The sequence below is a fragment of the Microvirga solisilvae genome, from assembly GCF_022808595.1.
Taxonomy (GTDB): Bacteria; Pseudomonadota; Alphaproteobacteria; order Rhizobiales; family Beijerinckiaceae; genus Microvirga; species Microvirga solisilvae.
In genome coordinates this window covers 55,934-110,200 of record NZ_JAKUCN010000003.1, presented here as the reverse complement: position 1 = coordinate 110,200, position 54,267 = coordinate 55,934, and the positions used below count along the sequence as shown (strand labels likewise).

Annotated in this window: 58 protein-coding genes and 1 tRNA gene (1 of these 59 running past the window's edge); 33 read left to right on the top strand and 26 right to left on the bottom strand. The window is 62.7% G+C overall.

Features of this window, described 5'->3' with window-relative positions; all coding sequences use genetic code 11:
• Positions 1 to 154: 154 nt before the first annotated feature.
• On the bottom strand, positions 155 to 2,740 hold the full coding sequence (locus MJ639_RS07820) for an ABC transporter permease (RefSeq protein ID WP_243370050.1): 2,586 nt from the start codon (positions 2,738 to 2,740) through the stop codon (positions 155 to 157).
• A gap of 13 nt (positions 2,741 to 2,753) precedes the next feature.
• Entirely contained in the window at positions 2,754 to 3,452 is a 699-nt protein-coding gene (locus MJ639_RS07815; protein WP_423790766.1) for an ABC transporter ATP-binding protein, read from the bottom strand.
• Between the two features lie 67 nt (positions 3,453 to 3,519).
• Here MJ639_RS07815 and MJ639_RS07810 point away from each other — a divergent pair, with 67 nt between their 5' ends.
• From MJ639_RS07810 to MJ639_RS07780, 7 genes are all read left to right on the top strand, one after another.
• Positions 3,520 to 4,182, top strand: a complete 663-nt coding sequence (locus MJ639_RS07810; RefSeq protein WP_243370046.1) for an arylesterase — start codon at positions 3,520 to 3,522, stop codon at positions 4,180 to 4,182.
• Positions 4,183 to 4,246: 64 nt separating this feature from the next.
• Complete coding sequence (locus MJ639_RS07805; protein ID WP_243370041.1) at positions 4,247 to 5,290, top strand: aldo/keto reductase; 1,044 nt, start codon at positions 4,247 to 4,249, stop codon at positions 5,288 to 5,290.
• 324 nt (positions 5,291 to 5,614) lie between these two features.
• The gene (thpR, locus tag MJ639_RS07800; RefSeq protein WP_243370039.1) at positions 5,615 to 6,151 is read left to right on the top strand and encodes an RNA 2',3'-cyclic phosphodiesterase; all 537 of its coding nucleotides are present in this window, start codon (positions 5,615 to 5,617) and stop codon (positions 6,149 to 6,151) included.
• A gap of 19 nt (positions 6,152 to 6,170) precedes the next feature.
• Positions 6,171 to 6,758 (top strand): histidine phosphatase family protein, encoded by a 588-nt coding sequence (locus MJ639_RS07795; RefSeq protein ID WP_243370037.1) that lies wholly within the window; start codon positions 6,171 to 6,173, stop codon positions 6,756 to 6,758.
• A 67-nt stretch (positions 6,759 to 6,825) separates the two neighbouring features.
• A complete protein-coding gene (locus MJ639_RS07790) occupies positions 6,826 to 7,836 on the top strand; it encodes a YeiH family protein (protein WP_243370035.1) in 1,011 nt (336 codons plus the stop codon).
• Between the two features lie 67 nt (positions 7,837 to 7,903).
• Positions 7,904 to 8,206 carry a 4a-hydroxytetrahydrobiopterin dehydratase gene (locus MJ639_RS07785; protein ID WP_243370033.1) on the top strand — a complete coding sequence of 101 codons (303 nt, stop codon included), beginning with the start codon at positions 7,904 to 7,906 and terminating at the stop codon, positions 8,204 to 8,206.
• A 4-nt stretch (positions 8,207 to 8,210) separates the two neighbouring features.
• A complete protein-coding gene (locus MJ639_RS07780) occupies positions 8,211 to 8,618 on the top strand; it encodes a GFA family protein (protein ID WP_243370031.1) in 408 nt (135 codons plus the stop codon).
• A gap of 2 nt (positions 8,619 to 8,620) precedes the next feature.
• On the opposite strand, the gene MJ639_RS07775 is transcribed toward MJ639_RS07780, so the two are convergent.
• Positions 8,621 to 9,406: an SDR family NAD(P)-dependent oxidoreductase gene (locus tag MJ639_RS07775; RefSeq protein WP_243370029.1), complete on the bottom strand. Its 786-nt coding sequence runs from the start codon at positions 9,404 to 9,406 to the stop codon at positions 8,621 to 8,623.
• A 95-nt stretch (positions 9,407 to 9,501) separates the two neighbouring features.
• Between MJ639_RS07775 and MJ639_RS07770 the strand changes: the two genes are divergently transcribed.
• The 5 genes from MJ639_RS07770 to MJ639_RS07750 all read left to right on the top strand — a co-directional run bounded on the left by MJ639_RS07770 (position 9,502) and on the right by MJ639_RS07750 (position 13,355).
• On the top strand, positions 9,502 to 9,891 hold the full coding sequence (locus MJ639_RS07770; RefSeq protein WP_423790765.1) for a YkvA family protein: 390 nt from the start codon (positions 9,502 to 9,504) through the stop codon (positions 9,889 to 9,891).
• A 297-nt stretch (positions 9,892 to 10,188) separates the two neighbouring features.
• The gene (locus MJ639_RS07765) at positions 10,189 to 10,884 is read left to right on the top strand and encodes a hypothetical protein (protein WP_243370027.1); all 696 of its coding nucleotides are present in this window, start codon (positions 10,189 to 10,191) and stop codon (positions 10,882 to 10,884) included.
• Between the two features lie 249 nt (positions 10,885 to 11,133).
• Positions 11,134 to 12,345, top strand: coding sequence for a dual-specificity RNA methyltransferase RlmN (gene rlmN, locus MJ639_RS07760; RefSeq protein WP_243370879.1), 1,212 nt, complete (start codon positions 11,134 to 11,136; stop codon positions 12,343 to 12,345).
• Between the two features lie 93 nt (positions 12,346 to 12,438).
• The gene (locus tag MJ639_RS07755) at positions 12,439 to 12,858 is read left to right on the top strand and encodes a hypothetical protein (RefSeq protein ID WP_243370025.1); all 420 of its coding nucleotides are present in this window, start codon (positions 12,439 to 12,441) and stop codon (positions 12,856 to 12,858) included.
• Positions 12,855 to 13,355 (top strand): hypothetical protein, encoded by a 501-nt coding sequence (locus tag MJ639_RS07750; RefSeq protein WP_243370023.1) that lies wholly within the window; start codon positions 12,855 to 12,857, stop codon positions 13,353 to 13,355. The genes MJ639_RS07755 and MJ639_RS07750 overlap by 4 nt, the downstream gene beginning before the upstream one ends.
• Here MJ639_RS07750 and MJ639_RS07745 read toward each other — a convergent pair.
• On the bottom strand, positions 13,327 to 13,968 hold the full coding sequence (locus tag MJ639_RS07745; RefSeq protein WP_243370020.1) for a LysE family translocator: 642 nt from the start codon (positions 13,966 to 13,968) through the stop codon (positions 13,327 to 13,329). The genes MJ639_RS07750 and MJ639_RS07745 overlap by 29 nt on opposite strands.
• A gap of 144 nt (positions 13,969 to 14,112) precedes the next feature.
• Here MJ639_RS07745 and MJ639_RS07740 point away from each other — a divergent pair, with 144 nt between their 5' ends.
• From MJ639_RS07740 to MJ639_RS07725, 4 genes are read left to right on the top strand one after another with little or no spacing between them, the layout of a single operon-like run.
• Positions 14,113 to 14,718: a LemA family protein gene (locus MJ639_RS07740; RefSeq protein ID WP_243370018.1), complete on the top strand. Its 606-nt coding sequence runs from the start codon at positions 14,113 to 14,115 to the stop codon at positions 14,716 to 14,718.
• 4 nt (positions 14,719 to 14,722) lie between these two features.
• A complete protein-coding gene (locus MJ639_RS07735) occupies positions 14,723 to 15,592 on the top strand; it encodes a TPM domain-containing protein (RefSeq protein ID WP_423790764.1) in 870 nt (289 codons plus the stop codon).
• Between the two features lie 5 nt (positions 15,593 to 15,597).
• The gene (locus tag MJ639_RS07730) at positions 15,598 to 16,395 is read left to right on the top strand and encodes a TPM domain-containing protein (protein WP_243370010.1); all 798 of its coding nucleotides are present in this window, start codon (positions 15,598 to 15,600) and stop codon (positions 16,393 to 16,395) included.
• On the top strand, positions 16,396 to 17,004 hold the full coding sequence (locus MJ639_RS07725; protein ID WP_243370004.1) for a TPM domain-containing protein: 609 nt from the start codon (positions 16,396 to 16,398) through the stop codon (positions 17,002 to 17,004). It abuts the gene before it with no gap.
• 3 nt (positions 17,005 to 17,007) lie between these two features.
• Here the strand turns inward: MJ639_RS07725 and MJ639_RS07720 are convergent, their stop codons facing one another.
• The 9 genes from MJ639_RS07720 to MJ639_RS07680 all read right to left on the bottom strand — a co-directional run bounded on the left by MJ639_RS07720 (position 17,008) and on the right by MJ639_RS07680 (position 25,569).
• On the bottom strand, positions 17,008 to 17,745 hold the full coding sequence (locus tag MJ639_RS07720; protein ID WP_243370002.1) for a DUF1223 domain-containing protein: 738 nt from the start codon (positions 17,743 to 17,745) through the stop codon (positions 17,008 to 17,010).
• A gap of 29 nt (positions 17,746 to 17,774) precedes the next feature.
• Positions 17,775 to 18,734 carry a lipid A biosynthesis lauroyl acyltransferase gene (locus MJ639_RS07715; RefSeq protein ID WP_341482636.1) on the bottom strand — a complete coding sequence of 320 codons (960 nt, stop codon included), beginning with the start codon at positions 18,732 to 18,734 and terminating at the stop codon, positions 17,775 to 17,777.
• A 105-nt stretch (positions 18,735 to 18,839) separates the two neighbouring features.
• Positions 18,840 to 19,862, bottom strand: coding sequence for a zinc-binding dehydrogenase (locus tag MJ639_RS07710; protein ID WP_243370000.1), 1,023 nt, complete (start codon positions 19,860 to 19,862; stop codon positions 18,840 to 18,842).
• 164 nt (positions 19,863 to 20,026) lie between these two features.
• Positions 20,027 to 21,427, bottom strand: a complete 1,401-nt coding sequence (locus MJ639_RS07705; RefSeq protein WP_243369998.1) for an ATP-binding protein — start codon at positions 21,425 to 21,427, stop codon at positions 20,027 to 20,029.
• A 194-nt stretch (positions 21,428 to 21,621) separates the two neighbouring features.
• Positions 21,622 to 22,293, bottom strand: a complete 672-nt coding sequence (locus MJ639_RS07700; protein ID WP_243369996.1) for an SDR family NAD(P)-dependent oxidoreductase — start codon at positions 22,291 to 22,293, stop codon at positions 21,622 to 21,624.
• A 4-nt stretch (positions 22,294 to 22,297) separates the two neighbouring features.
• Positions 22,298 to 23,578 (bottom strand): beta-ketoacyl-ACP synthase, encoded by a 1,281-nt coding sequence (locus MJ639_RS07695; protein ID WP_243369956.1) that lies wholly within the window; start codon positions 23,576 to 23,578, stop codon positions 22,298 to 22,300.
• Between the two features lie 10 nt (positions 23,579 to 23,588).
• Positions 23,589 to 24,707 carry a beta-ketoacyl-ACP synthase gene (locus tag MJ639_RS07690; protein ID WP_243369947.1) on the bottom strand — a complete coding sequence of 373 codons (1,119 nt, stop codon included), beginning with the start codon at positions 24,705 to 24,707 and terminating at the stop codon, positions 23,589 to 23,591.
• Positions 24,700 to 25,164: a 3-hydroxyacyl-ACP dehydratase FabZ family protein gene (locus tag MJ639_RS07685; protein WP_243369945.1), complete on the bottom strand. Its 465-nt coding sequence runs from the start codon at positions 25,162 to 25,164 to the stop codon at positions 24,700 to 24,702. The genes MJ639_RS07690 and MJ639_RS07685 overlap by 8 nt, the downstream gene beginning before the upstream one ends.
• Before the next feature lie 123 nt (positions 25,165 to 25,287).
• On the bottom strand, positions 25,288 to 25,569 hold the full coding sequence (locus MJ639_RS07680; protein ID WP_243369943.1) for an acyl carrier protein: 282 nt from the start codon (positions 25,567 to 25,569) through the stop codon (positions 25,288 to 25,290).
• Between the two features lie 310 nt (positions 25,570 to 25,879).
• On the opposite strand from MJ639_RS07680, the gene MJ639_RS07675 reads away from it, so the two are divergent.
• Entirely contained in the window at positions 25,880 to 26,602 is a 723-nt protein-coding gene (locus MJ639_RS07675; protein WP_243369941.1) for a fused DSP-PTPase phosphatase/NAD kinase-like protein, read from the top strand.
• A 16-nt stretch (positions 26,603 to 26,618) separates the two neighbouring features.
• The gene (locus MJ639_RS07670) at positions 26,619 to 26,924 is read left to right on the top strand and encodes a GIY-YIG nuclease family protein (RefSeq protein WP_243369939.1); all 306 of its coding nucleotides are present in this window, start codon (positions 26,619 to 26,621) and stop codon (positions 26,922 to 26,924) included.
• A 124-nt stretch (positions 26,925 to 27,048) separates the two neighbouring features.
• Here MJ639_RS07670 and MJ639_RS07665 read toward each other — a convergent pair whose 3' ends face one another.
• Positions 27,049 to 28,833, bottom strand: coding sequence for an ABC transporter ATP-binding protein (locus MJ639_RS07665; RefSeq protein WP_243369937.1), 1,785 nt, complete (start codon positions 28,831 to 28,833; stop codon positions 27,049 to 27,051).
• A 172-nt stretch (positions 28,834 to 29,005) separates the two neighbouring features.
• On the opposite strand from MJ639_RS07665, the gene MJ639_RS07660 reads away from it, so the two are divergent.
• The gene (locus MJ639_RS07660) at positions 29,006 to 29,632 is read left to right on the top strand and encodes a LysE family translocator (protein ID WP_243369935.1); all 627 of its coding nucleotides are present in this window, start codon (positions 29,006 to 29,008) and stop codon (positions 29,630 to 29,632) included.
• 148 nt (positions 29,633 to 29,780) lie between these two features.
• Here MJ639_RS07660 and MJ639_RS07655 read toward each other — a convergent pair whose 3' ends face one another.
• The 3 genes from MJ639_RS07655 to MJ639_RS07645 form a co-directional block, all read right to left on the bottom strand.
• Positions 29,781 to 32,177, bottom strand: a complete 2,397-nt coding sequence (locus MJ639_RS07655) for a transketolase-like TK C-terminal-containing protein (RefSeq protein WP_243369933.1) — start codon at positions 32,175 to 32,177, stop codon at positions 29,781 to 29,783.
• Positions 32,178 to 32,288: 111 nt separating this feature from the next.
• Positions 32,289 to 33,452, bottom strand: a complete 1,164-nt coding sequence (locus MJ639_RS07650; protein WP_243369928.1) for an AAA family ATPase — start codon at positions 33,450 to 33,452, stop codon at positions 32,289 to 32,291.
• 121 nt (positions 33,453 to 33,573) lie between these two features.
• A tRNA-Gly gene (locus MJ639_RS07645) sits at positions 33,574 to 33,648 on the bottom strand.
• Positions 33,649 to 33,803: 155 nt separating this feature from the next.
• Between MJ639_RS07645 and MJ639_RS07640 the strand changes: the two genes are divergently transcribed.
• The 4 genes from MJ639_RS07640 to MJ639_RS07625 are packed head-to-tail and all read left to right on the top strand — an operon-like array spanning position 33,804 to position 36,248.
• Positions 33,804 to 34,331, top strand: a complete 528-nt coding sequence (locus tag MJ639_RS07640; protein WP_243369926.1) for a prolyl-tRNA synthetase associated domain-containing protein — start codon at positions 33,804 to 33,806, stop codon at positions 34,329 to 34,331.
• Between the two features lie 51 nt (positions 34,332 to 34,382).
• Complete coding sequence (gene trxA / locus MJ639_RS07635) at positions 34,383 to 35,288, top strand: thioredoxin (RefSeq protein WP_243369924.1); 906 nt, start codon at positions 34,383 to 34,385, stop codon at positions 35,286 to 35,288.
• Positions 35,289 to 35,333: 45 nt separating this feature from the next.
• The gene (locus MJ639_RS07630) at positions 35,334 to 36,005 is read left to right on the top strand and encodes an LON peptidase substrate-binding domain-containing protein (RefSeq protein WP_243369922.1); all 672 of its coding nucleotides are present in this window, start codon (positions 35,334 to 35,336) and stop codon (positions 36,003 to 36,005) included.
• Between the two features lie 12 nt (positions 36,006 to 36,017).
• Positions 36,018 to 36,248 carry a Trm112 family protein gene (locus tag MJ639_RS07625; RefSeq protein ID WP_243369920.1) on the top strand — a complete coding sequence of 77 codons (231 nt, stop codon included), beginning with the start codon at positions 36,018 to 36,020 and terminating at the stop codon, positions 36,246 to 36,248.
• 272 nt (positions 36,249 to 36,520) lie between these two features.
• On the opposite strand, the gene MJ639_RS07620 is transcribed toward MJ639_RS07625, so the two are convergent.
• A complete protein-coding gene (locus MJ639_RS07620; protein ID WP_243369918.1) occupies positions 36,521 to 37,402 on the bottom strand; it encodes an HpcH/HpaI aldolase/citrate lyase family protein in 882 nt (293 codons plus the stop codon).
• A 64-nt stretch (positions 37,403 to 37,466) separates the two neighbouring features.
• Here MJ639_RS07620 and MJ639_RS17875 point away from each other — a divergent pair, with 64 nt between their 5' ends.
• Both MJ639_RS17875 and MJ639_RS07605 read left to right on the top strand, forming a co-directional pair.
• Positions 37,467 to 39,161 carry a serine/threonine dehydratase gene (locus tag MJ639_RS17875; RefSeq protein ID WP_341482635.1) on the top strand — a complete coding sequence of 565 codons (1,695 nt, stop codon included), beginning with the start codon at positions 37,467 to 37,469 and terminating at the stop codon, positions 39,159 to 39,161.
• 16 nt (positions 39,162 to 39,177) lie between these two features.
• Entirely contained in the window at positions 39,178 to 39,855 is a 678-nt protein-coding gene (locus MJ639_RS07605) for a carbonic anhydrase (RefSeq protein ID WP_243369916.1), read from the top strand.
• A 62-nt stretch (positions 39,856 to 39,917) separates the two neighbouring features.
• On the opposite strand, the gene MJ639_RS07600 is transcribed toward MJ639_RS07605, so the two are convergent.
• Positions 39,918 to 40,523 (bottom strand): hypothetical protein, encoded by a 606-nt coding sequence (locus MJ639_RS07600; protein ID WP_243369913.1) that lies wholly within the window; start codon positions 40,521 to 40,523, stop codon positions 39,918 to 39,920.
• A gap of 142 nt (positions 40,524 to 40,665) precedes the next feature.
• Here MJ639_RS07600 and MJ639_RS07595 point away from each other — a divergent pair, with 142 nt between their 5' ends.
• The 5 genes from MJ639_RS07595 to MJ639_RS07580 all read left to right on the top strand — a co-directional run bounded on the left by MJ639_RS07595 (position 40,666) and on the right by MJ639_RS07580 (position 45,079).
• The gene (locus MJ639_RS07595; protein ID WP_243369911.1) at positions 40,666 to 41,208 is read left to right on the top strand and encodes a PepSY domain-containing protein; all 543 of its coding nucleotides are present in this window, start codon (positions 40,666 to 40,668) and stop codon (positions 41,206 to 41,208) included.
• Positions 41,208 to 41,870: a response regulator transcription factor gene (locus MJ639_RS07590; RefSeq protein ID WP_243369905.1), complete on the top strand. Its 663-nt coding sequence runs from the start codon at positions 41,208 to 41,210 to the stop codon at positions 41,868 to 41,870. Before MJ639_RS07595 ends, MJ639_RS07590 begins: the two co-directional genes overlap by 1 nt.
• Positions 41,867 to 43,300, top strand: a complete 1,434-nt coding sequence (locus MJ639_RS07585) for a sensor histidine kinase (RefSeq protein ID WP_243369900.1) — start codon at positions 41,867 to 41,869, stop codon at positions 43,298 to 43,300. Before MJ639_RS07590 ends, MJ639_RS07585 begins: the two co-directional genes overlap by 4 nt.
• 140 nt (positions 43,301 to 43,440) lie before the next feature.
• Complete coding sequence (locus tag MJ639_RS17820) at positions 43,441 to 43,563, top strand: hypothetical protein (RefSeq protein ID WP_279306562.1); 123 nt, start codon at positions 43,441 to 43,443, stop codon at positions 43,561 to 43,563.
• The gene (locus tag MJ639_RS07580; RefSeq protein ID WP_243369896.1) at positions 43,553 to 45,079 is read left to right on the top strand and encodes a sensor histidine kinase; all 1,527 of its coding nucleotides are present in this window, start codon (positions 43,553 to 43,555) and stop codon (positions 45,077 to 45,079) included. The genes MJ639_RS17820 and MJ639_RS07580 overlap by 11 nt, the downstream gene beginning before the upstream one ends.
• 15 nt (positions 45,080 to 45,094) lie before the next feature.
• Here MJ639_RS07580 and MJ639_RS07575 read toward each other — a convergent pair whose 3' ends face one another.
• The 4 genes from MJ639_RS07575 to MJ639_RS07560 form a co-directional block, all read right to left on the bottom strand.
• Entirely contained in the window at positions 45,095 to 45,814 is a 720-nt protein-coding gene (locus MJ639_RS07575) for a site-2 protease family protein (protein WP_243369888.1), read from the bottom strand.
• An 11-nt stretch (positions 45,815 to 45,825) separates the two neighbouring features.
• Positions 45,826 to 46,716: a DUF2167 domain-containing protein gene (locus MJ639_RS07570; RefSeq protein WP_243369883.1), complete on the bottom strand. Its 891-nt coding sequence runs from the start codon at positions 46,714 to 46,716 to the stop codon at positions 45,826 to 45,828.
• 115 nt (positions 46,717 to 46,831) lie between these two features.
• Positions 46,832 to 47,863: an aspartate-semialdehyde dehydrogenase gene (locus MJ639_RS07565; RefSeq protein WP_243369880.1), complete on the bottom strand. Its 1,032-nt coding sequence runs from the start codon at positions 47,861 to 47,863 to the stop codon at positions 46,832 to 46,834.
• A 271-nt stretch (positions 47,864 to 48,134) separates the two neighbouring features.
• Positions 48,135 to 48,617, bottom strand: a complete 483-nt coding sequence (locus tag MJ639_RS07560) for a GNAT family N-acetyltransferase (protein ID WP_243369877.1) — start codon at positions 48,615 to 48,617, stop codon at positions 48,135 to 48,137.
• 127 nt (positions 48,618 to 48,744) lie between these two features.
• Here MJ639_RS07560 and MJ639_RS07555 point away from each other — a divergent pair, with 127 nt between their 5' ends.
• Positions 48,745 to 49,536: a hypothetical protein gene (locus MJ639_RS07555; RefSeq protein WP_243369873.1), complete on the top strand. Its 792-nt coding sequence runs from the start codon at positions 48,745 to 48,747 to the stop codon at positions 49,534 to 49,536.
• Here MJ639_RS07555 and MJ639_RS07550 read toward each other — a convergent pair.
• Positions 49,514 to 50,635 (bottom strand): sulfite oxidase, encoded by a 1,122-nt coding sequence (locus tag MJ639_RS07550; RefSeq protein ID WP_243369870.1) that lies wholly within the window; start codon positions 50,633 to 50,635, stop codon positions 49,514 to 49,516. The two genes, MJ639_RS07555 and MJ639_RS07550, sit on opposite strands and share 23 nt — an antisense overlap.
• Before the next feature lie 140 nt (positions 50,636 to 50,775).
• Here MJ639_RS07550 and MJ639_RS07545 point away from each other — a divergent pair, with 140 nt between their 5' ends.
• On the top strand, positions 50,776 to 51,108 hold the full coding sequence (locus MJ639_RS07545) for a hypothetical protein (RefSeq protein WP_243369866.1): 333 nt from the start codon (positions 50,776 to 50,778) through the stop codon (positions 51,106 to 51,108).
• Positions 51,109 to 51,185: 77 nt separating this feature from the next.
• Here the strand turns inward: MJ639_RS07545 and leuB are convergent, their stop codons facing one another.
• Positions 51,186 to 52,292, bottom strand: coding sequence for a 3-isopropylmalate dehydrogenase (gene leuB / locus MJ639_RS07540; RefSeq protein WP_243369864.1), 1,107 nt, complete (start codon positions 52,290 to 52,292; stop codon positions 51,186 to 51,188).
• A gap of 85 nt (positions 52,293 to 52,377) precedes the next feature.
• Positions 52,378 to 52,767: a RidA family protein gene (locus tag MJ639_RS07535; protein ID WP_243369859.1), complete on the bottom strand. Its 390-nt coding sequence runs from the start codon at positions 52,765 to 52,767 to the stop codon at positions 52,378 to 52,380.
• Between the two features lie 201 nt (positions 52,768 to 52,968).
• Here MJ639_RS07535 and MJ639_RS07530 point away from each other — a divergent pair, with 201 nt between their 5' ends.
• Positions 52,969 to 54,267: the 5' portion of an ABC-F family ATP-binding cassette domain-containing protein gene (locus MJ639_RS07530; protein ID WP_243369856.1), read on the top strand. Its footprint extends 294 nt past the window's final position; only the first 1,299 of its 1,593 coding nucleotides appear in the window; it begins with the start codon at positions 52,969 to 52,971; the stop codon falls past the right edge of the window.

The following is a 54,267-nucleotide window of genomic DNA, read 5'->3' as shown; positions in this document are numbered from 1 at the left end:
GGCGACGCAGGAAATATGAGGGGGCGCCCCTGTCTCCGCAAGAGCCAACGCCAAGCTTCAACTTTTTGTGAAAAGGTTTTTCGGGAGGCCGCGCAGAGCTGCCTCCCATTATCCTCTCGCCGTTCCTCTATAACGCCGGGTCGAATCCAAGCGTCTAAAGGTTTCTCAAGTATTGCGCCGGTTTTTGACTGAGGATCCGCCACGTTCCCATCAAGCCTAAGCCTACGGTCACCAGAACGGCCAAGGCACAAGCCACGAGAGCGCCCGACAAATCTAAGCTGAAGCTTAAGTTCATGAGACGGGTCACGATGAAGTACGAGGCAACGCCCCCGGCGAGCAGCCCGAACACCGCGCTCGCCAGACCCAGCAGCCCGTATTCCAGGGCATAGGCCGAAAGCAGCCGGGTGCGGGTGGCCCCCAGGGTCTTCAGCACCACCGCATCGTAGAGCCGCGCCCGATGGCCCGCCGCAAGGGCGCCGGCCAGAACCAAGAGGCTCGCGATCAACGCGATCGAGCTCGCGCCCCGGATCGCCATGACGAGCTGGGAGACCACATCGTTCACCGCCTCCAGCGCATCCTTCACGCGAACGCTCGAGACCATGGGATAGGTCAGGCCGGAATTGCGCAGGATCTTGGCGTCGGTGGCCGCATCCGACCCGTTCGGGAAGGTGACGGTGGCCAGATGCGTATGCGGCGCGCCCGCGAAGGTGTTGGGCGAGAACACCATCACGAAATTGATGCCGAGCGAGCGCCACTCGATCTCGCGCAGATTCGCGATGGTAGCCGTGATGTTGCGGCCGAGCACATTGACGGTGATGTCGTCACCGATCTTCAACCCTAAGCCTTCCGCGATCTTGCCGTCGAAGGAGACGAGGGGCTTGCCGCGATAATCCTCAGGCCACCATTCGCCCTGCACGAGCTTGGAACCTTCAGGCGGCGTCTTGGCATAGGTGATGCCGCGATCGCCCTCGAGTACCCAGGAGATATCCTCCGGCGCCCTCACTTCGGAGACGGGCCGTCCACCGAGCGTCACGAGACGTCCGCGCATCATCGGAACGCGCTCGATCTGCGCGTCGCCCGCCTGCTGCTTCAAAAAGCCCTCGAAGGCATCGGCCTGCTGGTTCGGGATGTCGAGGAAGAAGAAGCTCGGTGCCTGCTGCGGCAGGCTCTGGGTGAGCTGCTTCGTCAGGTTCGAATCGATGAGCGAGAGGGTCACGAGAAGCGTAATGCCAAGCCCCAGCGATAGCACCAACGAGGGCGTGAGCGCGCCGGGACGGTGGATGTTGGCGAGCGCCAGACGCGGCGCCGTGCGGCGCGGGCGCGGCAGGCGGCGGGCAAGCGCCATGATGCCCATCGCCACGATCCGCAGCAGCAGGAACGAGCCTGCGGCCGCCGCCACGAACATGAGCGCGATGCGCTGGTCATAGGCTGCCACGACCGCGAGCGACACGAGCGACATGACGGAGACGCCCAGCGCCGTGAGATAGCGCTTGCGCGGCCAGCGCCGCTCCGGATCGATCTGGTCGCGGAACAGGCCTGAGACCGGCACGTCATGAGCCCGTCCCAGCGGCGCGATGGCGAAGACCAAGGCGGTGAGCACGCCATACAAAAGCGCGATGCCGAGTTCGGCGAACGCAATGACCGGCTGAATCGGAATCGGCAACAGATGACCGAATGCACCCGTGATGACGAATGGCAGGGCCGCACCAACCATGAGGCCGATACCGATGCCCAAGGCTGCAATCAGCATCACCTGCGTGAGATAGAGCAGAACCACCTGCCCGCCCGGCGCGCCGAGGCTCTTGAGCGTCGCGATGGAAGCGCGCTTGCGGTCCACGAAACCGCGCACCGCGTTGGCCACGCCCACGCCGCCGACCAGCAGAGCGGTCAAACCGACGAGGGTGAGGAATTGCGTGAAGCGCTCGATATTCTTGGCAAAGCGCGGATCGGCGTTGAGACGGTTGCGGATGCGCCAACCTGCTTCCGGCAGAACACGGCCCGCCTCTGCTTCGACCTGCGCAAGACCCTCTTCCGTATTCAGATTTTGCGGAACGGTAAGCCGATAGGTCCAGCGCACGAGACTGCCGGGCTGCACGAGGCCCGTCGCCTGGAGCGCATCCTGCGAGATCAGCAGGCGCGGCCCGAAGCCGATGCCGTCGGCGATCTGGTCGGGCTCGGTCACGAGACTCGCGCGCAGCTCTACATTGGCGCCGCCCACCGTCACCCGGTCACCCACCTTCAGATCGAGGCGCGCGAGCAAGGCCGGATCGACCACCGCACCATATGCGCCGTTGCGCTCTGCAAACAGGTCAGCAGGCAGCATCTGCGGAGCGGTCTCCAGCGTGCCGACATTGGGATAGCCGCCATCGACCGCCTTCATCTCGACGAGGCCGGAGCCTTTCTCGCCTGCCACCACCATGGCGCGCATGGAGGCGACGACGTTCACCTGCCCCTTCGAATCGAGAAAGGCCCGCTCAGGAGCGCTCGCCTCGCGCTGGATCAGCGAGAACGCCATGTCGCCGCCGAGAATCCGGCGGCCTTCGCGAGAGATGCCCTCAGTGAGTGCGCGGGAAAGAGAGGAGACGCTCGCAATCGCCGCGACGCCGAGCGCGATGCAGGCGAGAAAGATGCCGAAGCCTTTCAGGCCTCCGCGCAGCTCGCGGAAGGCGAGACGCAGGATGAGCGGCATTTTCGAATCGGATGCGGGACGCCGCTGCGGCGTGGAGAGGGTGCCATGCATGGAACCGCTCCCTTTAAGCCACGGCCGAGGCCGCATCGGCCTCCACCTGGCCCGAGCGCAAGCGCACCGTGCGGTCGCAGAGGCGGGCGAGGTTGAGATCGTGCGTCACGAGCACCAGGGTCGCGCCGCGGTCGCGCTTCAAGGCAAAGAGCAGATCGACGATGGACGTGCCCGTATTCTCGTCGAGATTGCCGGTGGGCTCGTCCGCGACCAGGATCGCCGGGTTCGGCACGATGGCGCGGGCAATGGCCACGCGCTGCTGCTCGCCACCGGAGAGCTGCGCCGGATAATGATGCAGGCGATGGCCCAAACCCACGGCCTGAAGCTCGGCCTCGGCGCGCTCGAACGCCTCGTCCTCGCCCGCAAGTTCCAGGGGCAGCGCCACGTTTTCCAGCGCCGTCATGGTGGGCACGAGATGAAAGGACTGGAACACGATGCCGATGCGCCTGCCTCGAAAACGGGCGAGCGCATCCTCATCGAGCCCCGAAAGATCGGTGCCGTCCACGATCACCTTGCCGGAATCGGGCCGCTCGAGGCCGGCCATGGTCATGAGCAGGGTGGACTTGCCCGAGCCCGAAGGGCCGACCAGCCCCACCGCCTCGCCTTTGTCGACGCCGAGTGAGATCCCCTTGAGGATATGCACCCGCGCGGCCCCGCGTCCGAGGCTCAAATCGACATCGTGAAGCGCAATGGCCTTGTCCTTCATGCCCATACATCCGATCTGTTGGAGACTGAAAAGCTGAACGTTGTTTAGTCCGACATAGATGGGAAGCCTATCGATGAAGCGCCAATCCGGCCCATTCATGACGATCATATTTGCGTGTGCTCTCGCCTTGACCGCTGCCTTCACCCCCTCCTCAGCCGCCCTCGCCCAGGACAGGACCCTGAAGCTCGTGGCCCTCGGCGACAGCCTGACTGCCGGCTACAACCTACCGCAGGAAGCGGCCTTCCCGGTCGTGCTGGAGAAGGCCCTCAAGGCTAAGGGATACAAGGTGGAGATCGCCAATGCAGGCGTCTCGGGCGACACCTCTTCCGGTGGCCTCGACCGGCTCGACTGGTCCGTTCCCGACGGCACGGACGGGGTGATCGTCGAGCTTGGGGCCAACGACATGCTGCGCGGCCTCGATCCGGCAGGCACCCGCAAGAATATCGAGACCATCGTGGAGCGCTTGAAGGCCCGCAATATCCCGGTGATGCTCGCTGGCATGTATGCCTCCCGCAATCTGGGCGCTGACTACATCCAGAAATTCGACACCATCTATTCCGACATTGCGAAGAAGCACGACCTTGTGCTCTATCCCTTCTTCCTCGACGGGGTGGCCGGCGAGCGGTCTCTCAACCTAGCCGACGGCCTGCACCCGACGGCAAAGGGCGTGGAGACCATCGTCGAGCGCATTCTGCCCTCGGTCGAGAGGTTTCTTGCCCGCCTGACCCAGCGCTGATCGTCTTTCAGCGCCCACGATTCTTTCCAGACGCGGTGGCCTACCGCCGCGAGGAGCCTTAACGATGCAATATCGCCGCCTTGGCCGCACCGATCTCAATGTCAGCCTCATCTGCCTCGGCACCATGACCTGGGGCCAACAGAACACCGAGGCCGAGGGCCATGAGCAGATGGATTATGCCCTCGATCAGGGCATCAATTTCTTCGACACCGCAGAGCTCTATTCGATTCCGCCCAAGGCGGAGACACAGGGCTCGACGGAAAAGATCATCGGCTCCTGGTTCAAGTCGCGGGCCAACCGCGACAAGGTGATTCTCGCCACTAAGGTGGTGGGCCGCTCGGACAATACCTGGTTCCGCGACGACGGCTCCAAGGCCGAGCTCTCGCGCAAGCAGATCGAGGAGGCGGTGAACAAGAGCCTGAAAAGGCTCCAGACCGATTATATCGACCTCTACCAGATCCACTGGCCCGACCGCCCGATGCAGTGGGGCGCGAACCACACGATCTATCGTCACCAGGAAGGCGATTCGCATCCGATCGGCGAGACCGTCGAGATCATGACGGACCTCGTGAAGGCCGGAAAGATCCGCCATTTCGGCCTCTCCAACGAGAGCGCCTGGGGCACCATGAGTTTCCTCAAGCACGCGGAGGCCAAGGGCCACGCGCGAGCGCAATCGGTGCAGAACGCCTATAACCTGCTCAACCGCACCTACGAGGTGGGACTGGCGGAAGTGAGCCTGCGCGAGCAGGTAAGCCTGCTCGCCTATTCGCCGCTGGCGCAAGGCTATCTCACGGGCAAATATCTCGACGGCGCACGGCCTGCAGGCGCGCGCACGACATTGTTCAATCGCGGCCAGCGCTACGAGAACGCCACTGCCGAGGCGGCCATTCGCAAGTACCTCGCTCTCGCCAAGGAGTTCGGCCTCGATCCGGCGCAGATGGCGCTGGCCTATGTGAATTCCCGTCCCTTCGTGACATCCAACATCATCGGCGCGACCTCGATGGCGCAGTTGAAGACGGATATCGCCTCCATCGAGGTGAAGATCACGCCGGAGCTGGAGAAGCGCATCGACGCCATCCACATCGAGCATTGCAATCCCTGCCCGTAAATCAAAGCGTCATCCCGGACGGAGCGTAGCGAAGATCCGGGATCGTTCGACGAAAATGGCTCTGGTCACCTCTCCCCGGTGGGGAGAGGTCGAGCGCAGCGAGGGTGAGGGGGGTGAGACCTCTCCGGATGGACCTGTAACCCCTCACCCGGACCTCCGGTCCGACCTCTCCCTCAAGGAGAGGTGATAATCCCGCGCCTTATTTTGCCGACGATCCCGGGTTCTGCTTCGCAGCCCCGGGATGACCGCCAAAGATCGGCCGGAACCAAAGCCGGCTGTCCTTCGTCTGATACGAAGAGTGAAGCCAAGCTCGGGAGGTGCCGCATGCCACGTCTTTTCACCGGCATCGAAATCCCCGCCGAGATCGCCATGGCGCTGTCCGCCTATCGCGGCGGCCTGCCGGGCGCGCGCTGGATCGACCCCGAGAATTATCACCTCACCCTGCGCTTCATCGGCGACATCGACGATCGCATGGCGGACGACGTGTATTCGATCCTCGGCGATTGCCGCTATCGCGACCCGATGACCTTCACCATCGAAGGCCTCGACACCTTCGGCGGATCGAAGCCCCGCACCGTCTTCGCCCGCATCTCAGGCAACGGTGAACTCACAGAACTGCAGGCCGAGCAGGAGCGCATGATGCGCCAGATCGGTTTGGCCCCCGAAACGCGCAAGTTCACACCTCATGTGACGCTCGCGCGCCTGAAGAACGTATCCCCCATCGACGTGGCAGATTACATGGCGACACGCGGCCATTTCCCGAAGCTCACTTTCACCGCCCATCGCTTCGTGCTCTATTCATCGAAAGCATCCACGGGCGGCGGACCCTATGTGGTCGAAGCCGCCTACCCTCTCGGCTAGGATTCTCGGTTCAATCCCGATGGCGTCACTCATCTTTCTCACCCACCCGGAGGTGGTGATCGATCCGCTCGTGCCTGTTCCGCGTTGGCCGCTGAACGAGACGGGGCGAAAGAGAATGGAGTGCTTCGCCGAGAAGCTTTCGAACCTCCGTCTCTCCTCCATCCATGCCAGCACGGAACAGAAGGCCATCGACGGCGCGGCTATCGTGGCGCAGCGTCTCGGCATGACCTATCGCACCCACGAGGATATCGGCGAGAACGACCGCTCGGCCACGGGCTATATCGCGCCGCCGGAATTCTGGGAGGTGGTACGCGAGTTCTTCGGCCGCCCTCACGAGAGCATTCGTGGGTGGGAGCGCGCCATCGATGCGCAGACGCGCATCGTGAACGCCGTGCGCCGGATCGCGGCGGAGGAAACAGGCAACGCGCTGATCGTCTCTCATGGCGGCGTCGGTTGTCTGCTCACGGCTCACCTGCAACAGGTGGAGATCGGGCATGAAAGCCGTCCGCAGCATTCGGGCGGCGGCTGCTTCATCGTCATCGACCGGGGCTCGTTCACGCTGCAGCAGGATTGGCGCAATATCGAGGATGCCGCTTTTCTCGTTTGAGCCTTGCATCGCGCCTGCCTTCGGACTAGCCGTTCCCACACTGTTTTCGAGGGGGCGAAGCGATCCGATGAACGGCACGGGCCTGGCCAGATACATTCCCGGAATCGCTCTGTGCGCCGCCATCTCCGTCGCCGCTCTCGGCTTGCAGATGCTGGAGGAGCACTGGACCGGCCGGCCCTGGCTCGAAGCACTGGTTATTGCGATCCTGCTCGGCACTTTAATCAGAACGCTCTGGACGCCCGATGCCCGTTGGGTCCCCGGCATCGGCTTCTCGGCGAAGACCCTGCTTGAAGTCGCCGTGATGCTGCTCGGTGCCTCCATCAGCTTTCAGGCCGTGCTCCAGGCCGGCCTCGGCCTCATTCTCGGTATCGCAATCGTGGTGGCGCTTGCCATCGGCGCGAGCTACGGCCTTTGCCGCCTGCTCGGCCTGCCTCAACGCATGTCGATCCTGGTGGCCTGCGGCAACTCGATCTGCGGCAATTCCGCGATTGCAGCGGTCGCTCCCGTGATCGGCGCGAAGCCGGAAGATGTTGCCTCGTCCATCGCGTTCACCGCCATTCTCGGTGTGATCGTGGTGCTGACGTTGCCGCTTCTGATGCCGCTCTTCGGCCTCTCGCTCACGCAATACGGCGTGCTCGCGGGTCTTACCGTCTATGCGGTGCCGCAGGTTCTCGCCGCCACCCTGCCGGTGAGCGCGGTGAGCACGCAGATCGGCACGCTCGTGAAGCTCGTGCGTGTGCTGATGCTGGGGCCGGTGGTGATCGCGCTGTCGCTGAAGGCGGGCGAGAAGGCGGCCGCGAAAAGCCTCTCGTTCACGCGCCTCGTGCCCTGGTTCATCATCGGCTTCCTGACCCTCGCGGCCTTGCGCTCCTTCGGTGCGATTCCCGATTCCGTGCTCGGTCTCGTCACGCCAACGGCAACCCTTTTGACCATCATCTCAATGGCGGCGTTGGGTTTAGGTGTAGACCTGAAGGTTCTCGCCAGGGTCGGCGGGCGCGTGACGCTCGCGGTGACGCTCTCGCTGATCGTGCTGATCGGGATCAGCCTGGGGCTCATTCGCCTTCTCGGATTGGCATGAGGGCTTGAAAGCTGCGGCCGCTGCTTCATCACTAAGCCATCCCGTTCTCTTGAAAGATGAAGCCGCCATGCCCCGCCTGACCGAATCCGAGCGTCAAGAATTTCTCTCCGCCCTCGACGGCTGGACTCTCGTGGAAGGACGGGATGCCATCCGCAAGCGCTACGTGTTCGACGATTTCAACGCGGCTTTCGGCTGGATGACGCGCGTGGCGCTGGTGGCCGAGCCCATGAACCACCATCCGGAATGGTTCAACGTCTACAACAAGGTCGACGTGACCCTTTCCACGCACGATGCCAACGGCCTCACCCGCCGCGACGTGGAGCTGGCCCAGCGCATGGATCAGCTCGCCGCCGGACTGACGAAGGCGTGATGCCATGGCGAAACAGAATGTTCTCACCGGCGGATGCGCCTGCGGACAACTGAGATACACGGTGCAGGGCCAGCCCAATCGCGTGGGCCTGTGTCATTGCATGACCTGCCGCAAAGAGACCGGCAGCGTTTTCAACGCCTTTGCGATCTTTCCCGCGGATCAGGTGACGGTCTCGGGCGAGAGCAAGGTCTGGGAGACCGCCCCCGGAGGGCAGCGCCGCTTCTGTCCCACCTGCGGTTCGCTGGTGTTCTATTCGGACAGCAGCGACGAGATCGAGATCATGCTCGGCAGCTTCGACCAGACGGATCTCTTCAAGCCCACCTACGAGGCCTGGACCACGCGCCGCGAATCCTGGCTCTGCACCCCGGATCTCATCAGCTATTCTGAGAACTGGGGCGAGATCACGTCATAGGCTTATTTCGGCTGCATCCGCAGCGCGCCGTCGAGGCGGATGCCTTCGCCATTGAGCATGTCGTTTTCGAGAATGCTCTTTACCAGCTGCGCATATTCCTCGGGCCGTCCGAGGCGCGAGGGGAACGGCACGTTGGCTTCCAACGATTTGCGGTAATCTTCCGCGATGCCCTCGAAGAGCGGCGTATGGAACAAGCCCGGCATGATCGTCATCACGCGGATGCCGAAGCCTGAGAGATCGCGCGCCACGGGCAGGGTAAGCGCCAGCACGCCGCCTTTGGAGGCGGAATAAGCCGCCTGCCCGATCTGCCCGTCCTGCGCCGCCACCGACGAGGTGTTGACGATGACGCCGCGTCCGCCATCCGGCGTTATGGGTTCGAGCGCGGCCATCGCGGCGGCGCATTTGGAAATCATGGCATAGGTGCCGATGAGGTTGATCTCCACCGTCTTGCGGAAGCTGGCGAGGTCATGGGCGATCAGCTCGCCCGTTTCGCGCTTCTTGGTTACCGTGCGACGGCCTGGCGCGACGCCCGCGCAATTGACGAGAATGCGCTCGACACCATGCTTTTCGCGCGCCTTCACGAGGCCTGCATCGATGGAGGCTTCATCCGTCACATCGACCTGGCAGAACAAGCCGCCGATGTCGCGGGCAACCGCCTCGCCGCGCTCAGCGTTCATATCGAAGATGGCGACCTTCACACCCTGTGCAGCGAGCATACGCGCGGTGGCCTCTCCCAGTCCCGAAGCGGCGCCGGTCACGACGGCCGCCATCAATTTGTCGAGCTTCATTGGTTGTCTCCTCCCTTGAGGATGCTTGTAGGCAATCCTTACATGAAGTCGATACCATTGCGTCGATCCCTGAGCTGTCGAAGGAGCGGAAAAGCATGAGCGAACCTGTCACGAAGCCTTTCACCAAGGCCGAGATGGACGCCATGCGCGCGGCCACCCGGGACGAGGAAAGCCTGAAGCGCCGCTTCTGGGAGAAGTTCAGGCGTGTCGCGGGGAAAATTCCCTTCGCGGAGGATCTTGTGGCCGCCTTCTATTGCGCCACGGATTCGAAGACGCCGAGCCGCGTGAAGCTGATTCTCCTCGGGGCCATCGCCTATTTCGTCTTCCCGATGGATGCGGTGAGCGACCTGCTGCCCCTCATCGGCTTCGCCGACGATGCGGCCGTGCTGGCAGCCGCCATCACGCAGGTTGCGGGCTCCATTACGGAAGAACACAGGAAAAAGGCCCGAGACACCCTAGGGGAAGTCTCAATCGATAAAGCCTAAATGGCCAAGCTTATTTAAGATTATATTCAGAACAAAGAATATGTACTTATTGCAACATTATAGTTTTTCATCTATACAGGGATTGTTCATCAGAAGTTATTTCAAATCCTCCCTTTGAAGAACGAACACTTTTGAGAATCACAACTCTTCCGGGCCGCTTTTTGCGGCCCTTTTATTTTGCCGTTCCGCAAGGTTTCTGACGCTGGTAATGCGCGTTTCGACGCATCGCCAACTTGCCCGGGCAAGGCTACGGCATGGTGAAGAGTTATTAACCCTCCCCTCTTATTGTCCGCCCTCATGACGACAGCATTTTTCCAGCGCGGCCTTGCCGCAGGCATCCTTTCCGCCGTCCTCAGCTTTGGCACTGGCTCGGCCGCTCTGGCTCAGTCTTCGCGCCCGGCGCAGAAGCCTGCCGCGACAAAGCCTGCCCCAGCCAAACCCGCTCCTGCAAAGCCTGCCGCGAACAAGCCCGCCTCGGCTGCCAAGCCTGCGGCAGCGGCTGGCGCTGCGGCCGTGGCAGCCAAGCCCGCCCCGGCGGCCACCGGTCCCGGCGGAGCCTCCCTCGTCACGTCCTACGGCGATTGGGGCGTCTACACGGCCCAGACCGGCCGCTCGAAGATCTGCTATGCCTTGAGCCAGCCTCAGGACCGCATGCCCAAGAACCTCAACCGCGATCCGGCCTATCTCTTCGTGTCCTTCCGCCCGGCAGAGAACGTGAAGAACGAGGTCGCCCTCGTGCTCGGCTTCGCTGCCAAGGAAAATGCCCCGGCCGAGGCCAGCATGGGCAGCGCGTCCTATGCCCTCATCGCCAAGGCCTCCAATGCCTGGCTGAAGAACCCCGCCGAGGAAACCCAGGCCATCGCCACCATGGCAAAGAGCGGAAGCCTGACCGTGAAGATGCAATCGGCTCGCGGCTCCAGCCTCACCGACCGCTATTCGCTCAGCGGCTTCAGCAAGGCCCTGGACCATGCCCGCAAGGAATGCGGCGTCTGAACGCCTCCCACCTTGCAAATTGCACTGTGAGTACGCATTTTCCGGGCCTCGCGCCCGGAATTTTGCTTTTCGGCTCACGGTTTCGGCGCAATCGTGTTATAGGCACGCGACTTTCCAATAATGAGGCTCGATCCCATGGCGACGGTGCTCGACATCGCCAAGCGTAACCCCAATGCGGCCCCGGTGGCCGTGAGCGATGCCGCACGCGCGGCGGGTGCCAACGCTTTGTCCATCGAAAAAACCGCCGAGATGAACGTGGCGGCAGGCGCCGCCCCCGGCGGAGCCTCCCTCGTCGGCCTCACTCGCGACCAGCTGAAGGATTCGCTGGCTGCCATCGGCGTACCCGAGCGCGAGCAGAAGATGCGCGTGGCCCAGCTGTGGCATTGGATCTATTTTCGCGGCGCGAAAAACTTCGCCGAGATGACCAATGTGGGCAAGGAGCTGCGCGCGAAGCTCGCTGACGCTTATACCCTCGCACGCCCGCAGGTGGTCTCCGAGCAGGTTTCAAAAGACGGCACCCGCAAGTGGTTGATCCGCATGGCCTCCACTGGCCCGCTCGACAAGGGCGCGGAGATCGAGTGCGTCTATATTCCGGAAGTCGATCGCGGCACGCTTTGCGTGTCGAGCCAGGTCGGCTGCACGCTCACCTGCTCCTTCTGCCATACGGGCACGCAGCGCCTCGTGCGCAACCTGACCTCGGCGGAAATCGTGGCGCAGCTCATTGTGGCGCGCGATTCCATCGGCGATTGGCCTCATGCAACACCGCCGGAAGGCGCGTTCGTTCCGAGCGACGGCGGACGCTTTGTGTCCAACATCGTGTTCATGGGCATGGGCGAGCCGCTCTACAACACCGACAACGTGGTCGATGCGATCAGCGTCATGTCGGACAACGAGGGGCTGGGCCTCTCGCGCCGCCGCATTACCGTCTCCACCTCCGGCGTCGTGCCGCAGATGGAGCGTCTCGGCGCGGAAGCCAACACCATGCTCGCGATCTCGCTCCATGCCGTGCGCGACGATCTTCGCGACGTGCTGGTGCCGATCAACCGCAAATACGACATCAAGCAGCTGCTCGATGCCTGCCGCGCCTATCCCGGCCTGTCGAACGCGCGCCGCATCACGTTCGAATACGTGATGCTGAAAGACGTGAACGATTCGGATGCCGACGCGCGCGAACTCGTGCGCCTGCTGAAAGGTATTCCGGCGAAGATCAACCTGATCCCGTTCAATCCCTGGCCCGGCTCGAAATACGAATGCTCGGATTGGGAGCGCATCGAGCGCTTCTCCGAGATTGTCTATCGCGCTGGCTACGCCTCGCCCGTGCGCACCCCGCGCGGTCGCGACATCCTCGCGGCCTGCGGCCAGCTCAAGAGCGAGACCGAAAAGCTGCGCGCCCGCGCCCGCATGATGGCCGAACAGGGCATCGGAGCCGAAGGCGTCTATGCGCTGGGGGATGGGGAGTAGAGCCAGCCTCGGCATCTTTCCCTAAGCAATAGATTTGCTGCGGCTCATGATGTGATATGATAACTCTCAGCCGGATGCGGCTGGGAGAGATCGATGGATCGCCAAATCAAAGGGATTGTCGGCACTACCATTGCCGCTCCCTATACCGTTCTCCTCCTGGCATCCCTGAGTTTGATCCTGACGGGAAACAAGGATCCGAGCGACCTCCTTCAATGGCAGTTCTATGAGGATCTTTTCGCGCTCGGCACAATGGGATTGTTGTGGTCCGCTCTTCCAACGCTGTTCCTGTCTCTGATCGCCGCCGGAATCCTGAATATGCTGAAGCTCAGATCGCCGGCAGGTCCCATTGCCGTCGGCATGATCATTGGGCTGTGCTTTGGAGCCTTCCTGGGTTCAGCCAATATCGAGCTGATGATCCTTCTCTCGCTTTCGGGCGCCATCTGCGGGTGGATCTATTGGCGCATTGCCATTCGACAGAAATGTAAAGATCCCGACCCTATAACCACCGCATGATCCGCTGGCTTCTCCTCATCCCCTTCGCGCTTCTCATCGCCATCGGCGTGAGCAGCCTGTTCTTCCTTCTCGCGTCGATGATCGATCCGCTCATGGCAACGCTCACAGGCGAGACGCTGTTCGTGGGTTTCTGGAATCTCGTGGATGCGGTGTTCTCGTCCGATGATCCCGGACCCATTGTCGCCGATGCGATGCTGAGCGTCGGGCGGATCATGTTCACACTGCTCGTGCTGCCGCCCCTGGTCATCGCGATCATCAGCGAGGTTTTGAAGATGCGAAGCCTGCTCTGGCACGCGCTCGCTCCCGGCGTTCTCACGGCTTCCGTGCCGTGGATCCTGCGCGGCGACGCTCGCGTCGCAAACCCCGCCGAACTGCATGTGAGCGCCATTCTCGCGCTCACCGGCGCGGTGGCAGGATTCATCTATTGGGCCATCGCCGGGCGCGATGCCGGCGGCCGCAACCCGTCGCCTAACGCGACGCCGTCGTCAGGATCTTGAGCGCGAAAGCGCCGAAGAGGCCGGCAAAGGAATAATCGATACCGCGCATCAGCTTGGGATGGTTGCGCAGCAGCGCGATCATCTTCTCGGCGCCCAGGATCATGATCGCGCTCAAGGGTGTGCTGAGCACGATGAAGAAGAGGCCGAGGAAGAGCAGCTTGTCGGCGGCGTGAGGGTCGGCCGCATCCACGAATTGCGGCAGGAAGGTCACGAAGAACAGCACGATCTTCGGATTCGTGAGATTGATGCCGACGCCCATGAGGAAGGTCTTCCAGAACGAGACTTCGACGCGGCCCTCTTCCTTGAGCGAGAGCGCCGAGCCGTTGCGCACCGCGTCGAAGGCCATCCAGAGAAGGTAGAGCGCGCCGACCACCTTCAGGATCGTGAAGGCCGTGACCGAGGCCGCCAGCAGAGCCGAGAGCCCGAGAGCGGCAAGCAGGGTATGGACGCAGCAGCCCGCCATGGCGCCCAACATCGAGGCCATGCCCGCTTTTCGGCCGCCCGACATGGTTTTGGCCAGAAACAGGCTCATATCCGGGCCCGGTGTGATGAAAAGCACGAAGCAGGCAAGCGAATAGGTCAGCAGAATGCTTAAGCTTGGCAGAAAAGTCATGGACTTAACCTCGGAATCGGCTGCCGGATCATGCCCCAATCGCCTGTTTACGACCAGTCGAAAAAGTCTTGTTGAAACAAGGTTCTTGCCCCATCTGTTGAACCGGCCAAGTTTACGGCCATGAGATTCGCGAGAAGGACAGACATGAAGGCTTCGCTCCTGCGGAATCGGATCCGCATCGCCCTGACTGGAATGGCTCTCGCCGTCGGCCTATCCGCCTGCGGGATCAACAACGTGCCGACCCTCGAGGAGCAGGCCAAGGCCGCCTGGAGCGAGGTGCAGAACCAGTACCAGCGCCGCACCGACCTGATCCCCAACCTCGTCGAGACCGTGAAGGGCTTCGCCCAGCAGGAGCGCGAGGTCCTTATCCAAGTCACGGAAGCCCGTGCCCGCGCCACGCAGGTGCAGGTGGATGCCTCCACGGTGAACGACCCCGAAAAATTCCGCCAGTTTCAGGAAGCGCAGGGCCAGCTCTCCGGCGCGCTCGGCCGCCTGCTCGCCACCGTGGAGCGCTATCCCGAGCTGAAGTCCAACGCCAACTTCCTGGCGCTGCAATCGCAGCTGGAGGGCACGGAAAACCGCATCGCCGTGGCGCGTCGCGACTACATCGCCTCCGTTCAGGCCTACAATACGGAGCTGCGCACGATCCCGGGCCGCTGGATCGCGGCCGTCGTTTATCCTGACGCCAAGCCCATGGAAACGTTCACCGCCACTGCCGGCTCCGACAAACCGCCCGCAGTGAAGTTCTAAGCGCATGACGGGGGCAGCGCGCATTCCCTCCTTTTGCGGAGGGTGGAGGAAGCTCGCCTCTATAGCGGCGCTGCTCCTGACCTTTCTGGTGGTCGCTGCCCCCCTTGCCGCCCATGCCCAAAACTTCCCACCGCTTACAGGGCGCGTGGTCGATGCGGCCAACCTGCTGACGCCGAATAAGCGAGCCACGTTTGAGGCAAGGCTCAAGGCGCATGAGGAGAGCACCACCAATCAGGTTGTGCTAGCCACGGTACCGTCTCTGGAAGGCGTCAGCATCGAGGATTACGCCAACCGGCTTTTTCGAAGCTGGAAGCTCGGGCAGCAGGATAAAAACAACGGTGTGCTGCTGCTGATTGCGCCCAAGGAACGCGAGATACGCATCGAGGTGGGGTACGGCCTGGAAGGAACCCTGACGGATGCCTTCGCCAAGCTCATCATCGCGAATGTGATCACGCCCAGGTTCAAGCAGGGGCGCTACGCGGACGGCATCGATGGAGGCCTTAGCTCCATCCTGGATGTCCTGACGGGCAAAGCCGACATCAGCGCGCATATCATCACACCGGATGGGGTGCGCCCGGTCCTGCGCGATCCCACTGTCGTCGAGCAGGTGACGGAGCAAGGCATCTTTCGCCCTGCTCCCAAGAAGCTCTGGTTCGGCTTCGACCCCTTCTTCGTCATCATCTTCGGCGCGATCTGCATCAATGGCATCTTCGTTCTGCTGACCGCGATCTTCGGACCCAAACATTGGTTGCTCAAGTCGGTCAGCCGCAGCGGCCGCAGAGGATCGGGCGGCGGCAGCTTTGGAAGCAGCAGAAGCAGCTTCTCCGGCGGCGGTGGCTCCTCCGGCGGCGGCGGAGCTTCTGGGAGATGGTAATGGTGATGGCCTGGAATAAAGGGGCAGCTGTCGCGCAGCCTCGGCTCACGTGGGGTTTCCTCGCTCTGCTTGCTGCGAGCCTATTCTTCACTCCTGTTCTTGCTCAAACTTTCCCCGCCCTCACTGGCCGCGTCGTCGACCAGGCGAATATCCTCAAGCCCGAAGAGCGCGCTGCGCTCGACGCGAAGCTGAAGGCTTATGAGGACAAGACGTCCGATCAGGTGGTGGTCGCAACCGTTTCCTCCCTCGAAGGAACGAGCGTCGAGGATTACGCCAACCGCTTGTTCCGCGCTTGGCAGCTCGGGCAGAAGAAGAACAACAACGGCGTGCTGCTGCTCGTCGCGCCCAACGATCGCAAGCTGCGCATCGAGGTCGGTTATGGATTGGAGGGCGCACTCACCGATGCGCTCTCGAAGGTGATCATCACCACGGCCATCGCACCGCAATTCCAGAAGGGCAACTTCGTCGGCGGCATCGATGCGGGTGTCGATGCCATTCTCTCGATCCTCACGGGCGATGCGGAGCAATGGCAGCGCAAGGCCGAGGTGCGGGAGGATCCATCGTCGAACATGGATGCGGTCATCACCTTCCTGATCATCGCCTTCGTCATCTTTCAGGTTTATCGCGGCCTGCGCGGTGGCGGGTCAGGCGTCCGGAGCCAGCGCGGCTCCAGTCCTTGGATCATATCCACAGGCAGCGGATCTGGAAGAAGCAGCGGTTGGTCGAGCGGCAGAAGCTCGGGCGGAGGTTTTTCGGGCGGCGGCGGATCGTCCGGCGGCGGCGGGGCATCGGGGAGCTGGTAGATGATTTCGGAACAGGACCAAAACCGGCTCTCAACGGCCATTCACGAGGCGGAAAAGACGACCGCAGGCGAGATCGTCGTCGTTGTCGCGCGCCAGGCGGATACCTATCACGCCATCCCGGTCGCCTTGGGCCTCTTCGTGGCCCTTCTGACGGCATGGCCGCTGATCTGGTTCACGGAGCTCGGACCGACGCGGATCTTCCTGATCCAGCTCACTGTTGCCGTCGTGCTCAACGCCGTCCTCGCTTGGCCCGCGATTCATCTCGCCCTCATTCCGGGCGGCATCAAGCGAGCGCGGGCGCATGAAGCAGCCTTGCGGGAATTCGCGAGCCACGGCCTCTCGCGCACCCAAGGACGTACAGGCGTGCTGATCTACGTGGCGGCGGCCGAACATTATGCCGAGATCATCGCTGATATCGGCATCGCCGACCGGGCAGGCCCGGCTGCGTGGGAAGCCATCATCGCGGAGCTGATCGACGCGATCCGTCAGGACAAGGCCGGCGACGGGCTGGTCCAGGCCGTGCAGCGCGCGGGCGCCATCCTGGCCGAGCACGCGCCGCCGCAGGCCAACGACAGCAACGAGCTGCCGAACAAGGTCGTACTTTTGTAAGGCTTAAAGGCCGCTGCTCTTGGCGGCGCCCAGGATCACGCTCGGCCTGTCGTCCTGCGCGGTCTGAAGCAGCACCACATAACCGTCAGCGCCACTGCGGGCGGTTTCCACCGGCACCTCGAAGCGGGCGGAGCCGCCGGTCCATTCGCCGACGCGCTTGAGGCCGCGCACCACATTGGCGTAGGTCACCGTCTTGCCCTTGTTCTCGCCGCGCTCGATGGGGACGGTCTGGGAGCGCATCACTGGCAGAACCCACACGAGCGCGTCGCGCCGCACAGGCTCGGCCACTTCCGTCACGGAGATGGCGACCTTGCCGTTCTCTTCGCTGACGGCGATGTCCACGGGCAGCTTGGTGCGGCCCTTCAAGGTCATCTGAATGGCGTTTTCGATCTGCGCCTTGTCAGAGCCGATGCATGATTTCTTGCCGTTCACGATCATCTGCGGCGTGAAGACCTGACGGTCGTTGCGACCGTGGGCGTATTCCTTCTGCCGCGTCGTGAAATCGGCATGGGCCAGCGTATCCTTCCAGCCGAGATAATCCCAGTAATTCACGGGGAAGGAGAGCGCCACGATATCGGGTTGCTTCGAATACTCGACCAGCAGCGCATCGGCGGGCGGGCAGTTGGAGCAGCCTTGGCTGGTGAAGAGCTCCACCACCGCGCGCGGCGGCTCCGCCAGAGCAGGTTGCATGAAAACGGCAAAGCCCGTGGCCGCCAGAAGAAGTTTCAATCGAGACGCCATGATGCCTGCCATGAAACACCAGGGGCGGCTCAATGGGAACTCACTTTACCTTGAACGTTCGTCTGGGCTCCGGCGGGAACACGCCATCGACGGTGCATCCAGAGCCATTGCTCCGGATATTCGCGCACCCATTCCTCCACGACCGAGGTCATGGCCTGCATGGCACCCTGGACGTTGATCTGCCCGTCGGGATCACGCGGAAGGTCGAGCGCGGGCGTCAGCTGGAGCCGGAAGCGGTGGTTGGGCAGGCGGATCACCCGCACGCCATGGACCGGGCAGTCGAAATTCCGGGCGAACTTGCCGAGGATCGGGTTCACCAGCGCCTTGCGGCCCATGAAATCCACCAGCACACCCCGGGTGAAATGCTGGTCGATGAGCATGCCGAGATGCCCGTTCTTTTCCAGCGCACCCTGCATGGCGAAGGCCGCGCCCTGGCGGGCGGCTTCGAGATTGCCCATGGTCTCGCTGCGGATCTCATGCAGCACGCGGGCGATCGCCGGATCGTTGGGCGCGCGGAACACCGCCGTGGTATCTAGACCGAACCGCGCCGCGCAGATGGCGGGCAATTCCCAATTGGCGAGATGGGCGGAGAACACGATGCCGGGCTTGCCGTCGTCGCGCAGGGCCAGGAAGTGGTCGATGCCGTCGACCTCCGTACGGCCGGGAACGGTGCTGTCGGGGTCGAAATCGAACAGGCGGCCAAGATGCGGATATTCCCCGCCCGTGCGGCCGAGATTGTCCCAGGCCCCGCGCGCAATGGCCTTCACTTCGGCTTCCGACTTTTCAGGATAGGCAGCGCGGATATTGGCAAGCGCCGTCTTATGCGCCTTGAGCAGCGGCCCGAAGGTGCGGGCAAGTGCAGCGCCGAATGCACCCGAGCGCTCCGGACCGAGGGTCCGCGAGAAGGCGAACACGCCACGCACGACGCCGACCATCACCGTCTCGGACAGACGCGAAAGAAGGCTGCGGGGGCGGTTGGTCTGCTGCACGTTCAGGAAATCCGGATGGAAAAGGAAAAGGGCTTCCCGCGTGTTTTTCGCGTGGAGCCCGTTTCGTCAAGACCTATGGTTGAAAGGTGGCCCGTATCAGGGGGCTTAGAAGGTCACGATGACCTTGCCGAAGACCTTGCGGCCCTCCAGCCGCTCCAGACCCTTCTGGAAGTCGTCGAGCGGGAACACCGAGTCGATGACCGGGCTCATGCCGCCCGCCATCTTCTCCAGGGACTGGCTGATATTCTCGATCCGGCAGCCGAAGGAGCCGAAGATCCGGTATTGCTGCTGGAAGAGCTGCATCAGGTTCATGGTGGTGGAAACGCCCGAGGTGGAGCCGCAGGTGACAAGGCGTCCGCCGCGCTTGAGGCAGAGCAAGCTGCCGTTCCAGGTCTCCGCGCCCACATGCTCGAACACCACGTCCACGCCCTTGCGCTTGGTGAGCAGGCGCACCTCGCCCTCGAAGCGCTCCTTGCGGTAGTTGACGACGTAATCGGCGCCGAGGGCCTTCGCCTTCTCGCCCTTCTCGTCGTCGCCCACCGTCGTATAGACCGTGCAGCCGATGGCCTTCGCCATCTTGATCGCCGCCGTGCCGATGCCGGAGCCGCCCGCATGGACGAGGATCGACTCACCGGGCTCCAGCTTCGCGTTGTCGAAGAGCATGTGCTGCACCGTGCCGAAACCGATGGGCGCGCAGGCCGCCTGCTCGAAGGAGACACCCTTCGGCACCGGGATCACGAGGCGCTCGGGACGGTTGATCAACTCGCGGGCGAAGCCGTCGATATGGAAGCCCATGATGCCGGCGACGTTCTCGCAGAGATTGTCCCAGCCCTTGCGGCAGGCGCTGCAATGGCCGCAGGTCTCGGCCCCGTACATGGTCACCGGATCGCCGACCTTGAACCGGGACACGCCCTCGCCCACCGCCGCGATCTCGCCCGCAGCCTCGACACCCACCGCCTGCGGCATCTTGCGCTTGGCAAACGCCATGCCGCGAAAGCCCCAGACATCGAGATAGTTCAGCCCCAGCGCCTTGATCCGCACCTGCACTTCGCCCGCGGCGGGCGGCGGGGGAGCATCGATCTCGGTGATGCGAATGTCACGGTCGCCGAAAAGCTGAAGGGAGCGCATGGACAACAATCCTGATGACGTCACCGCCGACAGCATAAGGCGCGGCAGCAACGGAGAAATTTGGTTTCGGCGAGTTAAAGGGCAAGCCAGGGAATGGCAAGATCCAAGGCCATGTCTAAGAGCGGAGAGTAAAACAAATGAGCCTTTGAGAAGACTTACGCTACCTACACACCTTCTGGCTTCGCTGCGACCTTTCGCCAAGCAGAGGCTGATGCCTGTTTACCAGGTACGCGCTCAATTAGCCCCTGATCGCGGAGCTTATAGAACTCGACCTTGACCAAGTTCTCAGATTTGATGCCGGTTAGCTCCCGCGCCTGCGCATTTGTGATTTCTTCATGATGAGCAAGGAAGTTCATGATCGCCTCAGTTGGCAGAGCAAGAGGGGCATGACGAATTACAACCTTGACGTAGTTCCCATCTTCTTGAATCTGAGGGGGTTTAAGCTTCCACTCCTTCATTTTTTGGAAAACGGTGTTCAATCCCTCGCCCATATCTTTGTTTGGAGGCACTGGATAACGTGCAAGACATCGGACGATTTTTGAATTACGTGAAAATCGAGCATCTAAAATATTGTCGACCTTTACATATCCAGGAAGTCGCCCGGGACTTGAGATTTCAACCCGGTCATTGAATATTAAAACCTGAACATCATCAGAAATAGAATAATCACGATGAATGACAGCATTAACAAATACCTCCCATATAGCCTCAGGAGGATACTTAATTTCTTTCATACCTTCTTCAGTCCATTGTTTCAGACCTGATAGAATTTCAGTAATCTTATCAACGGATGCATGGATGAGCTTATATAGAGGCCCTTCAATGATGTAGGACTCTTTTAGGTGATCGCGTTCTGGCTCATCCTCACGGGTTTCATACCGCGAAATGCGAACGCTACACTTTCGAGGCATTACTACGGGCGGGTTGTTTGCAAAGAGCAGAATACCAGCAACTGAGGGCGTCCAATCACGCAAATCTACTAAATGTTGATTAACAACAAAGTCGAGAGGATCTGTTGCTGGAGAATACCCCCGCAAAAATTCTCTAATTTCATTAGAATCGACGACGACTTCTGGTGGAAGGCCAGAAACTTTCATATTCTCGAATGACTGAGCACCTTTAGCGAACGCAAGTTCGTTAACTTTCTGAGGGGTATTCAAAGGTAATGATTGAGCCCCAAAACGTTGGTAGACACTGCCGTCATCTGTCTTATTTACGTCAGCTCCGCGCTCAACAAACATTCGAAGTACATAACCCGGCTTGGTATCGCACTCTAGGAACTCGTAACGGACGTCGACGGCTGGGTTGAGGCTGAATAAAGCCTGTAGAAGCCCGTTGTAATCTTCAACTGTCCCAAGACCCTGCCAGCGGTTTGCCGGATTCGGTTCATCTCCGTCATCAGCAATGCCAACTACGACTTCGCCGCCGTCAGCGTTAGCAAAAGCTACAACGATTTTTTGCAGCTTCTTACCTGAAATCTTGGCCGCTTTCCGATCAAAAAAGTGATCCTCTGAACGATTCGACAGCGTGAGTGCGTCAGCTTCAGAAATCTTACTGGTTCTCAAATTTCGCCCCCAGGCACTGCAACTTTTGGGCGAATCTAGCATTCATTATTGCGAGTCGTCAGCCCATTCTGAGTGAGCATTTCGGACTCATCACGCAGCAATCCACAACCACTGTATCTTCAATAGGAAGCAATGATTTGTGATTGATTGCGGCTCTCAACCCTTCGATACCAATTGTCGTATATCTTTTAAGTCTACCGATGCACGCCCAGCATGGATGTGAGGCCACCATCGATGGGCAGCACCGCGCCGGTGATGTAGGCGGCGGGTTCGCTGAGCAGGAAGGCGGCGTAGGGTGCCATCATGTCGGTGTCGATAAAGCCCGGCGCGATCACGTTGACGGTGACGTTGCGCTTGGCGGTCTCGACGGAAAGCGTGCGGCAATAGGAGATGAGAGCGCCTTTCGACGCGGCATAGGCCGCGTTGCCGGGATTGCCCTGGAGCGCCGCCACCGAGCCGATGGCGACGATGCGGCCCGCCTTGGCGCGGACCATGCCGCGCATGAGCGACTTCGCGATGCGCGTGAGCGACCAGAAGTTCACCTGCATGGCGGCTTCGGCCTTGTCCTGCTGCATCATGGCGGCGAGCGCGTCGTAGGGCTGGCCCGCATTATGAACGAAGCCAAAGAAGCTCTCGCCCTCCAGCATCTCGCAGAAGGAATCCAGCGCCGCCTTGTCGGCAAGGTCGATCTCATGCGCCTTGATGGTGCGGCCCGGGTTCGCCTGCATCAGATCATCGGCGAGAGCCTTCGCGGCATCGCCGGACGAGCGATAGGTGAAGTCCACGTCGTGGCCTGCAGCCACCAGAGCCCGGACGATTGCCGCGCCGACGCCCTTGCCGCCGCCCGTCACCAACACGCGTGTCATGATTTTAAGCCCCCTTGGGCTCGGCCCCGAAGACGAGGCAGGTGTTCTGGCCGCCGAAACCGAAGGAATTCGAGAGCACGTATTTCACATCCGCATCGCGCGCGACATTCGGCACCACATCGAGCGGGATCGCGGGATCGGGCACCTGATAATTGATCGTCGGCGGAATGCGGCCCGTCGAGAGCGTGAGCAGCGACATCACCGCCTCCACTGCGCCGGCAGCCGTGAGCGTGTGGCCGATCATCGACTTGTTCGACGAGATCGGAAGTGTCGCCATGCGCTCGCCGAGCACGGCGGTGCAGCTCATGGCTTCCATCTTGTCGTTCTCGGGCGTCGAGGTGCCGTGCGCATTGATGTAGTCGATATCGTCGGGCGTCACGCCCGCGTCGTCGAGGGCTTCTTTAAGCGCCGCGATCGCGGGCGAACCATCGGGTGAGGAGCGCGTGCGGTGGAAGTTGTCGCCCTTCTCGCCGCAGCCGAGCACATAGCCGAGGATCTTTGCGCCGCGCGCCTTCGCGCTCTCGGCATTTTCGAGCACGAGTGCGGCACCACCCTCGCCCATCACGAAACCATCGCGGTTCTTCGAGAACGGCTTCGATGCGCCTTCCGGATTCTCGTTCTGCGTCGAGAGCGCCGAGAGCAGCGAGAAGCGGATGAGCGATTCCGGATTCACCGAGCCGTCGGTGCCGATGCAGAGCGCCGCATCCGTCTCGCCACGCCGGATCGCCTCGACGCCGAGCTGGATCGCGGTGGCGCCCGACGAGCAGGCGGTGGAGAGCGAAATCGGCGAGCCCTTCGTGCCGAACTTGTCGGCGACGCGATCAGCAACCGTGCCGAAGATGAAGAGATCGTGCCATTTCTTGAACTCGCCCGTGGCCGCAGCCTTCAGCAAGTCCTTGTAGGTGACGTCGCCATCCTGGCCGGAAGCTTTGGCGAGCGCTTCGCGCTGCGGCCATTCCATCTCGACCGGCGGCACGGCGATGAAGAGCGCGCCGGGAAATGCGGTCTGCGCGAGACCCGACTGGCCGACCGCTTCTTCTGCAGCCAGCATCGCCAGACGCTCGGAGAGCATCGGCGCGCAGAAGGGCTCCACGTCGATGAAGTCGATGGTGCCCGCAATCGTGGTGCGCAGGCCTTCCGTCGGGAAGCGGTTGATGCGGTGAATGCCGGATTTGCCCGCCGTCAAAGCGGCCCAAGTGGCATCCTTGCCCTGACCGAGAGAGGTGACCACGCCCATGCCGGTGACGGCAACGAGCGGACGGCCCTGTTTGTCGCGAAGCGCCATGCCGTTCTCCTCAAGCCTTGATGATGCGCAATGCGCCTTCGCCGCGCCAATGGCCGACGGAGGTGACAAGCGCATCCGATGCTTTGTTGCTGGCGATCAGGCCCGCTGCCAGCGCGACGCCGGCGGGCGCCTGTGCTTCCATGGCATGGCCGATCACGTCGCCGGTCGCATGAACGGGAGCACCGGGTGCAATGTCCTTCAGCGCGGCCTGTTCTTCATCCGTGATGCCCTTCACGCCGGTAGCGCCGGAGATCACTACGTCGGGCTTGCCGCTGAGATCCTTGGACAGACCATGCAGCGCCTTCTCGATGCTGCCGGGCTCGCGGCGCGAACGATCGGATGCAACGCCTGCAATCGCGGCAAGCGCCTTTGCGCCGCGCTTCTCCGCATGCTCGCGGGATTCGAGAACGAGGAAGCACGCAGCAGAGCCGAGGATCATGCCGCCGCCGTCAGAGGCGCGCGATCCAACAGGCTGATAGGGCTTCTTCCAGAGGAAGCCGCCCATTTCGTAGATCAAGAGCACGTCGGGACGCTCGGCGTTATAAGCGCCGCCGACGAGGAAGATGTCGTCCTGGCCGGACGCGATGCGCTCACGTGCGATGCGGATCGCATCCACGCCGCTCGATTCTTCGCCCATGAAGGTGCGCGAACCGCCCGTGACGCCATGCACGATGGAGATGTTGCCTGCGAGCAGATTGGAGAGCTGCGCGAGGAAGAGCGTGGGGCGTAAGTCCCCCATCAGCCGCTCGTTCAAAAACACGCCCGGGTTCTCAGCATTGCGAAGGCCCGAGAGGATCTGTCCGTCGACCGCGTAATCGCGCTCGCCGCCGCCTGCCGACACGATGAGCTGCATGCGGCCTTTGAGTTCCGCATCCTCTTTCACGCCTGCCGAGTCGAGAGCAAGGCCCGCCGCATAGCAACCGAGCTTCTGCCAGGCTTCCATCTGCCGCTGGTCGGATTTCTTCGGAATCTGGCGGTCCCATTCAAGCGCCGCGACCGGATGAACGGGGAACGGTGCGAAGGTCTCAGAATCCGTATTGGGAGCGCCGGAGAGTGCGGAGAGATGCACGTCCAGCCCCTCTCCCGCGCAGGAGACGATGCCGATTCCGGTGATGACGACGTCACGCATTGAGCGCCTCCTCCAGGCCGATGCGCTTGGCCTGCGCGCGCATCTGGCCGTCCATGCCTTCCGGGAAGGGCATGATCCTGAACCGCAGCTCAGCATCGCAGATCGGCTTGCCCTCGGCCAGGATCTTGGCCTTCGTCACCGCATAGCCCGAGCCTTCGTGTTCCAGCTGCGCCTGGACCGTGAGAACCGTGCCGGGGCCCACGAAGGTGCGGAAGCGCGCCTTGTCGACAGCCATCAGGAACGGCATGTGGGTGAAGCCCATGAGGCCCAGCACCAGATAGCCGGAAGCCTGGGCCATGGTCTCGGTGAGAAGAACGCCGGGGACGAGGGGGTGGCCGGGGAAATGGCCCTCGAAGACGGGGCTTTCCTGGGGCACAACGGAGCGAACCTCGATCCGCTTGGTCTCGCGGTCGAAGCTCGTCACCTGATCGATCATTTCAAAATATTCGAGGCGCATCCTGGTCCCGTACCATGTGGCCCCCGGCGGACGGAACAGGAAGGAAATCCATGAGGCGGGGCTTGATGGATCGCCTCTCCGGACAGGCTTAATCAAGCCTGTCCGCCGGGTAAGTTGTTGTTTTTAGGCCTGCTTTGCGGCCACGAGCGCGTCGATGCGCGAAACGAGGTTCTTCAGAACGAAGTATTCCTCGGCCGGAGCCTTGCCCTCGTTCACTTCCTGGGTCCACTGCTCGAGGGGCAGCTTGATCCCGAAGGCCTTGTCGATGGCAAACGCGATGTCGAGGAAGGCGAGCGAGTCGATGCCCAGATCCTCGATGGCGTGGCTCTCGGGGGTGATCTGGTCGCGCGGGATGTCGGCGGTTTCCGAAATGATGCCGGCGACGGTCTCGAAGGTGGACGACATGACGCCGCTCTCCTGAAATGCTTGGATCTTAACGATTCCGCAGCCGCCGGAGCCTCTCAGGCCCAGATCCCAGCCGCTCTTATCGTCAAGGAGGGTTGTATTGGAACGCTCCCCTTACACGACAGGGACCGCAGCGGCAACCGATTGGTTGCATTTCAGCCATCTCGCGGGTGTCGCACAGGTGCGGAACCTGCGGCAAAGGTTAAGAGCAGGCTGATTGATTAATCGGCTTCCATGGTCAATAAGAGCCGGCCTCAAGCCCCCGGGACTTGGGATATTGCTTTCAGACGCTTCTTAAGACTGGATCGCCGTGCTCAACAGGTTCCGCAAACCTGCCGTCCGCCGGGCCCGCCGCATGGCCCGTATCGCCCGATGGAACAGGCCCATCGAGGGAGCGTTCGGCCGCCTGCGCGCCTGGGCCAACATGCTGCTGGTCGACCATGGGGTGTTCCGGCTCATCTATCTGAACAAGCACAGGGTGTCCGAGCGTCTCTGGCGCGCGGCCCAGCCCGCACCGCACCAGATCGAGGCGCTCGCCAAGGAAGGTGTCCGCACCATCATCAACCTGCGCGGCGGGCGCGAGCATGGCTCCTGGCAGCTTCAGAAGGAAACCTGCGAGCGGCTCGGCATCCATCTCACCGAATTCATCGTCCGCTCCCGCGGCGCGCCGGATCGCAAGACGCTGCTCAAGGCCAAGGACTTCTTCGAGAACGTGGAATATCCGGCCGTGATGCATTGCAAGTCGGGCGCGGACCGGGCCGGCTTCATGGCGGCCCTCTACCTCATCGTCCATGAGGGCGAGAGCATGGACGAGGCGCAGAAACAGCTCCACATGCGCTACGGCCATTTCCGCTTCTCGAAGACGGGCATCCTGGACGCCTTCTTCGACATGTATCGCCGCGAGGGCGAGGCGAAGGGCGTTCCCTTTCTGACCTGGCTCGAAACTTCTTACGATTCCAAGACCCTGGAGCAGGAATTCCGTCCCGGCTTCTGGTCGAACCTGCTCGTCGATCGGATCATGCGGCGGGAGTAGGCTCAATCGCTTCGTTATGACGGGTTGCTGGTTCTACATTCTTCACTGCGCGGATGGCAGTTACTATACAGGGATAAGCCGATCCGACGATCTGGAAACACGGATCAGCCAGCACAACCAAGGCCTCTTTGGTGGCTACACAGCCAGGCGCCGCCCTATAGAACTTGTTTATTCAGCTCACTTTGAAAACATCACAGATGCGATTGCCTATGAACAACAGGTCAAAGGCTGGTCTCGAGCGAAGAAAGAAGCACTGATCAACGGCGACTTCGATGCGCTTCAAAGATTATCGAAAAGACATTCCTCTTCAGAAGAATCGTAACCCTCTGCCCTCATCCTGAGGAGCCGCGAAGCGGCGTCTCGAAGGAGGTTCCAGTGCTCTCTGGAGACGCCTCGCCCTTCGAGACGCGAGCAAGCTCGCTCCTCAGGGTGAGGCTGCGGGGAGCTTAAGGTAAAACGGAAAGGCTGGGCTCCGAGTCATCCGACAGCTGCAAACGGTGTAGCCGCGCATAAGCGCCCGCCTTCGCGATCAATGCCTCGTGCGAACCCATCTCCACGATGCGGCCAGTCTCCATCACCACGATCGTGTCCGCGTCGCGCACCGTCGAGAGGCGATGCGCGATCACGAGAGTCGTGCGGCCCTTCATGAGTTTGCGGATCGCATCCTGCACCAGACGCTCGGATTCCGAATCGAGGGCGCTGGTCGCCTCATCCAGCAGCAGGATCGGCGCGTTCTTCAGGAAGGCGCGGGCCAGCGACACGCGCTGGCGCTCGCCACCCGACAGACGCCCGCCGGCAGGTCCGACGATGGTGTCGTAGCCTTCCGGCTGCTTCATGATGAAATCATGCGCGGCAGCGGCCTTTGCCGCTTCCACGATCTCTGCATCCGATGCACCTGAGCGGCCGAAGGCGATGTTGGCGCGGATCGTGTCGTCGAAGAGCACCACGTCCTGGCTCACCACCGCAATGGCTTGGCGCAGGCTTGAGAGCGTCACGTCGCGGATGTCCTGTCCGTCGATGAGGATCGCGCCGCCGGTCACGTCGTAGAGACGCGGCACGAGGGAGAGCAGCGTCGATTTGCCCGAACCGGAGCGGCCGACAAGCGCCGTGGTGCGGCCGGCTTCCGCCACGAGGTCGATATGGCTCACCGCCACGCCTTCGCCATTGTAGGAGAAGGTGAGATCGGCAAAGCGCACCTCGCCGCCCTTGAGCGCGAGCGGTTTGGCGTCGGGCTTGTCCTGGATCTTCGGCGCCTCGTCCATGATGGCGAAGGTGCGCTGCAAGGCGGCCGCCGCCTCCTGCACGATGGCGTGCAGATTGCCGAGCGCGCGGATGGGCTGGGCCGCGAGCAGCAACGCGCTGACGAAGCCGGTGAAATCGCCCACCGTGCTGCTCTGCGAGAGAATGCGCTGACCGATCAGCACGAGCACGGCGGCGACCGCGATGCCGCCGCCGACTTCGAGCAGCGGATCGAGTCGACCGCGCGCATTCGCGCCCTTCATGCGAAGCTTACGGATCTCATCGAACGTGCTCGCCGCCTTGGCCTTGAGATAACCTTCCAGCCGATAGGTCTTGGCGATGCGCGTGCCGGCAAGACTCTCCGTGATGAGGCCAGCCATCTGGCCCGTCTGCTCCTGCATGGAGGACGCGACGCGGCGCAGCTTGCGGCCGATCTTTTCCACCGGATAGGCGAAGAACGGCACGGTGATGCCCGCCACCAGGGCCATCATCGGATCGATCCAGATCATCGCCGCCACCAGCGCGATCACGGTGGTGATCTCGCGCAGGAAAACGGTGGAGAGACGGGTCAGCGCCTCCTTGATGAAGGTGAAATCGGTGGTGAAACGTTGCGTCAGCGCGGCAGGGCTCTCACGCCCGATCTGGGCGAGATCGGCTTCGATCAGATGACCGTAGAGCTTCGTCTGCATGTCGGCTTCGATGCGCGTCACCACCTTGTTGGTGAGAACCGTCAGCGCCAGCAGGGAGAAGCCCTTCACGGAGGTCACAGCGATCACGAAGAGCGGCGCGAGATAGATCGCCGTCACGTCCTTCGTGTCGAAGGCATCGAACGCCGCCTTGATCAGAACCGGATAAAGTCCCGTCGCACCGGCGACCAGGGCCACGAGCACGAGCACGGCCATCAGCGTCCTGGCATGCGGGCGCATCCAGTCGCGCCAGAGGCGCTTGATCAAGGGAAGGGTATCGCCTGTGAAAAGGCTTTTGCGGGCCATGTCGTGCTTAAAACTCTCGTCGTGATGGCCGCGAGTTACCACGCAAGGCCCGCCAGCGGCAAACTCTTCCGGCAAAACGGCCCTGCCCCACCGCTTCCGGCAAGCTCGGCCGTATACTCGACAGGCCCGAGTTTCTGTGGCTGAGTTCCCATCTCCTGGGAGGAAAACAGCCATGCCGTTCGAAACTTGGCTCGCCTTTACCGCTGCCGCTGCCGTGCTGCTCATCATTCCGGGACCGACCATTCTGCTGGTCGTGTCCTACGCGCTCGGCCAGGGTTGGCGTACAGCCCTGCCCATGGCCATCGGCGTGGCTCTCGGCGATTTCACCGCCATGACCCTCTCCCTGGTGGGCCTCGGCGCCCTGCTCGCCGCCTCGGCGACAATCTTCACGATCCTCAAATGGGTTGGCGCCGCCTATATCGTCTGGCTCGGCATCAAGCTCTGGCGCGCGGGCGGTTCACTCGACGTTACGCCCCGCAAGGATGCCGCATCCGCCTTGAAGATGCTCGGCCATGCCTGGCTCGTGACGGCGCTCAACCCGAAGGGCCTCGTGTTCTTCGTGGCTTTCCTGCCGCAATTCATCGACCCGAAACTGCCCTTCCTGCCGCAGGTGAGCGTCTGCGCCGCGACCTTCCTGGTCCTGGCCTTCGCGAACGTCCTCACCTACGCGCTCATCGCCTCGCGGGCGCGGGACGCCATCCGCAACCCGCGCACCATCGGCCTCATCAACAAGGCCGGCGGCAGCCTGCTGATCGGCGCAGGCGTCGCCACCGTGGCACTGAAGGCGGGGCAGGCTTAAGACCACCAAAGCCCTAATCCTGAGGAGGGTAGCGTCTCGAAGGGCGAGGGCGTCTCCAGAGAACACTGGATCCTCCTTCGAGACGCCTGCTGCGCAGGCTCCTCAGGATGAGGCCAGAGGGTGACAAGTCCTTCTCGAGCCGGAGACGTCACACCGCCTTCAAATACCGCATGGGCTTGCCGGGCGCGATCATCTCGGCAGCCGCGATGATGCCCTGCGCATCGATGCCGAAATGCCGGTAGAGATCCTTGATCGTGCCGGTCTGGCCGAAATGCTCCACGCCGAGCGATCGGGTGCGATGGCCCATGACGGAGCCCATCCAGGCCAGCGTCGCCGGATGGCCGTCGATCACCGTCACCAGTCCGCAATGAGGCGGCACGTCGCCGAGCAAACGCTCCACATGCGAGCGCGCATGGACGAGGCCGCGTTCGCGGGCGCGCTGCGCCGCCGTCCAGCCCGCATTGAGACGGTCCGCCGAGGTGATGGCGAGCAGGCCGATATCGCGCCGGTCCTCGGCCATGAGGCCCACCGCCTCGATGGCTTCCGGCGCGACAGCACCCGTATAGGCGACGACGACCTGGGCGTTCGGGCCGGGCTTGCGCAGCCAATAAGCACCCGCCATGATCTCGTCGGCCAGCTCAGGCGTCATTTCGCGCTGCGGCTGTTCCAGGCTGCGGGTCGAGAGACGCAGATAAACCGATCCGCCGGTTTCGTCGCGCAGCCACGTGCGTTCGTTGGGCTCGCCTTCGCCATTGCGCTGCATGTAATCGAAGGCCCAGCGCATGATGACGGCAAGCTCGTCGACGAAGGCAGGCTCGAAGGATGCCAGGCCATCCTGCGCTAGGCCTACAAGCGGCGTGCCGATGGATTGATGCGCGCCGCCTTCGGGAGCCAGCGTCACGCCGGAAGGCGTGGCGACGATCATGAAACGCGCATCCTGATAGCAGGCGTAATTGAGCGCATCCGCGCCGCGATAGATGAACGGATCGTAGAGCGTGCCGATGGGAAGCAGCCGCTCGCCGAAGATCGAATGCGAGAGGCCGAGCGCGGAGAGCACGATGAACAGATTCATCTCCGCGATGCCGAGTTCGAGATGCTGACCCTTCGGCGAGAACTCCCAATTATAGGTCGAGGGAATGCGCTCTTTCTTGAAGGTATCGACCATGCTGTTGCGCGCGAACAATCCGCGCCGGTTCACCCAGGCGCCGAGATTGGTGGAGACCGTCACGTCCGGCGCGGTCGTCACGATGCGATCTGCCAACGCCTGATCGGAGCGCGCCAATTCGTTGAGGATGAGCCCGAAGCCCTGCTGCGTGGACATGGAGGGATTGGCCGGGAACGAAAGCTTTTCGGGCACCGGCACGGTCGGCGCCAAATAACGACGGCGCCCCTTCTGCACGAAGGGCACCTTTTGCAGGAAATCCTCAAGCTCGCTCTGCGCGATTTTCACGCCTTCGAACTTGTCCCATTCATGACCCGTGCGTACGCCTTGGGTGGCGCGCCACGCCTCCATCTGCGTCGGCGTCAACAGGCCGGAATGGTTGTCCTTGTGGCCGGCGAGCGGCAGGCCGAAGCCCTTGATGGTATAGGCGATGAAGCAGACCGGCTTGTCGTGCTGGCGCGCCTTCTCGAAGGCGTCGAGCAGGCTCGGTAGGTCGTGTCCTCCGAGATTCGACATGAGCCGCGCCAGTTCTTCATCCGAACGCTTCTCGATGAGGCGCGTGACGGGGCCCTGATCGCCGAGATCGTCGAGCAGGCGCTTACGCCAGGCAGCACCGCCCTGGAAGGTGAGCGCGGAATAGAGTTGGTTCGGACAGGTATCGATCCAATTTTTAAGCTTCTCGCCGCCGGGCTCGGCGAATGCCTCCTGCATGAGCGATCCGTATTTCAGGATCACCACCTCCCAGCCGAAATTGCGGAACAGGGCCTCGAAGCGCTCCCACAAGCCTTCGCGGATCACGGCGTCGAGGCTCTGGCGATTGTAATCGACGATCCACCACGTGTTGCGCACGCCGTGTTTCCAGCCTTCGAGCAGGGCCTCGAAGATGTTGCCCTCGTCCATCTCCGCATCGCCCACGAGCGAGATCATGCGGCCTTCGGGCAGATCCTTTGCCCAACCATGGGCCTTCACGTAATCCTGCACGAGGCTCGAGAACAGCGTCTGCGCAACGCCGAGGCCGACCGAGCCCGTGGAGAAATCCACGTCGTCCACGTCCTTGGTGCGGGAGGGATAGGATTGCGCGCCCTTGTAGCCACGGAAGTTTTCCAGCTTCTCGCGGGTCTGGTTGCCGAAGAGATACTGGATCGCGTGGAAGATCGGGCTCGCATGAGGCTTCACCGCCACGCGATCCTCCGGCCGCAGGGCCGAGAAATAGAGTGCGGTGAGAATGGTGGAGAGCGAGGCCGAGGACGCCTGATGGCCGCCGATCTTCAACCCGTCCTCGTTGGGGCGCAGGTGATTGGCGTTGTGGATCGTCCAGGTCGCAAGCCAGAGCACCTTGCGTTCGAGTTCCTGCAAGGTTGCAAGATGCCGTGCATCGACCATCGTATCCTCCCAAATTCGCCCGTGTCGTTACAGAGTGGCGCCGGGCTAACAGCGTTCAAGCGTTATCAGAGGGTACAAGCCGGTGCCATGAGACGGAAGGCGCATAAGCGCTCATGCGTCCTCATCTTCCTCTTCCGCGAAATCCCCGCTCAGGCGAAGGCCGTCGATCCAGGTTTCGCCCTTTCGCTTGATGACCCGCCGCGGCGAGACGCCGCTATTCCGCGTGATCGCCTCGGCCAGCGGCTCGGAATGGGTCACGAGCCAGACCTGCGTTCGCCTGGACGCGGAGACGATCATGCGCGCGAGCGGTTCGAGCAGATCGGGATGCAGGCTCGCCTCAGGTTCGTTCAGGGCAATGAAGGGCGGAAGACGATAGGACAGGAGCGCACCGGCGAGCGCCAGGAAATGCAACGTGCCGTCCGACAACTCGGAGGGCTGGAAGATGCGCTTCGGGTAATCGGGAAAGACCACGCCGAAACTGGCGAAACGGTCGGGTTCGGGAATGACGAGCCGCGCGCCGGGAAACGCATCGTCGAAGGCTTGGTCGAGATCGACGGTGTCCTGACGGATATGGGCCAATGTCGCGAAGACCGCCGCCAGGTTCGAACCGTCGGAGGCGAGCGTCGGCGATGTCACCGCAAGGCAGGGCTGGCGCAGGGACGAGCGGGCATCGGTGCGGAAATCGTGAAAGAACCGCCATTCCAGCATGGTGCGCCGGGCCAGATGCAGATCGGGAAAAGCGGCTGCATCCTGTAAGGAATTCAAAGCGGTCTCCGAGGGCAGGATCTCGCCGCCCAGCGGACGTTTCAATCCCTCCTCGTCGAGGCAATGACCATGCGGGCCCTGCCGGTCGAGGAGTTTTTTCGAGCGCCGAGGAGCCTCGTAGACGAGCGTCTCAGCCTTGATCTGCGGCTCCAGGAGAAAACCTGCTCCCCAAATGACGCCGCCGGCCGACTTCACCAGCCCCGTCTCGACCGCGTATTCGAGGTTGTAACCGCCAGCGCCCTCTCCCGACAGGCGAACGCCCAGCTTGACCCTGACCGGCTCCTTCGGATTGCGCGTGCCCGCCCAAAAGACGGAATCGAAACCACCCTCGGCGGCAAGGTCGTGCGCGAGCGTGCCGGCGGCGGCCGATTGTAGGAGCTGAAGCGAGCGGTAGAGGTTCGTCTTGCCCGTACCATTGGCGCCCACGAACACGGACAGGGGCTCGACCGGGAAGCGGATATGCCTCAAGGAGCGGTAGCCTGCAGCGAAGACTTCTTTGATGACGAGCATGGGTTGAGCGGATCGGGACCGGAGGAAGGTTGTGACCTTATCCGCTCCGAGCGATGGCCGCAAAAACGAAAAGCCCGCCTGACGGCGGGCCTTCGTAAGGCTCTCGAATTTTGAGAGAAATTGGAGCGGGCGAAGGGATTCGAACCCTCGACCCCAACCTTGGCAAGGTTGTGCTCTACCCCTGAGCTACACCCGCACCGCTCCGCGATGCGCTAGGCATCGTTTCGAGGCCGCTGATTTGCCCCAAAACGACTCACATTGCAAGGGGTCTTCGCCAATCTTTTTGACGCGGCGCTTGAGCCCCGTTGCCGGGCTGGGTAGAAGCCTGGGGCACGCTGGAGTCCCCGCACCTTGCCCCATCTCTCCCCGAAAGAACTCCTGGAGCGCCTGGATGCGCTCGGCATTCCCTCCGAGACCGTGGAGCACGAGCCGGTCTTCACGGTGGCCGAATCGAAATCGGTCAAGGAAAGCGTTCCCGGCGCCCATTCCAAGAATCTCTTCGTGAAGGACAAGAAGGGGCGCTACTTCCTGATTTCCGCCAAGCACGACACCGCCATCGATCTGAAGCGGACGCACGAGGTTCTCGGAGCCTCGGGCCGCCTCTCCTTCGGCTCCGCCGAGCAGCTGAAGGAAATGCTCGGGGTCGAGCCGGGCTCGGTGACGGCCTTTGCCGTGGTGAATGACACGGAAGGCCGGGTGACCATGGTGCTCGACGCCAATCTCATGGAGCACGAGCGGGTGAACTTCCATCCGCTGGTCAATTCCATGACCACCGGCGTCTCCCGGGAGGATCTGGTGAAATTCCTGCGCGCCACAGGCCATGATCCGCTGATTCTTCGCCTGCCGGAGCCGCCTGCGGAATTGCCGGATAACGGTTGAGCTCCCATCTAGGCGAAAAGCCCCTTCCCACGATCACCCTTCGAGGATCGCATGTTGACCGATACCCCCACCCCCGGAATGGCGTCCGATAATCTGATAAAGGACACCACGACGGCCGATTTCCGCCAGGACGTGCTGGCCGAGTCGATGAATCAGCCGGTGCTGGTCGATTTCTGGGCGCCCTGGTGCGGTCCCTGCAAGCAGCTCACCCCCGTTCTCGAAAAGGTGGTGAAGGCCGCCGGCGGCAAGGTGAAGCTCGTGAAGATGAACATCGACGAGCATCCGCAGATCGCGGGCCAGCTCGGCGTGCAGTCGATCCCCGCCGTCTTCGCCTTCCAGCGCGGCCAGCCGGTGGACGGCTTCATGGGCGCGCTGCCGGAAAGCCAGCTGAAAGGCTTCATCGAGCGCCTTGTCGGCCCGCTCGGTCCCGGCGCGACGGAAGAGATTCTGGCGGAGGCCGATCAGCTTTTGGCTGCGGGCGACATGGGCGGCGCGGCGGAACTCTATGCCGCTGTCCTCTCGCAGGAGCCCGAGAACACCGTGGCGCTCGCCGCCCTCGTGAAGCTTCACGTGGAAGTGGGCGATCTCGAAGGCGCGAAGCGCTTCCTCGCCATGGCGCCCGAGGCGAAGGCGAACGATCCGGCGATGGCTGGCGCGCGCGCTGCCGTGGAACTCGCAGAGCAGGCGGGCTCGCTCGGCGACACAGTCGAGCTTCAGCGCAAGGTCGAAACCGATCCGCTCGATCATCAGGCACGCTTCGATCTCGCAATTGCCCTCAATGCACGCGGAAACCGCGAGGAAGCGGTGGCTCACCTCCTTGAAATCGTTCGCCGCGACCGCAATTGGAACGACGACGGCGCGCGCAAGCAGCTCGTCCAGTTTTTCGAGGCCTGGGGTCCGATGGACGAGATGACGATTGCGGGGCGGCGGAAGCTTTCCTCGCTCTTGTTCGCCTGATCCGTCGCGACGCAGCGGGGAGATAGGAATGGGCGGGAGATCGGAATGGGAATGAACGCGGCATACCGGGGGCCTGAGGATTGCCCATCGGTCATCCCCGTCTTTCCTCTCCCCGGCGCGCTTCTTCTGCCGCGCGGGCAGATTCCGCTCAACATCTTCGAGCCGCGCTATCTCGCCATGGTGGATCATGCGCTGAAGACCGACCGCGTGATCGGCATGATCCAGACGGACGCCGACAGCGATCCGGATACGACCATTCCCAAGATCTATTCCGTCGGCTGCGTGGGACGCATCACACAATTCGCGGAAACCGGCGACGGGCGCTATCTCATCACACTCATCGGCATCTCGCGCTTTCGCGTGGAGGAGGAGCTTCCGGCCATCGATCTCTTCCGTCGCTGCCGCGTGAGTTTCGAGCCTTTCACGAGCGACTTCATCGCCCGGGCGGGCGAGAATGACGTCGACCGCGAAGGCGTCGTGAAGGCCCTGCGCGATTTCGTGGATGCGGCGCATGTGAAGGTGGATTGGCGCGGCATCGAGGAAGCGCCGAACGAGGCGCTCGTGAACGCACTTTGCATGATGAGCCCCTTCGGCGTGCGCGAGAAGCAGGCGCTGCTCGAAGCACCCGATTTGAAAACCCGCGCGGAAGTTCTCATCGCGCTCACCGAAATCGAGCTGGCCCGTGGCGGTGTCAGCTCCGACTCGACGTTGCAATAGGATTTGTAAAACATGACCCCAGAGACGACCCCGTCCATCCCGTCGGACGCGCCCCAGCCCGTGGAAGCCACGCGCATCGACCCGAAGCTCCTGGAGCTTCTCGTCTGCCCACTCACCAAGGAAACGCTGGAATACGATTCCGCCCGCCAGGAACTCGTCAGCCGCCGCGCGAAACTCGCCTACCCGATCCGCGACGGCATCCCGATCATGCTGCCGGAAGAGGCGCGCCAGCTGACGGATTGAGGAAAAGAATGGCGTCATCCCGGGGCTGCGCAGCAGAACCCGGGATCGTTGAACGAGACTGGCGCATGAGCCACCACTGTCATTCCCGCGAAGGCGGGAATCCATATCCGCTCGGCTTACAGAACGAAGCAGGCGATTGCCGCAGTGGCATTCCATCCAACCGCCGTGGTTATGGATCCCCGCCTGCGCGGGGATGACATCCTGAGGCTCTCAACTTCATTCTGCTCGCGATCCCGGCTCGGCTTACGCCGTCCGGGATGACCACCTAGACATCACGAGCGATTTTCAATCGCCTCGGCCAGCGCCAATGTGTGCTTCGCCATCTCCGCATGAAGCCGCTCGACCATGCGGCCGTTGTGGCTGATCGCGCCTTTGCCCGCGTTCTCCGGCAGATCGAAGAGCGCGGCGATGTCGCGTGCTTTCTCGATCTCGTCGCGTGACGGCGCGAATACCTCATTCGCAACCGCGATCTGGTTCGGATGAATCAGCGTCTTGCCGTCGAAGCCGCAATCGCGGCCCTGAAGGCATTCGGCGTGAAAACCTGCTTCGTCCGAAAGCTCGTTATAGACACCGTCGAGAATGTCGATGCCGTAAGCACGCGCAGCCGCAAGCGCCGTCATGAGCCAGGGCATCATCGCTACACGTCCTTGCTTAAGACGAGCACGCGTATCCTTCGCGAGATCATTCGTGCCCATGACGAAGCAGGCCAAGCGCGAGGTTGCGTCCTGCGCCACGGCGGCAATCTCTTTCGCCTGCAAAATCGCGAGCGGCGTCTCGATCATCGCCCACACGCGCATCATCTCCGGCGCGCCGAGCGCATGGAGGCGCTGGCCCGCTGCCAGTACATCGTCGGGTGACGAGACTTTGGGAAGAAGGATCGCATCGGGGCCAGCCGAGGCCGCTGCCTCAAGATCAGCCTCGCCCCAGGTTGTGTTGAGGCCGTTGATGCGGATCACGAGTTCCCGCCCGCCGTAGCCGCCGGTCTTCACGGCGGCGCAGACCGCATCCCGCGCCTCGGCCTTCAGATCGGGTGCGACCGCGTCCTCGAGATCGAGGATCACCACGTCGGCGGAAAGCGTCTTCGCCTTCTCCAATGCGCGGGCATTGGAACCCGGCATATAGAGGGCGCTGCGGCGGGGACGGATTGCGATCATGATGGTTCCTCAGACACGCATTCGGTTTTAATCAGCCCCCTGGGATCGTGCAAAGGAGAAGCGAATGACGTGGGTTGCGGGCGTGGATGGCTGCCGGGCTGGGTGGATCGCGGCGCTGATGGAAGTCGGCAATCCTGCATCCGCGCGGATCGTCGTCGCCCCGACACTCGCCGCCATCGCCGATGCGCCGGAAAAGCCCGCGATCATTGCCGTCGATATGCCGATCGGCCTGCCGGAGCGCATTGAAGGCTCGGGCCGCGTGCCCGAACAGCTCATCCGCCCGCTCCTCGGCCAGCGCCAATCCTCCATTTTCTCCATCCCCTCGCGCCAGGCGGTCTATGCGGAGGATTACGGCGAGGCCTGTAAACTTGCGCTCGCCACCTCCGACCCGCCGCGCAAGGTCTCGCGCCAGGGCTTCGGCATCTTCCCGAAGATCCGCGAGATCGATGCGCTGCTGCTGGCGCGCCCCGAACTGGCGGACAAGGTGTTCGAGGTTCACCCCGAACTCGCCTTCTGGGCGCTGAACGGTTCCCGAGCGCTCGACCAACCCAAGAAGGTGAAGAGCGTCCCCTACGAACCCGGCATGCGTCTGCGCCGAGGCCTTCTGAAGCAGTCGGGGCTCCTGGCCACCCATCTCATCGACTCCCGGCCCCCGCGGGGAGCAGCGGCGGACGACCTGCTCGATGCGCTTGCGGGGTTGACCGTGGCGCTCGATCTCGCGACAGGTGGGGGCCAATCCTTTCCCGACCCGCCAGGCCGCGACGCCCACGACCTGCCGGTCGCCATCTGGACGCTCAAAAGAACGCCTGAAAGATCCCCCATGACCATCACTCGCGCTGCCATCGAAGAGGCCCATGTCCGGATCGCCCCCCATATCCGCCGCACGCCGGTGATGAACCTGGCCGGGGCCTTCGGCCATCCAGGCCTGGTCAGCCTGAAACTCGAATTCCTGCAGCATGCGGGCTCCTTCAAGACACGCGGCGCCTTCAACACGCTTCTGTCGAACGCCTTTCCCGATGCGGGCGTGGCGGCGGCTTCCGGCGGCAATCACGGCGCGGCGGTGGCCTATGCGGCAAAGCAGGTCGGCGTGAAGGCCCGCATCTTCGTTCCCGAAATCTCGAGCCCGGCGAAGGTCGCCGTCATCCGCTCCCATGGGGCGGAGGTGGTGATCGGCGGCGCGCGCTATGCGGATGCTCAAGAGGCTTGCGACCGCTATGTGGCCGAGACCGGCGCGCTGCGCATCCACCCCTTCGCCGCCGAGAGCACCATCACGGGCCAGGGCACGGTGGGGCTCGAATGGGAGCAGGACGCGCCCGATCTCGACACCGTGCTCGTGGCTGTGGGCGGCGGCGGGCTCATCAGCGGCATTGCGAGCTGGTGGGCGGGCCGCGTGAAGGTGGTGGGCGTGGAGCCGGAGGGCTCGCGGGCCCTGCATGCCGCCCTCCAGGCCGGAAAATCGGTCGATGTGGACGTGGATTCGGTGGCAGCCGATTCCCTCGGTGCCCGGAATACGGGCGAGCTCGTCCATTCGATCTGCTCGAAAACCGTCGACCACGTGGCCCTGGTTACCGACGAGGCCATCCGCGAGGCGCAGAGAATGCTCTGGCGCGAGCACCGCATTGCCTCCGAGCCCGGTGGCGCGGCGGCTCTGGCGGCTTTGCTCTCAGGGGCTTATAAGCCTGAACCCAACGAGCGGATCGGCGTGCTCCTCTGCGGAGCCAATGTCGAACTCCAGAAGCTCACTGAACTGACGCACTGACAACGAGGAACCACCCATGTTTCCCCAGCGCCTGACCGATGGCTATCGCTCCTTCGTCAACGATCGTCTCCCGCGCGAGAAGAGCCGCTTCGAGGCCCTGGCCGAGAAAGGCCAATCGCCTGAAACAATGGTGATCGGCTGCTGTGACAGCCGCGTCTCGCCGGAAGTGATTTTCGATGCGAGCCCGGGCGAATTGTTCGTGGTGCGCAACGTGGCGAACCTCGTGCCGCCCTTCGAGACCGGCGGTGATTACCACGGCACCTCGGCGGCGCTCGAATTCGCCGTGCAGGCGCTTCGCGTGAAGCACATCGTCGTGCTGGGCCATGCCCGCTGCGGCGGCGTGCGCGCCTTTGCCGACGATACCGCGCCGCTCTCGCCGGGCGATTTCATCGGCCGCTGGATGAACCTGATCAAGCCGGCGGGCGAGCGCCTCGGCCCTCACGGCGGCAATCTGGAAGAATATCTGCCGCGTCTCGAACTCGCCGCCATCGAGAACAGCCTGAAGAACCTGATGACGTTTCCTTGCGTGCGCATTCTGGTGGAGCGCGGCAAGCTGCAGCTGCACGGCGCTTATTTCGGCGTCGCGACCGGCGTGCTGCTGGTGCGTGATCCCGAAACCGGCGAGTTCAAGCCGGTGGTCGACGACATGCCCGAACGCGTGTCGATGTTTGCCGCGCGTCAAGTCGAGCCATAAGCCGACATCAAAGCCTCAGCTGCGGAGTGAAGATCTCCGCAGCTGAGCGTCATGAGCCTCTTTTACTGGCCGTTCAGCCTGCGGTCGTCACCGGGCTCGAAGCGCCTGTCGCGGGGAACCCGCCCCCCATTATCGTCGAAGGCCGCATCCGCGCCGGCGCGGAGACGCCTGACGGCGACATCGTCGGCACCGCGCGTCCGTGTCCGGCTCTGGGTTTGGGTTCTCGTGCGGTCGTCAGTCTGAGTCCCGACCTGGGTCCGGTCATCGCCGCCGCGACCCCTGCCACGACCCCGGCCGCCATCGTCATCGGACGAGCGCCCGCTCCTGTCGTCACTGCCACGTCCGCCCCTGTTGTCGCCGCCACGGTCATCGCCTCCGCGACCGCCCCGGTCATCACCGCCTCGATCATCGCTGCCCCGGCCACCCCGGCTGTCACCACCGCGATCATCGCCGCCACGACCACCCCGGCTGTCACCACCTCGGTCGTCGCCACCACGGTCGTCACCTCCGCGGCCTCCACGGCCCCCGTCATTGTCGCTATCCCCGCCCCTTGCCATGGCCGGCGACAGGGCCGCATCGGCGATCACGGCAGGAACGCTCGCCGCCAACGACATCAGGACCGCACTGAGCACCAAAAGGCTTGATCCGTTCTTGAGCTGCTTCAACATCGTCTCTCTCCTTCATCCATGGCGCGGTGGAGCTGCGCCGATGCGGAGGAAGACTAGCCAGGATGCGGCATGCGAACCTGACGGGGGCCGTCAGCGAAATATCAGCCTGGGCGTGCTATGCTGGAGAGCTTTGGAAGGGCTCATGATCCGGCGTTATGTCATTGTTCTGTTCTCCTGCCTGCTGGTCTCGGCAACCGTGACGGGCTCCTGGCCGAGCGTTGCATTCGCCAAGGACGGCGGTGGCGACAGCGGCGGTGGAGGTGGCGACAACAGCGGCCGGGGCGGCGGCGATGACGGCGGGCGCGGCGACAATCGCGGCGATGGCCGGGATTCCGACGACAGAAACGATGATGGCGGCAGAGGCCGGGGGCGCGGAGGTGACGACGGCGAGAGCGGACGGGGACGAGGCCGAGGCGGCGATGATGCGCAAGGCTGGTCCGGCTGGGGCAGCACCTCCTCCGAGAGCGCCCGCGATGCCGTGTCCCATGGTTGGGCCCTGGGCTTAGGCGTCGTTCTCCCAACCGTTTCCAAGGCAGTGCCGGGACAGGTTCTGGAGGTCGATCTGCATCGAACCCGGAGCGGCGGATGGCAATACGAATTTCTCGTCCTGACCCGGGATCGGCGCTACTTCGAGGTTGTCGTCGATGCCCGCGCCAACCGCATCCTTCAGATCAGGAGGCGCTGATGCGAGTTCTTCTCATCGAGGACGAACGGGCCATTGCCGCGGATATCGAGAGCGCCCTGTCCCGAACCGGCTATGTGGTGGACATCGCCCATGATGGAGAAGAAGGCTGGTTTCGCGCCTCGACCGAGGATTACGACGCCGTCATCCTCGATCTCGGCCTGCCCAAGCTTGACGGCCTGTCCATCGTGCGGCGCTTGCGGGAAGAGGACAGCATCGTCCCCATCCTGGTTCTGACGGCGCGGGGCTCCTGGCTCCAGCGGGTCGAGGGGATCGATGCGGGCGCCGACGATTACCTGACCAAGCCCTTCGAGATGGAGGAGCTTCTTGCGCGTCTCGCTGCCCTGCTGCGCCGCGTCGGACGTCATGTCACGCCGCTCATCGAGATCGGGGCGCTGCGCATCGACACGCGAAGCCTCAGGGTGATGATCAACGGCAGGGCCGTCGAACTCTCGCCCCTGGAATTCCGGCTGCTGCGGTACCTGGCGCATAACCGCAATCGCGTCGTGCCGCAAAGCGAACTCGTGGAGCACGTCTACGGAACGGCCGAACCCGAGAGCAATGCCGTCGAGGCCCTTGTCGCCCGTCTCCGGCGCAAGATCGGTTCGGACACGATCGGAACCCGCCGCGGCCACGGCTACATCATGGAGTCATCGTCATCATGACAGGAAACTCCATCCGTCTGCGGCTGCTGGCTGTCGCCATCATGTCCATCGTCGCAACGATCGGAGTCGCCGGGGCATCGCTCGTGGTGTTCTTCGAGCGGCAGGTGCTGCGCTACGTGGAGCAGGATCTCAATATCCGCTGGACGGCGCTTGCCGCAGCGCTCGGAGCGGAAGGCGAAGCCGGTCTCAGCCACAGGCTGACCGACCCGCGCTATCATCAGCCTTACGGAGGCGCGTATTGGCAGGTCTCGGAACAGGGGCGTCCCATCATGCGGTCGCGCTCGCTCTGGGACACCGATCTGCCTGCGGCCGACCCGCGTCAGAATTCCGATGGCGAGAAGGCCTATGAAGTCGAAGGACCTGATGGCGCGGAGCTTTATGTCGTCGAGCGAAACGTCACCATCGGCGGGGCGGACGATTCCCGCACCTTAAGCCTTGCGGTCGCTCTCGATCACAAGCAGATCGTCGAACTGCGGCAGGCCTTCGGATGGGACGTAACCCGCGTTCTCATTCCCATTGCGATTGTGCTCGTGCTGTTCGCATGGCTGCAGCTCTGGCTCGGTCTTCGTCCGCTGCGAGCGGTGGGACAGGAATTGAACGCGGTGCAGACCGGGCAGATCCGGCGCATGACCAAACGCTTTCCCGACGAAGTCGCGCCACTCGTCGACAGCATCAACAAGCTTCTCGACCGCCAGGAAAACCTCGTGCGCAAGGCGCGAGACCGCGCCGGCGCTCTCGCCCATGGGCTGAAGACTCCCCTGACCATTCTGGGAGGAGAAGTCCGGCGTCTCGAACAGGCGGGCTTGAAGGATGCGGCTGCGCGGATGCAGGAACAGCTCGAGCTGCTGTCGGCCCATATCGAGCGTGAGGTGGCCCGCGCACGAACCAGCGGCGCCTCGGTCGGTCATGGCGATCATGCGCATGCGGACGAGACCATCGCCCGCATCTTAAGATTGATGCAGCACATGCCCAGGGGCGATCAGCTCATCTGGCGCACGGAGCTTCCCGCCGATCTGGGAATCGCCATGGACCCCCATGATTTCGGAGAGGTCATGGGCAATCTTCTCGACAATGCCAGGAAATGGGCCCGGTCTTCCGTCACCATTCGCGTTGAACGGGTGGGCGGCATGGCCCGCATCATCGTCGAGGACGATGGTCCCGGCTTTTCGGGAAACACCGAAGGCGGTTTGCCCGAAAGGGGCGTTCCATCGCGAAACGACCCGGCCTCGAGCGGGCTCGGCCTCAGCATCGTCCAGGATATTCTGGCCGAGTACGGCACGCGCATCCATTTCGATGGGAACGGGCATTGCCACATTTCCTTCGAGATCCCTCTTGGTCAGGAATCCTCCAGCCAATCCTCCGACCCGGCGGTTCCCCCGAACCGAAAGAAAGCTCCGAGCCTGTGGCCCAGGGAGATCGGGAAAGTCTGACAACCGACATGCTGCCGAGAACCCGCTGCTGTCTCCCGCGTTCGACTAAAAGTGACAGCTGAGGAGACAATTGTCGTGGTAAGCGTGTTGTCTATATCCGAACTTATCTTCAGGCAGCCGATCCGGGGCTTCTCAGGTCGATGCCGTCACCGACGCGCAACGACATGACATTGATGATCATCCCGAACCTGCCGCCGGAGCATCTCGATTTCGAATTACACAAGAACGTCTCGCCTGCATGGGCTGGCGCCCATGCACGATAACCTCAGAACCGCACCTGCCGATTTTCTTGCAGGCGGCGGGGAGATGTCGACGCTCATGAAGAGCTTCGACTGGGGCAGTACGTCCATCGGACCCATGGATTTTTGGCCTCAAAGTTTGAGGACCACCATCAGCATCATGCTTCGCTCGCCGATTCCCATGGTTCTTCTGTGGGGACCTGACGGCATCATGATCTACAACGATGCCTACACCGTGTTTGCCGGGGGCCGGCATCCGCGCCTCCTCGGCTCGAAGGTTCTGGAAGGCTGGGCGGAGGTCGCCGATTTCAACGCCAACGTGATGCGCGTCGGCATGGCGGGAGGTACCCTCTCCTACCAGGATCAGGAACTCACGCTCTACCGCAACAACGTTCCCGAACAGGTCTGGATGAACCTGGATTACAGCCCCGTCATCGACGAGACAGGAAAACCGGGCGGCGTGCTCGCCATCGTTGTGGAAACGACGGAGCGCGTTCAGGCGGAGCGCCGGATCGTCGCGGAAAAGGACCGACTGCGCGAACTCTTCCACCAGGCTCCGGGCTTCATGGTGCTCTGGAATGGCCTCGATCATGTGTTCGAGCTCGTGAATGAGGCCTATTACCAGTTGGTCGGTCGCCGCGAGATCATCGGCAAGCCGCTTGTCGAAGCCCTGCCCGAGATTGGTTCCCAGGGCTTCGACAAGCTGCTCGATCATGTCTACCGGACACAGGAGACTTACGTCGGTCGCGGCATCTCGGTTTATCTCCAGCGCGATCCCTCAAGGGAGCCGGAGCAACGCTTCCTCGACTTTGTCTTCCAGCCGATCAAAGATGGGCACGGACAGGTTACAGGCATCTTCGCCGAGGGCAGCGATGTCACCGAACGAGTGCGTTCGGAGGAGCACCAGCGCCTTCTGGTCAATGAGCTGAACCATCGGGTCAAGAATACGCTGGCGACCGTGCAATCCATCGCCTCTCAGACTCTGCGCACGGCGGCATCGACACAAGCCGCCCAGGAAGCCATCGAGTCCCGTCTGTTCGCCCTCTCACGGGCCCACGACGTGCTGACGCGGGAGAATTGGGAAGGAGCATGGATCGACGAAGTCGTCGCGCATGCCATGCAGCCGTTCCAGGCTTCCGGCCATTCTCGCATTCATTGCGAGGGAGAGAATGTGAGACTTCCGCCCAACACGACACTTGCTTTGGCCATGGCGCTCCAGGAACTTGCAACCAATGCGGTGAAGTATGGAGCTTTATCGAAAGAGACAGGCAAGGTCGAAATCAGCTGGCGCGTGGATCATACGCGGGGAGCGCCTCATATCCTTCTGAAGTGGGAAGAAAAAGGCGGGCCTCCCGTCACGCCACCGACCCGTCGCGGGTTCGGGACTCGCCTCATCGAGCGCAGTCTCGCCCAGGGACCTCTGGCAGGAGAAGCGAAGATCGATTTCGCGCCGACCGGTGTCGTATGCACCATCGACGCGCCGCTGAAGGCAACGGCCGAAGAACGCGTTGTCTCATCGCAGCCGACAAGGCCGGCGTGACGCCGGCCTTGTCTCTTAGAACGGACGTCCGGACGTCAGCATCTCGTGAACATGATAGGTCATGATCGCGAGAACGGCCGTGAGGCCGAGATAAATCAGGCCGTATTCCACCCGCACCTTGTTGGGCACATCGTAATACGCGCGGTTTTCTTCCGCGTTCGGATCGTAATTCCAGGCCTTCCACACCTGGGGTGCTGCCAGAAGCGCGACGATGAACAAGGCCGGGCTCGGGCGATAGAAGAGCAGAGCCACCATCAGCGGTGCACCAAGCAGCCAGACGCGCGGAGAAATGATCGCCGTGATGCGTCCGCCGTCGAGCGGCGAGACGGGGAGCAGGTTGAACAGGTTCAGGAAGAAGCCGGAATAGGAGATCGCGAGCAGCAACCGGCTGTCGGTCTGGAGCGCCCAGAAATAGACGCCGAAAGCCGCGATCGAACCCAGGAACGGACCGGCGATGGCCACATGCGCTTCCGTCTCCACATCGGCGGGCATGTCCTTCATGGTGATCCAGGCACCGAGGAACGGAATGAAGGTCGGCGCGCCGACATCGAGCCCCCGCTGCCGCGCGGCGGCGTAGTGGCCCATCTCATGGATGAAGAGGAGACCGACGAAGCCGACCGCGTACCACCAGCCGAAGATCCAGGCATAGGCCACCACCGACACCAACATGGTGCCGCCAGTGGTGAAGAGCTTGCCGAACTTGAGGCCCGCGAAAAGGAGAAGGAGCAGCTTCATGATGAAGAGCCTTAAGACGTTTTGCGCCGGAACAGGTTGAACACCGCGCCGCCGAGAGCGACGACACCGACCAGGATCACTTTGGCGAATTTCGCGAAGAAGGCTGCGATCACCGCGAAGAGGCCGAACTTCTTGGCCGCAGCACCTGCGACGAGGGCCGCGAGGCCGTATTCCGCCACGTGGTCGGTGGAGGGATTGAAATCGGCATATGCCTTGCCGCTCACATAGGAAACCGACGCCAGGAGTTGCTGCGCGAGTTTCTTCTCGGCTTCGATCTGGCCCGGCGTGGTGATGAAGTTGAGGCTCACATAGCCTTCGCGGCCCAGCACATAAGTGTTGTAGTTGACGCTGGCGTCTTCTTCCTTACCGCCCTTGTCCATGGCGAGCGCCGACCAGACGAGGCGATGGGTATCGGCCTGATAGCTCGGCTTCTCCACCCAGCCCTTCACTTCCATCTCCGCGAAGCCGCGGGCGGCGCGATCCTTGTTATCCTCTTCGGTGCCCTGGCGCAGGCTCTCGAGCAGCTCGTCCACGTTCCAGTTCTTGGCATCGTCGTCCTTGATGAAGCCCGACTTCACGAAGCGGATCGTGGCGATCCAATTCTCGTCGCCCGCAGGCACGACCATGCCGAGCATGTCGGAGCCCGGCGTATTGCCGAACGAGCGCAGAAGCTCCCCGGCCTCGGGCTGCGGAATGAAAACGAACTCGGCGGGCAGCTTGAAATCGACCTGGCCTGCCAGCGGCACCGAGACAGGGCCTTCCTTGGCCACCTTCTGCGCCTTGGCCCAGGCCGCCTGCTGCTGCTCGACGATGGAGGTATTCTGCTGGGCTTGGGCCGCGAGCGGTGCGGCAAGACCGAGGATGAGGGAAAGGGCTGCGATGCGGAGGGTGCGGATGGCCATGGGCGTATCTCGATGAAACAATGTTCTCAAGATCGCCTGTGCGCCTTTTGGTGGAACTTGGCAATAAAAAAGGCGGCTTGAGAGCCGCCTTTCCGAAGAGAGAGACCGATAAAACTTATGCCGCCTGCTTCTTCGCCTTCAGCAGGCCACGGTTGATCATAGCCTCGGCGATCTGGATCGCGTTGAGCGCCGCGCCCTTGCGCAGGTTGTCGGAGACGCACCAGAAGGACAGGCCGTTCTCGACGGTGATGTCCTCGCGGATGCGGGAGATGTAGGTGGCGTCCTCGCCAGCCGCCTCGTGGGGCGTGATATAGCCGCCGGGCTCGCGCTTATCGACCACCATGATGCCGGGCGACGAACGCAGGATGTTGCGGGCCTCGTCCGCCGTGATCGGCTTCTCGAATTCCACGTTCACCGCTTCCGAATGGCTGATGAAAACCGGCACGCGCACGCAAGTTGCGGTGAGCTTGATCTTCGGGTCGAGAATCTTCTTCGTCTCGGCCGTCATCTTCCACTCTTCCTTCGTGAACCCGTCTTCCATGAACACGTCGATCTGCGGAATCAGGTTGAAGGCGATGCGCTTGGGGAACTTCTTTTCCTGCACGTCCTGCAGGGAGTAGAGCGCCTTGGTCTGGCGGTCGAGCTCGTCCATGCCGTCCTTGCCCGCGCCGGAAACCGACTGGTAGGTGGCGACGACCACGCGCTTGATGGTGGCGGCGTCATGGAGCGGCTTCAAAGCCACGACGAGCTGCGCGGTGGAGCAATTGGGGTTCGCGACGATGCCCTTCTTGATCTCGCGGAGCGCCTCGGCATTCACCTCCGGCACCACCAGCGGCACGTCTGCATCGTAGCGCCAGGCGGAGGAATTATCGATCACCACCGCGCCTTGCGCCGCGATCTTGGGCGACCATTCCTTCGATACCTCGCCACCAGCCGACATGAGGCAGAGATCGACGTCGGAGAAATCATACGTATCGAGCGTCTTCGTCTTCAGGGTCTTGTCGCCATAGGACACTTCCGAGCCTTGGCTGCGGCGGGAGGCCAGCGCCACCACCTCATCGGCCGGGAAAGCGCGCTCGGCCAGGATGCTCAGCATCTCGCGGCCCACATTGCCGGTCGCACCCACGACGGCGATCTTGTAACCCATTGGACTTCTCCTGTTGTCGTTCTCCCCGGGAAAACTTCTAAAACCCTATTCGGGTGTCGCCTCTCGCCCCGTGGGGAGAGAGAACCGGGGACGACGAGGCTTATTCGACCGTCGTTTTGACGGTCGTCGTGGCGGTTTTCGTTTTGCTCGTCGTGTAAGTGAGCAGCGCCATTTGCCTTCGTCCATTCGCAGGTCCAGCTCGGACCTCGATAACTTCACCAACACACCAAAGGTTCGCTCGCGTCAAGCATTCTCTTGCTGATCCGGGCATTCAATCGCCGGTCAGGACATCGGTCGAGAGATTGAACCGGTAGAAGACCTTGTTCATCCGCTCCGCCCCGAGGCGCTCGTAGAAGGCCTGCGCGCCCGTATTGCTGCCCTCAGTCGTGAGATCGATGCGTGTCGCGCCGCGTTCGCGCGCATAATCGGCAAGCCAGCGCAGCAGCGCCGCACCCACGGCCTTTCCGCGCGCATCCTGTGTGACGAAGAGTTCCTTCAGGAAAAGCAGGCCTGTCAGCCGGAAACCGGGCCGCAACAGGGCAAAGCAGGCGAGCCCCACGGCCTGCCCATTGATGAAGGCCAGCGCGAAGCGCGTGCCCTCCCCCTCCCGCATGGTCTGCTCGACCATGGCCAGCGTCGGCGCAAGGGGCTTTGCCACCTCGGGGCCTGCATAGTGAAGGTCCACGGCGCGGACCAGCTCCGCCACCTCCGGCGCATCCTCGATGGTGGCTAGGCGGATGACGGGCTGAACCATGGAGGTGCTTTCGGCGTGAGAGCGGTAACGTTCCGTTCACCTTGCTTAGCAAAACCTTTCGAGGCTTGGCCAGTGCTACGCTAGAACATGGGCATGACAGCCCAATTGACGGGCGTGGTGGAGCGTGATGGCACGAGCCGGTTATTCCGCATGGGACGATGACGAGGCGTTCTTCGACGAACGTCCGGCCCGTCGTGCACGCAGGAAGCCGGTGCGGTGGATCCGCCTGATCCTCATGTCCTCGCTCATGATCGCGGGCCTGGTCTATTTCGCCCGGCAGAAGGGCGACGAGGCCAAGGTCGTTGCGCGCACGGGCGTGCCCTCCTCCGTGCTGATCGCGCCCGCTCCTGTCTGGAATGCGGTTGCCTCCGGTCCCGCCCTTTACGCCATTGATAAAACCTTCGGCACCGCAAGCAGCGAGGCGCGGCAGCACACGAGCGGCGCGCGCGAGGACACCCTGTCCCTCGGCCGTTTCGGCGAGGCGCGCCATGCGCGGCTCACGCTGATTCAAGGTTCGTCCGAACCCTCCCGCAGCTTCTTCGTCGACATCGTGCGCCGCGCGGCCGATGCGGGGCTGGCGGTCTCGCGCAATGCGCAGAGCCGGATGATCGTCACCAAGTTCGGTCCGGTCGAGGTCGCCGCCATGAGCCTCGTCGGCAAGAGCGAGCAGGATTGCCAGACCTTCCGCTTCAAAGATCACGATTCCGGCTTCGGCTTCCAGGGCTGGCTCTGCGATACGCAGGCCGAGGCCATCGACGATGCGCAGCTCGCCTGCTTCATCGACGGCGTGATGCTCAACGGCGCGGGCAGCCCGAGTCTGAAGGCCCTTTTCGCGCGCTCCGAGCGCAACAGGACGGATGCCTGCGGAGCCGCCGCCCGCACCGCTTCGATCGGCGTCAGGACGCCGGGTCGACCCTGACCGCCACGCGGTGCACGACATTGCAGCCGTAGCCGTTCGGGTTCCAGTTGGTCGCCTGCAATGGTTGCACCCGTCCCTGTGAATCGGTTGCGCGGGCGATGATCTCGTAAGCGCCGTCTCCGGGCAGAGCGAGTGTCGCGCTCCAGCGCACCCAATCATAGCGGTTGCGCGGCGGCGTCATCTGCGCCAGCACCCAGGTCGCGCCGCCATCGATGGAGCAATCCACACGCGCCACCGCATCATCTCCCGCCCAGGCCGCGCCCCGCACGGTGATGGAGCGCGTACCGCTCTCGTACCGGGTTTCATGGGCCGGCGCCGTGACGATGCTGCGCACCGGCATCGATTCCAGAATCCGCAACTCCACGTTCTTGGCGTCAGAGCCCGGCGGGATCGGGTGGACCGGAATGCGATAGGACAACCCGGTCATGCCTGGACCGTCATGCTCCCGGTCGCGGATCCAGATCCGCGTCAGCCATTTCTGGCTGAGCGAGCCGGGCCAGCCCGGCACGATGAGGCGCAACGGCCCGCCATGGATGAACGGCAGCGGCTCGCCGTTCATGGCCCAGACGAGAAGAGTGTGCTCTTCGAGCGCCTTCGCCATCGGCATGCCCCGCGACATGGCCTGCTGTTCCATGCTTCCGGTCTTGTCCGGGTCCGCCCCGAAATGACCGGTGAAAAGCGCCGTGCTTTTCAAACCCGCAGCCTGCAGGACATCGCGCAAAGATACGCCCGTCCATTCCGCGCATCCGGCGCCGCCATTCGTCCAGGGATTGCCCTCGGCTTTTGGCTCGAAGAAAGAGCGCCCGTTGCCGCCGCATTCGAGCACCATGCGAAAGGTCTTTACCGGAAAGCGACTCTTGAGATCGGCAACGGTCAGATCGAGCGGGTGCTCCACTTCGCCATCGATGATGACGCGCCACGCATCGGGATTGTCCACCCGCCGAGGCAACAGGCCGTTGTTGCGGATGAAGAAGCGCGCAATCGGCGTGGTCTCGTCATCGAGAAGCGCTTCAGGCGTCTCGGCCACGAGCGGCGTTTCGCCCAAAACTGTCAGGCGATCCTTCCCAAACGGGTCCAGCGCGTTGCGTCGATCCTGCATGAATGTCTGCTCTTACTCTTAAGGTGAACCCGACAATGTGAAGGAACCAATTTAGGCAGGCCTGGCTTGTTCTGACAGCCTTTGAATTCATTCACGACGGCCCGGCGAACCTGCTGGCGCCAATCCTGGAGGTTTGCAAAATGCGCCGCTACACTCTTGTTGGCCTGAGCATGGTTGCAGCTCTCGGTGCCTTCTCCGTGGCAGCCGAGGCGCAGGCTCAGGATCGTCCCCTCACCTTCCGCGTCCAGCCGCGCAGCTTCCTCGATCCGGGACCCGTTGCGCCTGTCGGCTCGCTCAACCGTTACGCCACGCAGGGCCAGCTGTCCTACATGACCAATCCGCCCTGGGGCCATCAGCGTGATCGCTTCGGCGAAGGCACCCTGCCCGATCCCATCGGCGGACCTTTTGTCGGCGCCCGCAATCCCTTCCCGACCTTCGGCGTCGATGTCGAGGCAACGGGCTCGATCCGGTAAACAGCTTTCACGAACAAAAGCCCAGATTGCAAAAGCCCCGGATCGCTCCGGGGCTTTTTTCATGAGCTTGTGAAGCCTTACGACAGAGCGTCCAGCTCCTTCACGATGGCATCGCCCACATCCTGCGTGCCGACCGCATTCGCGCCGGGAGCCGCGATGTCCTTCGTGCGCGTGCCGGAAGCGAGAACATTGGCAATCGCCTTCTCCAGACGATCCGCCTCGTCGAGCAGGCCGAAGGAATAGCGAAGCGCCATGCCGAAGGAGCCGATCATGGCGATCGGGTTGGCAAGGCCCTTGCCCGCGATGTCGGGAGCGGAACCGTGCACCGGCTCATAAAGCGCCTTGCGCTTTCCGGTCTTTGCATCTTCCGCGCCGAGCGATGCGGAAGGCAGCATGCCGAGCGAGCCGGTGAGCATGGCGGCGATGTCGGAGAGAATGTCGCCGAACAGGTTGTCGGTGACGATCACGTCGAACTGCTTCGGATTGCGCACGAGCTGCATGGCACAGTTGTCGGCGAGCACGTGCTCGAGTTCCACATCCGCGAATTCCGCCTTGCCGATGCGCGACACGACCTGGCGCCACAGAACGCCAGTCTTCATCACGTTCATCTTCTCGGACGAGGACACCTTGTTGCGGCGCTTCTTGGCGAGGTCGAAGGCGACGCGGGCGATGCGCTCGATCTCACCGGTCGTGTAGACCTGCGTGTCGACGGCGCGCTGCTGGCCGTTCTCCAGCGTCACCAACTCCTTCGGCTCGCCGAAATAGACGCCGCCGGTAAGCTCGCGCACGATCACGATGTCGAGGCCCTCGACGATCTCGCGCTTGAGCGAGGAGGCGTCAGCCAGCGCCGGATAGCAGATAGCGGGACGAAGATTGGCGAAGAGGCCGAGATCCTTGCGCAGGCGCAGCAGGCCGGCTTCGGGGCGCACATCGTAAGGGACGCCGTCCCATTTCGGGCCGCCGACCGCACCGAAGAGCACCGCGTCGGCATCTTGAGCAAGACCCATGGCCTCTTCCGAGATGGCCTTGCCATGGGCGTCATAGGCCGAGCCGCCGACGAGATCCGTCTCGGTCTCGAAGCCGACACCCCGCTTGCGGAACCAGCCTACGATCTTCTCGACCTCACGCATGACCTCCGGACCGATGCCGTCGCCGGGGAGAAGGAGAAGCTTGTGCGTTGCCATGGGAAGGTCCCTGTCGTGAGCTGATAAATCCAGGGCTCTTAAAAAGCCGAATCCGCCGCTTGGCAAGCGTTTGTCGCGTTGGCCGTTAGACGGAGGGCTTGAGAGCCGTGACCTCGATCTCGATCTTCATCTCAGGAAGGAGGAGGCTTTTGACCACAAGGAAGGTCGCGGCGGGACGAATATCGCCCAACACTTCCCCGCAAACACCGAGGATCGCCTCGGCATCCTGCGCGTCCGTCGCGTAGTAGGTGACACGGACAAGGTCCTGAAGGCCGGATCCAGCTTCCTTCAGGTATCTCTCGATGGTCTTCCAGCAATTGCGGGTTTGCTCTGCCACATCCTGCGGCATGGTCATGGCTGAATAATCATAACCCGTCGTTCCAGCCATGAAGACCCATGGGCCCTGAACGACCGCACGGGAATAGCCATAGGCTTTCTCCATGGGGGAGCCGGTGGATAGAAGCCTGCGTGTCATACGATATCCCACTCAATCGGATCGAACTTAGCAATATCATCCTGTCTGCCACAAGTTCGACAGCAAGTTGCGGAGCAGGAGATGACTGCGTATATCTGGCCTCGACGCCGGAGAGCGTCCGTTTCAAGAGGATGTGAGCATCAATGGATTTCAACCTGACAGCAACGCCCATTTGCCTTGCCACCAGGAACATCCATTGCCATGTCTGCCTCGATCACTCTCTCCCGTCTCTCATGGTCCACGCCTGACGGTCGTGCCCTCTTCTCCGATCTCGATCTGACCTTCGGCCCCGAACGGTCGGGCCTCGTCGGCCGCAACGGCACGGGAAAGACCACGCTTCTCAGGCTGATCTCCGGTGAGATTGCCCCGCATGCCGGCTCCATTACGCTCAACGGCACCTTCAGCGTTCTCCGCCAAGCGGTTCAGGCCAATCCTGACGAGACTATCGCGGATCTGTTCGGCATCCGCGCGGCGATGCTCCTTCTGCAGCGTGCCGAGAGCGGCGAAGCTTCCGCCGAGGATCTGATCAATGCCGATTGGACGCTTGGAACGCGTGTCGCCTCGGCCCTTGCCCGTGTCGGTCTCGATGCGGAGTTTGATACCCCTCTGACGGCCCTGTCCGGAGGGCAAAGCACGCGGGCGCGGCTTGCCGCGCTCATCTTCGCAGAGCCTGATTTCATGCTCCTCGACGAACCAACGAACAATCTCGACCGGGAGGGACGCAAGGCCGTGATCGACCTTCTCGCTCAATGGCGGGGTGGCGCCGTCGTCGTCAGTCACGACCGCGAGCTGCTGGACACCATGGATGCCATCGTCGAGCTGACCTCGCTCGGCGCCGCGCGCTACGGCGGCAACTGGAGCCGATATCGGGAACGCAAGGCCCTGGAGCTTGCTGCAGCCCGACGCGATCTGGCGGATGCGGAGAAGCAGGTTGCCGAGGTCGACCGGAGGGCTCAGGAAACGGCGGAGAGAAAGGCGCGCAAGGATCGCGCGGGCCAGCGCAAGAAAGACAAGGGCGACATGCCGCGCATTCTCATGGGCGCCCGCAAGGATCGCAGCGAGGACACGGGCGGCGAGAATGCACGCCTCGCCGAGCGGCGGCGCGCGCAGGCTCTAGAGGCAGCGACATTGGCGCGGGGGCGCATCGAAATCCTGCAACCCTTCTCCGTGGTTCTCCCGCCGACGCATCTGCCGCCCGGCAGGACCGTTCTCGTGATCGAGGATGCCAGCATCGGCTACGATATTGAAAAGCCGATCCTGCGTGATCTGTCCCTGTCGATCACCGGGCCGGAGCGCATCGCCGTAGTCGGGCCCAACGGGTCCGGCAAGACCACGCTGCTTTCGCTTATTACGGGTCAATTACAGCCCTGGAGCGGAAGCGTTCGGGTCATGGCCGATTGGGCGATGTTCGATCAGAAGGTCAGCCTTCTCGATCCTGCGCTGTCGATCCGTGATAATTTCCGGCGCATCAATCCTGAGGCCGGTGAAAATGCCTGCCGC

Excerpts from the sequence above, each read along its gene's own strand:
- MJ639_RS07820 (WP_243370050.1), bottom strand. The coding sequence starts at position 2,740 with ATGCATGGCACCCTCTCCACGCCGCAGCGGCGTCCCGCATCCGATTCG.
- MJ639_RS07815 (WP_423790766.1), bottom strand. The coding sequence starts at position 3,452 with ATGGGCATGAAGGACAAGGCCATTGCGCTTCACGATGTCGATTTGAGC.
- MJ639_RS07810 (WP_243370046.1), top strand. The coding sequence starts at position 3,520 with ATGAAGCGCCAATCCGGCCCATTCATGACGATCATATTTGCGTGTGCT.
- MJ639_RS07805 (WP_243370041.1), top strand. The coding sequence starts at position 4,247 with ATGCAATATCGCCGCCTTGGCCGCACCGATCTCAATGTCAGCCTCATC.
- thpR (WP_243370039.1), top strand. The coding sequence starts at position 5,615 with ATGCCACGTCTTTTCACCGGCATCGAAATCCCCGCCGAGATCGCCATG.
- MJ639_RS07795 (WP_243370037.1), top strand. The coding sequence starts at position 6,171 with ATGGCGTCACTCATCTTTCTCACCCACCCGGAGGTGGTGATCGATCCG.
- MJ639_RS07790 (WP_243370035.1), top strand. The coding sequence starts at position 6,826 with ATGAACGGCACGGGCCTGGCCAGATACATTCCCGGAATCGCTCTGTGC.
- MJ639_RS07785 (WP_243370033.1), top strand. The coding sequence starts at position 7,904 with ATGCCCCGCCTGACCGAATCCGAGCGTCAAGAATTTCTCTCCGCCCTC.
- MJ639_RS07780 (WP_243370031.1), top strand. The coding sequence starts at position 8,211 with ATGGCGAAACAGAATGTTCTCACCGGCGGATGCGCCTGCGGACAACTG.
- MJ639_RS07775 (WP_243370029.1), bottom strand. The coding sequence starts at position 9,406 with ATGAAGCTCGACAAATTGATGGCGGCCGTCGTGACCGGCGCCGCTTCG.
- MJ639_RS07770 (WP_423790765.1), top strand. The coding sequence starts at position 9,502 with ATGAGCGAACCTGTCACGAAGCCTTTCACCAAGGCCGAGATGGACGCC.
- MJ639_RS07765 (WP_243370027.1), top strand. The coding sequence starts at position 10,189 with ATGACGACAGCATTTTTCCAGCGCGGCCTTGCCGCAGGCATCCTTTCC.
- rlmN (WP_243370879.1), top strand. The coding sequence starts at position 11,134 with ATGAACGTGGCGGCAGGCGCCGCCCCCGGCGGAGCCTCCCTCGTCGGC.
- MJ639_RS07755 (WP_243370025.1), top strand. The coding sequence starts at position 12,439 with ATGGATCGCCAAATCAAAGGGATTGTCGGCACTACCATTGCCGCTCCC.
- MJ639_RS07750 (WP_243370023.1), top strand. The coding sequence starts at position 12,855 with ATGATCCGCTGGCTTCTCCTCATCCCCTTCGCGCTTCTCATCGCCATC.
- MJ639_RS07745 (WP_243370020.1), bottom strand. The coding sequence starts at position 13,968 with ATGACTTTTCTGCCAAGCTTAAGCATTCTGCTGACCTATTCGCTTGCC.
- MJ639_RS07740 (WP_243370018.1), top strand. The coding sequence starts at position 14,113 with ATGAAGGCTTCGCTCCTGCGGAATCGGATCCGCATCGCCCTGACTGGA.
- MJ639_RS07735 (WP_423790764.1), top strand. The coding sequence starts at position 14,723 with ATGACGGGGGCAGCGCGCATTCCCTCCTTTTGCGGAGGGTGGAGGAAG.
- MJ639_RS07730 (WP_243370010.1), top strand. The coding sequence starts at position 15,598 with ATGGCCTGGAATAAAGGGGCAGCTGTCGCGCAGCCTCGGCTCACGTGG.
- MJ639_RS07725 (WP_243370004.1), top strand. The coding sequence starts at position 16,396 with ATGATTTCGGAACAGGACCAAAACCGGCTCTCAACGGCCATTCACGAG.
- MJ639_RS07720 (WP_243370002.1), bottom strand. The coding sequence starts at position 17,745 with ATGGCGTCTCGATTGAAACTTCTTCTGGCGGCCACGGGCTTTGCCGTT.
- MJ639_RS07710 (WP_243370000.1), bottom strand. The coding sequence starts at position 19,862 with ATGCGCTCCCTTCAGCTTTTCGGCGACCGTGACATTCGCATCACCGAG.
- MJ639_RS07700 (WP_243369996.1), bottom strand. The coding sequence starts at position 22,293 with ATGACACGCGTGTTGGTGACGGGCGGCGGCAAGGGCGTCGGCGCGGCA.
- MJ639_RS07695 (WP_243369956.1), bottom strand. The coding sequence starts at position 23,578 with ATGGCGCTTCGCGACAAACAGGGCCGTCCGCTCGTTGCCGTCACCGGC.
- MJ639_RS07690 (WP_243369947.1), bottom strand. The coding sequence starts at position 24,707 with ATGCGTGACGTCGTCATCACCGGAATCGGCATCGTCTCCTGCGCGGGA.
- MJ639_RS07685 (WP_243369945.1), bottom strand. The coding sequence starts at position 25,164 with ATGCGCCTCGAATATTTTGAAATGATCGATCAGGTGACGAGCTTCGAC.
- MJ639_RS07680 (WP_243369943.1), bottom strand. The coding sequence starts at position 25,569 with ATGTCGTCCACCTTCGAGACCGTCGCCGGCATCATTTCGGAAACCGCC.
- MJ639_RS07670 (WP_243369939.1), top strand. The coding sequence starts at position 26,619 with ATGACGGGTTGCTGGTTCTACATTCTTCACTGCGCGGATGGCAGTTAC.
- MJ639_RS07665 (WP_243369937.1), bottom strand. The coding sequence starts at position 28,833 with ATGGCCCGCAAAAGCCTTTTCACAGGCGATACCCTTCCCTTGATCAAG.
- MJ639_RS07660 (WP_243369935.1), top strand. The coding sequence starts at position 29,006 with ATGCCGTTCGAAACTTGGCTCGCCTTTACCGCTGCCGCTGCCGTGCTG.
- MJ639_RS07655 (WP_243369933.1), bottom strand. The coding sequence starts at position 32,177 with ATGGTCGATGCACGGCATCTTGCAACCTTGCAGGAACTCGAACGCAAG.
- MJ639_RS07650 (WP_243369928.1), bottom strand. The coding sequence starts at position 33,452 with ATGCTCGTCATCAAAGAAGTCTTCGCTGCAGGCTACCGCTCCTTGAGG.
- trxA (WP_243369924.1), top strand. The coding sequence starts at position 34,383 with ATGTTGACCGATACCCCCACCCCCGGAATGGCGTCCGATAATCTGATA.
- MJ639_RS07630 (WP_243369922.1), top strand. The coding sequence starts at position 35,334 with ATGGGAATGAACGCGGCATACCGGGGGCCTGAGGATTGCCCATCGGTC.
- MJ639_RS07625 (WP_243369920.1), top strand. The coding sequence starts at position 36,018 with ATGACCCCAGAGACGACCCCGTCCATCCCGTCGGACGCGCCCCAGCCC.
- MJ639_RS07620 (WP_243369918.1), bottom strand. The coding sequence starts at position 37,402 with ATGATCGCAATCCGTCCCCGCCGCAGCGCCCTCTATATGCCGGGTTCC.
- MJ639_RS17875 (WP_341482635.1), top strand. The coding sequence starts at position 37,467 with ATGACGTGGGTTGCGGGCGTGGATGGCTGCCGGGCTGGGTGGATCGCG.
- MJ639_RS07605 (WP_243369916.1), top strand. The coding sequence starts at position 39,178 with ATGTTTCCCCAGCGCCTGACCGATGGCTATCGCTCCTTCGTCAACGAT.
- MJ639_RS07600 (WP_243369913.1), bottom strand. The coding sequence starts at position 40,523 with ATGTTGAAGCAGCTCAAGAACGGATCAAGCCTTTTGGTGCTCAGTGCG.
- MJ639_RS07595 (WP_243369911.1), top strand. The coding sequence starts at position 40,666 with ATGATCCGGCGTTATGTCATTGTTCTGTTCTCCTGCCTGCTGGTCTCG.
- MJ639_RS07590 (WP_243369905.1), top strand. The coding sequence starts at position 41,208 with ATGCGAGTTCTTCTCATCGAGGACGAACGGGCCATTGCCGCGGATATC.
- MJ639_RS07585 (WP_243369900.1), top strand. The coding sequence starts at position 41,867 with ATGACAGGAAACTCCATCCGTCTGCGGCTGCTGGCTGTCGCCATCATG.
- MJ639_RS17820 (WP_279306562.1), top strand. The coding sequence starts at position 43,441 with ATGCCGTCACCGACGCGCAACGACATGACATTGATGATCATCCCGAAC.
- MJ639_RS07580 (WP_243369896.1), top strand. The coding sequence starts at position 43,553 with ATGCACGATAACCTCAGAACCGCACCTGCCGATTTTCTTGCAGGCGGC.
- MJ639_RS07575 (WP_243369888.1), bottom strand. The coding sequence starts at position 45,814 with ATGAAGCTGCTCCTTCTCCTTTTCGCGGGCCTCAAGTTCGGCAAGCTC.
- MJ639_RS07570 (WP_243369883.1), bottom strand. The coding sequence starts at position 46,716 with ATGGCCATCCGCACCCTCCGCATCGCAGCCCTTTCCCTCATCCTCGGT.
- MJ639_RS07565 (WP_243369880.1), bottom strand. The coding sequence starts at position 47,863 with ATGGGTTACAAGATCGCCGTCGTGGGTGCGACCGGCAATGTGGGCCGC.
- MJ639_RS07560 (WP_243369877.1), bottom strand. The coding sequence starts at position 48,617 with ATGGTTCAGCCCGTCATCCGCCTAGCCACCATCGAGGATGCGCCGGAG.
- MJ639_RS07555 (WP_243369873.1), top strand. The coding sequence starts at position 48,745 with ATGGCACGAGCCGGTTATTCCGCATGGGACGATGACGAGGCGTTCTTC.
- MJ639_RS07550 (WP_243369870.1), bottom strand. The coding sequence starts at position 50,635 with ATGCAGGATCGACGCAACGCGCTGGACCCGTTTGGGAAGGATCGCCTG.
- MJ639_RS07545 (WP_243369866.1), top strand. The coding sequence starts at position 50,776 with ATGCGCCGCTACACTCTTGTTGGCCTGAGCATGGTTGCAGCTCTCGGT.
- leuB (WP_243369864.1), bottom strand. The coding sequence starts at position 52,292 with ATGGCAACGCACAAGCTTCTCCTTCTCCCCGGCGACGGCATCGGTCCG.
- MJ639_RS07535 (WP_243369859.1), bottom strand. The coding sequence starts at position 52,767 with ATGACACGCAGGCTTCTATCCACCGGCTCCCCCATGGAGAAAGCCTAT.